The sequence below is a fragment of the Rhodanobacter sp. ANJX3 genome (genome assembly GCF_014200755.1).
Classification (GTDB): Bacteria; Pseudomonadota; Gammaproteobacteria; order Xanthomonadales; family Rhodanobacteraceae; genus Rhodanobacter.
Genome location: NZ_JACHCM010000010.1, coordinates 1 through 56,913 on the forward strand (window position 1 = coordinate 1; position 56,913 = coordinate 56,913).

53 protein-coding genes and 2 tRNA genes are annotated in these 56,913 nt (G+C 62.2%); 19 read left to right on the plus strand and 36 right to left on the minus strand.

Annotation, left to right across the window (positions count from 1 at the left end):
* Positions 1-203 precede the first annotated feature (203 nt).
* From HDE76_RS18940 to HDE76_RS18990, 11 genes are all read right to left on the minus strand, one after another.
* Positions 204-884 carry a lysozyme inhibitor LprI family protein gene (locus HDE76_RS18940; protein ID WP_184509874.1) on the minus strand — a complete coding sequence of 227 codons (681 nt, stop codon included), beginning with the start codon at positions 882-884 and terminating at the stop codon, positions 204-206.
* Between the two features lie 223 nt (positions 885-1,107).
* Positions 1,108-2,736, minus strand: a complete 1,629-nt coding sequence (locus HDE76_RS18945; protein WP_184509875.1) for a peptidoglycan-binding protein — start codon at positions 2,734-2,736, stop codon at positions 1,108-1,110.
* Between the two features lie 35 nt (positions 2,737-2,771).
* Positions 2,772-3,539, minus strand: a complete 768-nt coding sequence (locus HDE76_RS18950; protein ID WP_184509877.1) for a hypothetical protein — start codon at positions 3,537-3,539, stop codon at positions 2,772-2,774.
* Between the two features lie 241 nt (positions 3,540-3,780).
* A complete protein-coding gene (locus tag HDE76_RS18955) occupies positions 3,781-4,476 on the minus strand; it encodes a lysozyme inhibitor LprI family protein (protein ID WP_184509879.1) in 696 nt (231 codons plus the stop codon).
* A gap of 107 nt (positions 4,477-4,583) precedes the next feature.
* On the minus strand, positions 4,584-6,398 hold the full coding sequence (locus HDE76_RS18960) for a type IV secretory system conjugative DNA transfer family protein (RefSeq protein ID WP_184509882.1): 1,815 nt from the start codon (positions 6,396-6,398) through the stop codon (positions 4,584-4,586).
* A gap of 176 nt (positions 6,399-6,574) precedes the next feature.
* Positions 6,575-7,588 (minus strand): NADP-dependent oxidoreductase, encoded by a 1,014-nt coding sequence (locus HDE76_RS18965; protein WP_184509884.1) that lies wholly within the window; start codon positions 7,586-7,588, stop codon positions 6,575-6,577.
* A 46-nt stretch (positions 7,589-7,634) separates the two neighbouring features.
* Positions 7,635-8,423: an SDR family oxidoreductase gene (locus HDE76_RS18970; protein WP_184509886.1), complete on the minus strand. Its 789-nt coding sequence runs from the start codon at positions 8,421-8,423 to the stop codon at positions 7,635-7,637.
* Positions 8,424-8,462: 39 nt separating this feature from the next.
* On the minus strand, positions 8,463-9,233 hold the full coding sequence (locus HDE76_RS18975) for an SDR family oxidoreductase (protein ID WP_179477363.1): 771 nt from the start codon (positions 9,231-9,233) through the stop codon (positions 8,463-8,465).
* A gap of 65 nt (positions 9,234-9,298) precedes the next feature.
* Positions 9,299-9,988 carry a histidine phosphatase family protein gene (locus tag HDE76_RS18980; protein ID WP_184509888.1) on the minus strand — a complete coding sequence of 230 codons (690 nt, stop codon included), beginning with the start codon at positions 9,986-9,988 and terminating at the stop codon, positions 9,299-9,301.
* A 3-nt stretch (positions 9,989-9,991) separates the two neighbouring features.
* The gene (locus tag HDE76_RS18985) at positions 9,992-11,062 is read right to left on the minus strand and encodes a phosphotransferase family protein (protein WP_184509890.1); all 1,071 of its coding nucleotides are present in this window, start codon (positions 11,060-11,062) and stop codon (positions 9,992-9,994) included.
* Entirely contained in the window at positions 11,059-12,297 is a 1,239-nt protein-coding gene (locus HDE76_RS18990; protein WP_184509892.1) for an acyl-CoA dehydrogenase family protein, read from the minus strand. Before HDE76_RS18990 ends, HDE76_RS18985 begins: the two co-directional genes overlap by 4 nt.
* 152 nt (positions 12,298-12,449) lie before the next feature.
* Here HDE76_RS18990 and HDE76_RS18995 point away from each other — a divergent pair, with 152 nt between their 5' ends.
* The gene (locus HDE76_RS18995; RefSeq protein ID WP_184509894.1) at positions 12,450-13,376 is read left to right on the plus strand and encodes a LysR family transcriptional regulator; all 927 of its coding nucleotides are present in this window, start codon (positions 12,450-12,452) and stop codon (positions 13,374-13,376) included.
* 78 nt (positions 13,377-13,454) lie between these two features.
* On the opposite strand, the gene HDE76_RS19000 is transcribed toward HDE76_RS18995, so the two are convergent.
* Complete coding sequence (locus HDE76_RS19000) at positions 13,455-14,246, minus strand: hypothetical protein (RefSeq protein WP_184509896.1); 792 nt, start codon at positions 14,244-14,246, stop codon at positions 13,455-13,457.
* Positions 14,247-14,455: 209 nt separating this feature from the next.
* Between HDE76_RS19000 and HDE76_RS19005 the strand changes: the two genes are divergently transcribed.
* A complete protein-coding gene (locus HDE76_RS19005; protein ID WP_184509898.1) occupies positions 14,456-14,926 on the plus strand; it encodes a hypothetical protein in 471 nt (156 codons plus the stop codon).
* 40 nt (positions 14,927-14,966) lie between these two features.
* Here HDE76_RS19005 and dapE read toward each other — a convergent pair whose 3' ends face one another.
* The 6 genes from dapE to uvrB all read right to left on the minus strand — a co-directional run bounded on the left by dapE (position 14,967) and on the right by uvrB (position 20,215).
* On the minus strand, positions 14,967-16,106 hold the full coding sequence (gene dapE / locus HDE76_RS19010) for a succinyl-diaminopimelate desuccinylase (protein WP_184509900.1): 1,140 nt from the start codon (positions 16,104-16,106) through the stop codon (positions 14,967-14,969).
* A 24-nt stretch (positions 16,107-16,130) separates the two neighbouring features.
* Positions 16,131-16,523 (minus strand): ArsC/Spx/MgsR family protein, encoded by a 393-nt coding sequence (locus HDE76_RS19015; RefSeq protein ID WP_343205738.1) that lies wholly within the window; start codon positions 16,521-16,523, stop codon positions 16,131-16,133.
* Positions 16,516-16,866, minus strand: coding sequence for a Spx/MgsR family RNA polymerase-binding regulatory protein (locus tag HDE76_RS19020; RefSeq protein WP_184509902.1), 351 nt, complete (start codon positions 16,864-16,866; stop codon positions 16,516-16,518). Before HDE76_RS19020 ends, HDE76_RS19015 begins: the two co-directional genes overlap by 8 nt.
* Positions 16,863-17,690 (minus strand): 2,3,4,5-tetrahydropyridine-2,6-dicarboxylate N-succinyltransferase, encoded by an 828-nt coding sequence (gene dapD, locus HDE76_RS19025; protein WP_179477372.1) that lies wholly within the window; start codon positions 17,688-17,690, stop codon positions 16,863-16,865. Before dapD ends, HDE76_RS19020 begins: the two co-directional genes overlap by 4 nt.
* Before the next feature lie 325 nt (positions 17,691-18,015).
* Positions 18,016-18,090, minus strand: a tRNA-Val gene (locus tag HDE76_RS19030).
* A 103-nt stretch (positions 18,091-18,193) separates the two neighbouring features.
* Positions 18,194-20,215, minus strand: coding sequence for an excinuclease ABC subunit UvrB (uvrB, locus tag HDE76_RS19035; RefSeq protein ID WP_179477373.1), 2,022 nt, complete (start codon positions 20,213-20,215; stop codon positions 18,194-18,196).
* 152 nt (positions 20,216-20,367) lie between these two features.
* Between uvrB and HDE76_RS19040 the strand changes: the two genes are divergently transcribed.
* Entirely contained in the window at positions 20,368-20,952 is a 585-nt protein-coding gene (locus HDE76_RS19040) for a GspH/FimT family pseudopilin (protein ID WP_255481692.1), read from the plus strand.
* A 91-nt stretch (positions 20,953-21,043) separates the two neighbouring features.
* On the opposite strand, the gene HDE76_RS19045 is transcribed toward HDE76_RS19040, so the two are convergent.
* The 10 genes from HDE76_RS19045 to grxD form a co-directional block, all read right to left on the minus strand.
* Positions 21,044-22,348 carry a c-type cytochrome gene (locus HDE76_RS19045; RefSeq protein ID WP_184509904.1) on the minus strand — a complete coding sequence of 435 codons (1,305 nt, stop codon included), beginning with the start codon at positions 22,346-22,348 and terminating at the stop codon, positions 21,044-21,046.
* Positions 22,345-24,618 (minus strand): molybdopterin cofactor-binding domain-containing protein, encoded by a 2,274-nt coding sequence (locus HDE76_RS19050; protein WP_184509906.1) that lies wholly within the window; start codon positions 24,616-24,618, stop codon positions 22,345-22,347. The genes HDE76_RS19045 and HDE76_RS19050 overlap by 4 nt, the downstream gene beginning before the upstream one ends.
* Positions 24,615-25,130, minus strand: a complete 516-nt coding sequence (locus HDE76_RS19055; protein WP_179477376.1) for a (2Fe-2S)-binding protein — start codon at positions 25,128-25,130, stop codon at positions 24,615-24,617. Before HDE76_RS19055 ends, HDE76_RS19050 begins: the two co-directional genes overlap by 4 nt.
* A 764-nt stretch (positions 25,131-25,894) precedes the next feature.
* Positions 25,895-25,971 (minus strand) — tRNA-Asn (locus HDE76_RS19060).
* Positions 25,972-26,039: 68 nt separating this feature from the next.
* On the minus strand, positions 26,040-27,440 hold the full coding sequence (gene ppnN / locus HDE76_RS19065; RefSeq protein WP_184509909.1) for a nucleotide 5'-monophosphate nucleosidase PpnN: 1,401 nt from the start codon (positions 27,438-27,440) through the stop codon (positions 26,040-26,042).
* 321 nt (positions 27,441-27,761) lie between these two features.
* Complete coding sequence (locus tag HDE76_RS19070) at positions 27,762-30,197, minus strand: TonB-dependent receptor (RefSeq protein ID WP_184509911.1); 2,436 nt, start codon at positions 30,195-30,197, stop codon at positions 27,762-27,764.
* A gap of 657 nt (positions 30,198-30,854) precedes the next feature.
* Entirely contained in the window at positions 30,855-32,567 is a 1,713-nt protein-coding gene (locus tag HDE76_RS19075) for a GNAT family N-acyltransferase (protein ID WP_184509913.1), read from the minus strand.
* A gap of 93 nt (positions 32,568-32,660) precedes the next feature.
* Complete coding sequence (locus tag HDE76_RS19080) at positions 32,661-33,260, minus strand: YhgN family NAAT transporter (protein WP_179477380.1); 600 nt, start codon at positions 33,258-33,260, stop codon at positions 32,661-32,663.
* Positions 33,261-33,339: 79 nt separating this feature from the next.
* Positions 33,340-34,107: an SDR family NAD(P)-dependent oxidoreductase gene (locus HDE76_RS19085; protein ID WP_184509915.1), complete on the minus strand. Its 768-nt coding sequence runs from the start codon at positions 34,105-34,107 to the stop codon at positions 33,340-33,342.
* Positions 34,107-34,430: a Grx4 family monothiol glutaredoxin gene (gene grxD / locus HDE76_RS19090; protein ID WP_179477382.1), complete on the minus strand. Its 324-nt coding sequence runs from the start codon at positions 34,428-34,430 to the stop codon at positions 34,107-34,109. The genes HDE76_RS19085 and grxD overlap by 1 nt, the downstream gene beginning before the upstream one ends.
* Positions 34,431-34,543: 113 nt before the next feature.
* Here grxD and HDE76_RS19095 point away from each other — a divergent pair, with 113 nt between their 5' ends.
* Positions 34,544-35,122 carry a Fe-Mn family superoxide dismutase gene (locus tag HDE76_RS19095; RefSeq protein ID WP_179477383.1) on the plus strand — a complete coding sequence of 193 codons (579 nt, stop codon included), beginning with the start codon at positions 34,544-34,546 and terminating at the stop codon, positions 35,120-35,122.
* A 78-nt stretch (positions 35,123-35,200) separates the two neighbouring features.
* On the opposite strand, the gene HDE76_RS19100 is transcribed toward HDE76_RS19095, so the two are convergent.
* Together HDE76_RS19100 and purE are read right to left on the minus strand one after the other, a co-directional pair.
* The gene (locus HDE76_RS19100) at positions 35,201-36,355 is read right to left on the minus strand and encodes a 5-(carboxyamino)imidazole ribonucleotide synthase (protein WP_184509917.1); all 1,155 of its coding nucleotides are present in this window, start codon (positions 36,353-36,355) and stop codon (positions 35,201-35,203) included.
* A complete protein-coding gene (gene purE, locus HDE76_RS19105) occupies positions 36,352-36,855 on the minus strand; it encodes a 5-(carboxyamino)imidazole ribonucleotide mutase (protein WP_179477385.1) in 504 nt (167 codons plus the stop codon). The genes HDE76_RS19100 and purE overlap by 4 nt, the downstream gene beginning before the upstream one ends.
* A 68-nt stretch (positions 36,856-36,923) precedes the next feature.
* On the opposite strand from purE, the gene HDE76_RS19110 reads away from it, so the two are divergent.
* The 4 genes from HDE76_RS19110 (at position 36,924) to HDE76_RS19125 (ending at position 40,993) form a co-directional block, all read left to right on the plus strand.
* Entirely contained in the window at positions 36,924-37,196 is a 273-nt protein-coding gene (locus tag HDE76_RS19110) for a Trm112 family protein (RefSeq protein WP_179477386.1), read from the plus strand.
* Between the two features lie 125 nt (positions 37,197-37,321).
* The gene (locus tag HDE76_RS19115; RefSeq protein WP_184509919.1) at positions 37,322-39,652 is read left to right on the plus strand and encodes a DUF1631 domain-containing protein; all 2,331 of its coding nucleotides are present in this window, start codon (positions 37,322-37,324) and stop codon (positions 39,650-39,652) included.
* Positions 39,652-40,509 (plus strand): carboxylating nicotinate-nucleotide diphosphorylase, encoded by an 858-nt coding sequence (gene nadC, locus HDE76_RS19120; protein WP_184509922.1) that lies wholly within the window; start codon positions 39,652-39,654, stop codon positions 40,507-40,509. Before HDE76_RS19115 ends, nadC begins: the two co-directional genes overlap by 1 nt.
* 67 nt (positions 40,510-40,576) lie before the next feature.
* On the plus strand, positions 40,577-40,993 hold the full coding sequence (locus HDE76_RS19125) for a DUF3301 domain-containing protein (RefSeq protein ID WP_184509924.1): 417 nt from the start codon (positions 40,577-40,579) through the stop codon (positions 40,991-40,993).
* 89 nt (positions 40,994-41,082) lie between these two features.
* Here HDE76_RS19125 and HDE76_RS19130 read toward each other — a convergent pair whose 3' ends face one another.
* The 5 genes from HDE76_RS19130 to petA all read right to left on the minus strand — a co-directional run bounded on the left by HDE76_RS19130 (position 41,083) and on the right by petA (position 44,931).
* Positions 41,083-41,526 (minus strand): ClpXP protease specificity-enhancing factor, encoded by a 444-nt coding sequence (locus tag HDE76_RS19130; RefSeq protein ID WP_255457629.1) that lies wholly within the window; start codon positions 41,524-41,526, stop codon positions 41,083-41,085.
* Positions 41,526-42,164: a glutathione S-transferase N-terminal domain-containing protein gene (locus HDE76_RS19135; protein ID WP_179477390.1), complete on the minus strand. Its 639-nt coding sequence runs from the start codon at positions 42,162-42,164 to the stop codon at positions 41,526-41,528. Before HDE76_RS19135 ends, HDE76_RS19130 begins: the two co-directional genes overlap by 1 nt.
* Positions 42,165-42,246: 82 nt before the next feature.
* The gene (locus HDE76_RS19140; protein ID WP_184509926.1) at positions 42,247-42,993 is read right to left on the minus strand and encodes a cytochrome c1; all 747 of its coding nucleotides are present in this window, start codon (positions 42,991-42,993) and stop codon (positions 42,247-42,249) included.
* Between the two features lie 31 nt (positions 42,994-43,024).
* Positions 43,025-44,326 (minus strand): cytochrome bc complex cytochrome b subunit, encoded by a 1,302-nt coding sequence (locus tag HDE76_RS19145; protein WP_179477392.1) that lies wholly within the window; start codon positions 44,324-44,326, stop codon positions 43,025-43,027.
* On the minus strand, positions 44,326-44,931 hold the full coding sequence (petA, locus tag HDE76_RS19150; protein WP_179477393.1) for a ubiquinol-cytochrome c reductase iron-sulfur subunit: 606 nt from the start codon (positions 44,929-44,931) through the stop codon (positions 44,326-44,328). Before petA ends, HDE76_RS19145 begins: the two co-directional genes overlap by 1 nt.
* A 155-nt stretch (positions 44,932-45,086) precedes the next feature.
* Here petA and HDE76_RS19155 point away from each other — a divergent pair, with 155 nt between their 5' ends.
* A complete protein-coding gene (locus HDE76_RS19155) occupies positions 45,087-46,274 on the plus strand; it encodes a trypsin-like peptidase domain-containing protein (protein WP_179477394.1) in 1,188 nt (395 codons plus the stop codon).
* Positions 46,275-46,317: 43 nt separating this feature from the next.
* On the opposite strand, the gene HDE76_RS19160 is transcribed toward HDE76_RS19155, so the two are convergent.
* On the minus strand, positions 46,318-47,184 hold the full coding sequence (locus HDE76_RS19160; RefSeq protein ID WP_255481695.1) for a lytic transglycosylase domain-containing protein: 867 nt from the start codon (positions 47,182-47,184) through the stop codon (positions 46,318-46,320).
* 189 nt (positions 47,185-47,373) lie between these two features.
* Here HDE76_RS19160 and HDE76_RS20885 point away from each other — a divergent pair, with 189 nt between their 5' ends.
* The 10 genes from HDE76_RS20885 to HDE76_RS19205 all read left to right on the plus strand — a co-directional run bounded on the left by HDE76_RS20885 (position 47,374) and on the right by HDE76_RS19205 (position 56,829).
* Entirely contained in the window at positions 47,374-47,601 is a 228-nt protein-coding gene (locus tag HDE76_RS20885; RefSeq protein WP_255481696.1) for a hypothetical protein, read from the plus strand.
* A gap of 272 nt (positions 47,602-47,873) precedes the next feature.
* On the plus strand, positions 47,874-48,137 hold the full coding sequence (locus HDE76_RS19165) for a DUF3649 domain-containing protein (protein ID WP_221262485.1): 264 nt from the start codon (positions 47,874-47,876) through the stop codon (positions 48,135-48,137).
* 34 nt (positions 48,138-48,171) lie between these two features.
* On the plus strand, positions 48,172-49,716 hold the full coding sequence (locus tag HDE76_RS19170; RefSeq protein ID WP_184509933.1) for a PepSY-associated TM helix domain-containing protein: 1,545 nt from the start codon (positions 48,172-48,174) through the stop codon (positions 49,714-49,716).
* Positions 49,713-50,063, plus strand: coding sequence for a DUF3325 domain-containing protein (locus HDE76_RS19175; RefSeq protein WP_184509935.1), 351 nt, complete (start codon positions 49,713-49,715; stop codon positions 50,061-50,063). The genes HDE76_RS19170 and HDE76_RS19175 overlap by 4 nt, the downstream gene beginning before the upstream one ends.
* Positions 50,064-50,071: 8 nt before the next feature.
* Entirely contained in the window at positions 50,072-52,279 is a 2,208-nt protein-coding gene (locus HDE76_RS19180) for a TonB-dependent siderophore receptor (protein ID WP_184509937.1), read from the plus strand.
* 176 nt (positions 52,280-52,455) lie between these two features.
* Positions 52,456-53,820: a tRNA (N6-isopentenyl adenosine(37)-C2)-methylthiotransferase MiaB gene (gene miaB, locus HDE76_RS19185; RefSeq protein ID WP_184509939.1), complete on the plus strand. Its 1,365-nt coding sequence runs from the start codon at positions 52,456-52,458 to the stop codon at positions 53,818-53,820.
* An 11-nt stretch (positions 53,821-53,831) separates the two neighbouring features.
* Positions 53,832-54,311, plus strand: coding sequence for a GNAT family N-acetyltransferase (locus tag HDE76_RS19190; protein WP_343205739.1), 480 nt, complete (start codon positions 53,832-53,834; stop codon positions 54,309-54,311).
* Positions 54,308-55,363, plus strand: a complete 1,056-nt coding sequence (locus HDE76_RS19195; RefSeq protein WP_184509943.1) for a PhoH family protein — start codon at positions 54,308-54,310, stop codon at positions 55,361-55,363. The genes HDE76_RS19190 and HDE76_RS19195 overlap by 4 nt, the downstream gene beginning before the upstream one ends.
* Positions 55,364-55,383: 20 nt before the next feature.
* The gene (gene ybeY, locus HDE76_RS19200) at positions 55,384-55,857 is read left to right on the plus strand and encodes an rRNA maturation RNase YbeY (protein WP_179477403.1); all 474 of its coding nucleotides are present in this window, start codon (positions 55,384-55,386) and stop codon (positions 55,855-55,857) included.
* 126 nt (positions 55,858-55,983) lie between these two features.
* Positions 55,984-56,829, plus strand: coding sequence for a transporter associated domain-containing protein (locus tag HDE76_RS19205; protein WP_179477404.1), 846 nt, complete (start codon positions 55,984-55,986; stop codon positions 56,827-56,829).
* Positions 56,830-56,913: the final 84 nt, after the last annotated feature.

Genomic DNA, 56,913 nt, shown 5'->3' on the forward strand with positions numbered 1-56,913 from the left:
TTGCGTGGTGGGCTCTTTCTGTCTGGGTGTCGGGGGGGGGGCTGGGTGGGCGGGCCCGCCGGGGGGGCGCCCCCCCCCCCCCCCCCCCCCCCGCCCCCCCCCCCGCCCCCCCCCCCCCCCCCCCCCCCCCCCCCCCCCCCCCCCCCCCCCCCGAGAGTGACGCTATTCGACATGCTGGCTCCTTGCTGGCTCTTGTCTGGAGATCAATCCGTGCAGTTGTCGTAGACGAAATCGATCAGACTTTTGTCGGAAACATCTTGTGGATTAGCCATTTGCAGCTTGAATCCCCCAAGCATATCGTCGTTGCATATTTCAACGTCTTTGCGCTGTGCCCCATCTTGCAATGTGCAGACGCCACCAAAACTATGATTGGCGTGTGTCCTACCTATCGGCAGATCGATGAGCTTGCTGCATCCAATGATCTTGCCGCTATGCTTCTGATGTGCCAATGACTCATTGAACGAATCAATCCGATCGTTCGGATCACGGTAAGGCACCACATAGACACCACATTCGTGCTCGCCCCCACCGCCACTTGGCATCACACAGTATGACTTGCCGTTAATGATGTCCTTCTCATTGCGCGCCAACACAGCTACGCGCGCGGCATAGACTTGTCGCAGACAAGCCACGTCCTGGCAAATGGCGCGAGTGTATTGAATCCAGTTACGCTGTTCTTTAGCCAAAGCCTTTTTATCGACAGCTTCCGACACCGCCGCCTGTGCCGTCTTGTAGGCTTGCTGCAGCTTGCTATCCAGCGCAGACGTCTCAGTATCACTACAGATCAGCTTTTCCGTAGGGGCTGTCGCCTTGCTGCAATCGAAGCTGGCGGCGAATGCACTAGGTACCAGACCCACCAAGCCAAGCATAAAAAGAAACTTCATTGCGAGCATCGTTTACGCTCTTATGGTGAGGGCAAGTAAAATTTCAAATACACTTTTGTCATTAAAAATTCCTTGTTGTTAGCGACCCTTATACTGGCCACCCAGGATGCTATGCGGCGTACGTCCGCAGGCCTGTTTTTTCAGGTCAGACAGTTTGGAGAAGCTGACGTCGCCAAGCCGACAAACGCATCGCCGAATGCTGTAAATCAAGGACGAGCGCCTCCTATCGACCTGGGCTGCCTGGCGCAGGCCCTTGTGACGCCTGTTGGTTGATCTGCGTGTTCTGCGCTTGAATCTGACCCATCATCTGCGCCTGTTGCTGGTCGTGTTGCTGAATCTGCTGAATTGATTGATTGGGTTGCGGCGGCGGAGTATTCAAATCGACGGTGGCCGGGATGGATAGAAAGCTCGATCCATGAAAACCGATCTTCATATTCGTTTCGTCAAGATGAATAATCGTGAGATTTTCTCCAGTAATTTTGTTTGCATGGCAGGCAGCAGTGAACTGCAACAAGCGATTCTCAGAGGCGTCGGGAATACGCGTCTTCAATTCGTTGTATAGCGCGTTGTTGGGACTAAACGCACTGCGCGGATCGTCCAGGGCCAGCCCCTGGTTCGGAATTACTGACTTCGTCGAGGCCGGGTTGGGCTGCTGCAGCGCGGAAAGACCGAGCGCTTGCACCTGATGTTGATCGTGAATGGCTTTCAGGGTATTCGGGCCAGCGACTCCATCCTGCCCCAAGCCGTGGTCGAGCTGAAAGGCAAGCACCGCAGCTTTGGTGGCGGGGCCGTAATGTTCGTTGAGCTGGACTTGGGGATCGATATAGCCAAGTGCTTGTAGGTCGCCCTGTAGAGCTCGCACCGTTTCACTACGTGCGCCCTCTCGAAGCAAGCCTGAAGTATGCGCGGTTTGCTTTTGCTCTTGCACGCTCCCGTTAGCATGCAGAAATTGTTCCTTGACAGCGTTGTAATCAGAACCTAGCGTCGGCTTAGTAGAGTCAAGGCCAGCCTTCGTCGGATTAACCAGGGGATCGGCGATAACATTTTGCCATGACTGATGCAGATCGCTCTGAGGGTCTGCATTGCGAATTTTAAGAAATGCGTTTGCACCATTCAGAGCATGATCCATGCCTGCCTCGATATAACTTGGCTTGTTATCCTTGCTTCTTGGCAAGATACCGGCAACTTGATGCTTTACATCATCAACGTTTTTCAGCTCACCCTCATTAATGCTCTTGAGTATTTTCGGGTAATATGCATGCCCGCTCTGATTCTCAAGCTTGAGCATAATAGTCGCCAACTTAGCTTGATCATCGACTGTAGCGCTCTTATACAGCGATGTAGCCTGTAACTGCTCGACTGCACTGCCGCGGTCTTTATAGCCATCTCCCTTTCGGGTGAGCTGGCCCACCTGCCTCACATCATGATCATGGACAAAACTAATGCCGTCGTCAGATTTCATGAAGGCGTCTAAATGCGCTTTGACGGTCGCATCCAGCGGGCGTCCATGTTCATCTTTTATGGTGTGGCCATCGCGACCAAGGTCATTGATCGTCTGCGCCTCTTGTGCACTAGTTAAAGTCCAGCCGGGCTGGTTCGCTGCAGCCCAAGCCTGATAGGACGATACTAGCGCCGGCGCCATCTCTGGATGCTGGCCGAGATCGGTCTGTAATGTGCCGAAAGAATATCCGCTGTTTCCCACAGGATGCAGTTTGCCTTCATGCATGCTACCTGCAAAAGAAAGCTTATTCGAGACGTCGCGACCTCCGACGCTACCCTCGGATGAAACGCCTACGGCAAAGTATGCAAGTGCCTTTATTTCTGAATCGCTCAGATTGGAATCGATAGCCATTTTTTTGTTCCTTCAAAAATCAGACAATTTCGCCTTCACTTTGTGCAAAGTCGAATATTTGTTCGAGACGATTTGACGATTTTTAAATAATCCGCCGCTTGATTTGGCGGCCAGTCGTTCGTCACTTCGCTATCCTTTCGCCCGGCATCGACAACGTACGGATTTAGCGTATCAATGCATTCGCTATATAAGCCAACCTTGTACTGCGTGATTGCCACATCGTTGCGAATATCGCCCAGATCGATAAAGTTAAGAGTAGCGGTACATTTTTTCAATAACGGCTGAAGCGTGACAAGTGCTGTTTTGTAATCTTTCCTGAGGTACAACTTTTTGAAATTACTTCGGGCCTTATCGACCTCATCCGAAGAACACCCTTCAGGAACAGTTAGATACTGTCCTTTAAAACCACCATTTGCTCCACAAAATCCACTGCATTCTTTGGGGGTATCCGCCAAGACATCGATACCTTTATCTGTCTTAGTGAATTTAACTTTGCAAACGGCGCCATTCTCACTGTCGGTCGCAGAACCTTCTCCATTGATAACCGCACCCTGGATATGGCACACATCTTCGCCGGTTGTTGACTGAAGTTCGAAGATCGTTGTTCCCGTTTTCGTTTTTGAGATGGACAGATTCCCCCATCCAGCCTCAGTCGTGTACTTGCCGGGCGGGACAGTATCTGAGGCCGCGGATTTTGGAGGATGGTCCTCAGGTTGCGCTCCAACTTCTGCCGCAAGAGAAAGAAAAAGCACCACGGCGCTTAAGCCCGAGACGACGTGGGTTACATATCGGCGTTTAGTCACTGGTCTACCCTCACATAGCATTGATTTCTTTTAGAAACTGTCTCGCCGAGTCGCTGTTTCCGAACCGTATTGAAGCTGACCAAATGAATAAGTGCTTTTAGCAAGCCCTGCATAGGAAAAGTGATTCGAGTCAACCTCTTTTCCTCCTAGCTCAGTGGCAACATAAATGTACGCAGCTGTTCGCGAGTAATAGTGACGCTATCGGACATGACAGACTACTTTCTGATTCGTGTGAGGGGCATCAGCCCCCATAGCATTGGGCGTAGATGAAATCGATCAAATGCTTATCGGACGCATCCTGCGCACTGACCGTTTGCACATGGAAATGACCGAACATGTCATCGTTGCAGATCTCCACATTCTTGCGCTGCGAATCATCCTGCAAGACGCAGAAGCCGCCAAAACTATGGTTACTGCCGGCCGTGCCCACCGGCAGATCAATCAGCCGGTTGCAGCCGATGATTCGGCCCTTCTGCTTTTGCTGCGTCAGCGATTGGTTGAACGAGTCAACTCGGTAGTTGGGATCTCGAATGGGCACCACATTTACGCATTCACGGCCACTAGGGTTGCCATCATTTGGCGTTTCACAGTGTGAGTACACCTCGCCATCGAGGATATTTTTTTCATTACGCGCCAGCACGGCTATACGAGCGGTATAGACCTGTCGCAAACAAGACGCCTCCTGGCAAATGCCACGAGTATATTGAATCCAGTTACGTTGCTCTTTAGCCAACTCCCTTTTTCCATACGCATCAGTTGCGGTCAATGCCGTCTTGTAGGCTTGCTGCAGTTTGCTATCCAGGGCAGACGTCTCAGCATCACTACAGATCAGCTTTTCCGTGGAGGATGCCGCTTTGCTGCAATCGAAGCTGGCGGCAAAAGCATGAGGCGCCAGCGCCATCAGGCATAGCGCAAAAACAAGCTTTGTCAAACGCATCGAGTAGTTCCTCATCGCTGGTCCAGGGGACATTTCAAATAGGATCCCGTCATGGACTCATCTCCTTTTATTGGCTCGGCTTATTGCCACTGAAAAAGGACTTTTATTCATTGCCGCAACGCCGCGGCGGCTCGATCGCTCTTCGCATCGATGACGTCACTCGGCGCTTCCAACAAGGACGTTTGCCCCACCCGCCCGATCTTCACCGGCTCGATGCTCGCCCGCTTTTTGAAGTTGCTGTCCTTGAAAAACCAGTTCTTCTTGGCGCGGATGGGTTTGCAGCCTTCGTAGAAGATCAGTTCGTCATCGGCGGGGAGTTCCTTGATTTCCTGGGGCAGGAACAGCGCGCGCTTTTCCTCGGTGTAGTTGACCGAGACAGTGGAGCGCTGCCCACCGCCACTGCTGCGACTCTGGTGGCGCTTGCGGATGGTCTTGTAGCCGAGCATTTCGCTGTATTCGGTGGCGTCGCTCTGCTCACGCGGCGCGAACACGATCTGCGCGCCGTGGTTGGTGATGAAGTTCTGCGCGTCGTTGTCCCCGTAGGCCGAACGCAGCTGCGCGCGGCTCTGCACGATGCACAAGTCGCGCACGCCGTAGCTGGCCGAGATCGAGATGCGCTTGGCCCATACGTCCACCCGGCCCATGGCCGTGAACTCGTCCATCAGCATCAGCATCTGGTATTTCAGGTCCGGCTCTTCGCCCAGCTGCTTGGTGAGATTGTTGCCGATCACGGTGCTGAAGAAGATGTTGAGCAGTTTGCTGCTCTCGTCCAGCTTGTTGGTCGGGATGATCACGTACAGCGTCGTCGGCCGCTTGCGCAGGCTGCCGATGTCGATGTCCGTGGCATTGGTGGCCGCCGCCAGCACCGGGCTGAGGAACTGCTGCAGCGGTGCCTGCATGGTGGCGATGACGGAGGAGAAGGTCTGCTCGGCCAGGCCGGCGAGGTTGCCGAATACCGTGCGCGTTTGCGGGCTGACGAACGCATAGCTGGGATCTTTCAGAATGTTTTGCAGCATCTCCTTGGTACTCTGGCCGTCCGTACCGCTGGAGAAACGCAGGATGCGCTCGAGGCTGGGAAATTTCGGCGAGGTATTGATATCCGGCATCACCAGCGGTGGCGCTCGGCCGGTCATCAACTGACGGAACTCCTCGTCCCACGCCTCGAACAGGTAAGAAGCAAAGGCGGTGAACGCCGCGCGACCCTGCGAGGTCCAGAACGGATCCTTGCCCTGCTCGTCCGGATAAAGAATGGCCGCGATGGTCTGGATTTCGCCGATGCGCTTGCCCGGGTCCATGCCGGCCAGGGTGCTCATAGGATTGAAGCGGTGGGTATTGCCCGCTTCGTCGTACGGCGCCCACACGCGTATGGCCTGCCCCTGCGACTCGCGCCAGCCGCTGGTGGCTTTGAACAGCTCGCCTTTCAAGTCCAGCACCACCATCGACTGCAGATACGACAGCAGCACCGGAATCGCGATGCTGGTGGTCTTACCCGAGCGGGTCGGGCTGATAGTGATGACGTGCTGCGCGCCGCCCAGCCACAGATAATGGCCCTGATACTTGCCGACCAGGATGCTTTGCGGCGTGCGCGTCAGCAGCCCGGCCTTTTTCAGGTCGGACAGTTTCGCGAAGCTCGCATCGCCGTGCAGGGATTCGGCCTTGCCCTTGAAGATCGGGATCAGCAGTATCGCCCACACCAGCAGTGGCAAGCCGAAGCCGACGGCGCCGGCCGCTTTTATCTTGCCGACGTACGGCGCGACCTGCGGCAGATCCAGCGCCTGAAAGTACTGCCACCAGGTGTTCCAGGCCACAGGCACGTTTTTCAGCCCAAGCATCCACAGCACCAGCCAGTCCGCGAAGTAGAGGCCGCCCACCAAGGCCGCCAACAGCAACGCCAATGCAAAAACCAGCTTGCCCGTACTCATCGCTTATCTCCGTTCCGTGGGGAGTCCGATGCTGGTGCAAGCCTTGCTGCCGTGTCAATCCAGATGGATGTATTGCCTGTCCGTAAGCGGCCGCCCTGTGGGGTAATGAAAGCGGGCTCGGCCTCGCGTCCGATTTCCGGAAGATTTCAGACGCGTGGCAAATCGGCGGCAGGTCATCACATGTCCGAAGCGATCTTCAACAGCAGCTTGCCGCGGTGGCTGCCGTCGAACAGGCGATTGATGACCTCGGGCGCGTTTTCCAGACCGTCGGCCACGGTTTCCTCGGCCTTGAGCTTGCCCTCGCGGATCCAGCCGGCCAATGCCTGCACGGCTTCCTTGGTCTTGGTGTAATCGAGTACCAGGAAGCCGCTGACGATAAGGCGCTTGATGATGATCACGCTGTAGTTGTCGCTGGCGCGACCATCGCTGTTGTAGCCGGAGATCAGCCCGCAGAGCGCGACGCGACCGCCGATGACCATGCGCGACATGACCGCCGCCATGATTTCGCCACCGACGTTTTCGAAGTTGACGTGGATACCGTCAGGGGTGGCTTCCTTCAACGCCTGCTTCCAGTTCTCGGCCTTGTAGTCGACGGCGGCATCGAAGCCCAGTTCGTCGACAAGATATCGGCATTTGTCCGCGCCGCCGGCAATGCCGACCACGCGCGCGCCCATGATCTTGCCGATCTGCCCCGCAATCGAGCCGACCGAACCGGCCGCCGCGGATACCACCAGCGTTTCGCCGGCTTTGACCGGTGCGATATCGGTCATGCCGTAATACGCGGTGACGCCGCTCATGCCGCAGGCGCCCAGCAGGGTTGGCAGCGGAATGCCAGGGTCGGCCGGCAGACGCACGTAACCCTTGGCGCTGTCGTTGATAACCAGATAGTCCTGCCAGCCGATCAGGCCCTGGACGAGGTCGCCTTCGCTATAACGCGAGGAGCGCGACTTCACCACACGGCCCAGGCCGAAGCCGCGCATCACCTCGCCAATGGCTACCGGCGGCATGTATTGCGGGATATCGCGCATCCACACGCGATTGGTCGGGTCCATCGAAATGTACAGCGTGCGCACCAGCACTTCGCCGTCTTGCAGCTCATCGAGCGGCTGCTCGACGAGATCGAAATTGGCGCGCTGCACGAGCCCTTCGGGACGGGTTTTCAGGCGCAGCTGGCGGTTGATCGTGGACATGATGATTTCCTGTAGGAACGAATGGAATCGGTGTCGGCCCGGCGCATCAAACGGCCGAAGCGCCGCCGTCGATGCGGAACTCGGCCGCGGTGATGTAACGGCTCTCGTCGGAGGCGAGATAGAGCACAGCGTAAGCCACGTCGTCGACGTCGCCCAGCCGGCGCAGCGGCACACCGCGAGTGAGTTTCTTCAACGCCTCTTCTTCGCCGAGCTGCTCAAAGAACGGCTCGACGATGCCGGTGCGGATAAACGAAGGGTGGATCGAGTTGCAGCGCACGTCCATCTTCTGCCGCGCGCAGTCCAGCGCGACGGATTTGCTCAGCGATGCCACCGCCGCCTTCGAGGCATTGTAGACGGTGTAGTCGGGATCGACCTTGAACGCGGCCATCGACGAGATATTGATGATCGAACCCGGCTGATGTTGACGCAGCAGCGGCAGCGCGTATTTGCAACCCAGATAGACCGCGTCGAGATTCACGCCCATCACCCGCTGCCATTCCTTTGGTTGCAGGCTTTCGACACCGCCAATCGCACCGATGCCCGCATTGTTCACCAGCACCGAGATGCCGCCGAGCACCCCGTTGGCCTCGGCCAGAGCGCTCTGCCAACGGTCTTCGTCGCGCACGTTCTGCGCCGCCGACCAGGCCACGGTGTCGCCATGTTCCGCGTTGATGGCTTTGGCCACCTCGTAAACGGCGGCTTCATCGATGTCCGTGAGAAACAACTTGGCGCCGTGACGCGCCAGCAGCCTGGCCATCGCGGCGCCGAGGCCGCCGGCGGCGCCGGTGATAAACGCTTTCTTGCCCGCGACGCGGTGTGCGGAAACGTGGGTCATGCGGAAACTCCAGAGTAAATAATGAGACGACCGAACCGATCAGACCGACAGATAACCGCCGTCGACATTCAAGATGGCCCCCGTGGTGTAGGACGCTGCGGCCGACGAGAGATACAGCACCGTGCCAGCCATTTCCGACGGCTGCGCCACGCGTTTCATCGGCACGTGCGCCATCGCCTGTTTGAGGATCGCCGGCGTGTTCACCAACACCGAGGCGAACTTGGTGTCGGTCAGTCCGGGCAGCAATGCGTTGCAGCGCACGCCGCCTTCGGCGCACTCCACCGCAAACGCCTTGGTCATCGAAATCACCGCCGCCTTGGTGATCGAGTAGATGCCCTGCAGATGGCCGGGCACGACGCCGTTGATCGAGGCGACGTTGACGATGGAGCCGCCGCCGTTTTTGATCATCAGCTTGGCGCCGTGGGTGCACATATAGAAATAGCCGCGGATATTGACGTCGACGGTCTTCTCGAAGATCGACAGCTCGGTATCCAGGATGCTGCCGAAGTACGGATTGGTCGCGGCGTTGTTGACCAGAATATCCAGCCGGCCGTGCTTTTCCTCGATCGCCGCGAACAGCGCAGCGATCTGATCCATCTCGCCGATGTGACAGGCTATGGCTTCGGCCGAGCCACCAGCCGCCACGATCTGATCCACCACCGTCTGGCAGTCGGCCTGACGACGACTGGAAACGATGGTGTGCGCACCCTGCGCCGCCAGCAGCTTGACGATTTCTTCGCCGATGCCGCGGCTGGCGCCGGTAACGAGGGCGATCTTGCCGGAGAGGTCGAACAGTTCGGTAGCGCTCATGAGTGATAGTCCTTGATGACGGATGAATCGTTTGAAGTTTGGCCGTCTATTTGGAAGTACGAAAACTAGCGATAGGTGACCATTGCCTTCGTATCGGCACCTTCCAGATGCGGCCAGCCGTTGTAGCTGATCAGGCTGCGGCGCTGCGGGCCGATCGAGACGCGACTGGTCGAGGTGTTCACCAGCGGCCAACTCAGCGTGAACACCTCGGCGATCGGCGCACCGACCAGCGCATTGGCGATCACCGCAATCGGGCCGCCGGAAGTAAATGCCCAGATCGTGCGCGCCTGCTGCGCCGCCAGCGCCTGCATGCCGCCTATCACTGCGGCGCGAAACGCCGGCCAGCTGCGCGTGTATTCGTGATCGAACTCGCCGCCGGTCCAGCGTGCCACGGCTTCGGAAAACATCTGCTGGAAGGCACGATGCGGGTGTTCTAGCTTCGCCAGCTCAGCTACCAGCGCCTCGTGCGAGGCGAGCTCGGGGCGATGGCGAGCCAGCACTTCTTCGTGATCGAATTCGTCGAGCCCGTCGATCGTGATACGCGGCGCCGATACGCCGGCCGCTTCCACGCACAGATCGGCCGTATGCGCGTGCCGACGCAGCGGACCGACCACAATAAGATCGGGAACGTGGCCGGTTTGCTTGAACCAGCGACCGAGTCGGCGCGACTGCTCCTGGCCGACGTCCGAAAGCCGATCGTAGTCGGCAGTGCCGAAGCTGGCCTGGCCGTGACGAATAAGCAGTACGCTCGCCATACTTCAGAGGCTCGACGCGGCGATGAGCTTACGGCAGCGCTGGCTCATATAGGCCACCGCCTGACCGAAGCCGGCGAACTGCGGGTTGGTGGTTTGCCCCAGCACGAAGCGCCGGTAGATCTGCTGGATGATCACGGTGACGCGGAACAGCCCGAACACTTCGTAATACTCGAAGTTGTCCACGTTCCAGCCGGTGCGCTCGCCGTAGTACTCCACCAGCTCGCGCCGCGTCAGCATGCCCGGCGCGTTGGTCGGCTGACGTCGGAACGACTGGAATACCGGGTCGTCATCGGCCTGTATCCAGTAGCCCAGCGAGCCGCCCAAATCCATCAGCGGATCGCCCAGCGTGCTCAGCTCCCAGTCGAGCACGCCGACGATATCCAGCGGGTGCTCGGGATCGAGCACGACGTTATCGAAGCGGTAATCGTTGTGGATGACGCAAATGGCGGTTTCGCGCGCGGGCTGTTTTTCGGCGAGCCAGGCGAGCACGTCGTCGCAGGCGTCGGTGTCGTCGTTCAAGGCCTTGCGCCAGCGATCGCTCCAGCCGCCGACCTGCCGTGCGATATAGCCCTCGCCCTTGCCCAGGCTGGCCAGCTCCGGCAGCGACGCATCGACCTGATGCAGTTCGACCAGGCGATCGATAAAGCCCTTGCACAGCCGGCGCACGCCGTCGGCATCCAGCCCGAGCTCCGGCGGCAGGTCGCGACGGAGGATGATGCCGCGCAGGCGCTCCATCACGTAGAAGTCGTAGCCCAGCGTGGCCGGATCATCGCCGATCGCCAGGATGGTCGGCACGCGCGGATAATGGGGCTTCAGCGCGGCCATGACGCGCGCCTCGCGCAGCATGTCGTGCGCGGACTTGGCCTTCACGCCCGCCGGCGGGCGGCGCAGCACCAGTTCGCGTTCGCCGTAGCTGATCAGGTAGGTGAGGTTGGATGCGCCGCCGGGAAACTGCGAGATTGTCGGCTCGCCGTTCAGGCCGTCGATATGCTGCTTGAGAAACGCATCGACCTTGCCGATATCCAGCCGGTCTTCCTCGCGCACGCTGCGCGCCTGATCGACGGCCGCCGTCATCGTGCTTTCCTCGCGGCGCTGGCCGCCCCCTGGGCGCGCATCTCCAGCTTGGCGATCAGGCCGCGATGCACTTCATCCGGGCCGTCGGCCAGGCGCAGGATGCGCGCGTTGGCAAACAGCGCGGTGATCGGAAAATCGTTCGACAAACCGGCTGCGCCGTGAATCTGGATGGCCGCATCGGCGGCCTTCTGCGCCAGGTTCGGCACGATGACCTTGATCTGCGATATCTCGCTCATCGCCGCCTTCACGCCCTGGGTGTCGATCAGCCACGCTGCCTTCAGCGTGAGCAGGCGCGCCTGTTCGATCGCCATGCGCAGGTCGGCCACGATGTCCTTGTTGCCGCCCAGCTCGATCAGCGGCTTGCCGAAGGCAACGCGCGCGCTGGCGCGCTCGCACAGCAACGACAGCGCCCGCTCGGAGGCGCCAATCGCGCGCATGCAGTGATGAATGCGGCCCGGCCCGAGGCGGCCCTGCGCGATCTCGAAACCGCGGCCGGTGCCGAGTATCACGTGATCCAGCGGCAGCCGCACATCGGTAAAGCTGACCTCGCCATGGCCGGACGGCTCGTCATAGGCATGAAACACCGGCAGCATGCGCTCGACCCTGACGCCCGGCGCATCGAGCGGGCACACCACCATCGTGTGCCGCTGGTGCGGCGGCGCATCGGGATGGCTCAGGCCCATGAAAATCACCACGCGGCAGTGCGGATGACCGATACCGGTGGACCACCACTTGCGCCCGTTCAGCACGATGTGGTCGCCCTCGATCGTGGCGGTCGCCTGCATATTGGTGGCGTCGGACGAAGCCACATCCGGCTCGGTCATGCAGAAGGCGGAGCGAATCTCGCCGTCGAGCAAGGGCTTCAGCCAGCGCGACTTGTGCATGTCCGAACCGTAGCGCAGCAGCACTTCCATATTGCCGGTGTCCGGCGCGTTGCAGTTGAAGATTTCCGGCGCGATGAACGAGTGGCCCATGATCTCGGCCAGCGGCGCGTAGTCGACGTTGCTGAGGCCGGCGCCGTACTCGGGCTCGGACAAAAACAGATTCCATAGTCCAGCCGCCTTCGCCTTGGCCTTCAGCGTTTCCATCACCGCCGGCTGGTGCCAGGTGCGCCAATCACCGCTGCCGGTAAGCTCGTCGGCAACGATTTTTTCAGCCGGGTCTACTTCGTCGCGCATGAAGCGATTGAGCGTTTCTGCCAGCGCGCGCGAGCGTTCGGAATGAGCGAAATCCATCGAGCTTCTCCTGCGGGTATGCCGTCGTTATTCCCCAAGCGTACGCCCGTCGGCATCAATCAGTGACATGAATATCTTTTATATCCACCCATCAGCTCAGTTAATATGTTTAATCGTGCAGCGCAGCATGTCGAATACATCCGAGGCCCACCATGAATCGCCCCGACCTGCGAATGGATCTGAATCTTTTTCGCGTGCTGGACGCCATCCACACGCACGGCGGCATCAGCGCGGCGGCGCGTGCGCTGCACCTCACCCAGCCGGCGATCACCCATTCGCTCAATCGCCTGCGCGAGCTGTTCGGCGACCCGCTGTTCGTGCGCCAGGGCAACCGCGTGGTGCCGACGCACAAGGCGCGCAGCGTGATGGCCGAAGTGCAGCTGCACCTGCGCGGCCTGCAGGCCACCACGCAGATGCACGCGAGCTTTCGCGCCGACGAACTGGACATGACCTTCACCGTCGGTTTTCGCGACGTGCTGGAGTCCATCGTGTTTCCGCCGCTGCTGGCGAAGATGGCCGCACTCGCGCCGCATACGCATATCGTCAGCCGGCGCATTGCCGCCGCGGATGTCGATCGCGAACTGAGCGCCGGCACGACCGATCTGGTGGTGGACCGGCGGCTGCAGGCCGGGCCCCGACGGTGCAGCCAGCACCTGCTCGACGAGTCGCTGGTGGTCGGCATGCGCGCGAAGCATCCGCTGGCCGGCAGTGCGCTGCGCCGCAGCGACTACCTGAGCACACGCCATGTGGCGGTTTCCCAGCTCGGCGAGGCCGTGCCGCTGGACGTGCTGCTGGCGCAGGACGGCCGCTCGCGCGATATCCAGCTGGTCTGCCAGCACTATTTTTCCGCCTGCCAGGTCGCCGCGTCCAGCGACCTGCTGCTGACCATGCCCCGCTCGTACGCCGACTGCTTTTCACAGCTGCTGCCGATCGTGGTGCAGCCGCTGCCGATCAAGCTGAAGCCGATTCCGATTCTTGCCTACTGGCACCCGTCGAAGAACGATGACCGCGCCCACGAATGGTTCCGCCAGCGGGTGTTCGAGATCATCGGCACGGCGCCGGAATTCAACGATCGCTGAGCCTTAGCGCTCGCCGACCATACCGATCCGAGCTCGCTAGCCAGCAGACGCGAGCGGCCCGGTGCGGCCGGATGGTGCTTACGAACCGCTGCCGTTTTTCGGCGGCAGTGGCTTGCCGTCCTTGGTTTCCACCGGCTGCAGCGGTTCGACCGTAACGTGGCCGTGCCAGTCCTCGAAAACATCGGCTGCTTTTTTGTCGATCTGTACGGCGAGCGTCGTCGTCTGCGGACAAGCCATAGCCTGGTCGGGCCCTATCGTGCTGCCCGCCAGCTGCGCCGCATCGAACATACCCTGCATGCAGTAACTCGATCCGATGCCCTTACTGCGCAGCATCTGCATGCCGTCGTGGTAGCGGGCCTCCGCACGCGTGGCGGCGGTCGCATCGGCGTAGGTCGGCTGTAAATCGTGCAGGAGTTTTTCGGACTCGGCGCGCTCACGCGGCGACAGGTGCGCGCGCAGCTCGACATAAGCCTGATTGAAGCGCTCGGTGTGCCGCTCGGCTGCCAGCGCCAGCCACGCCAGGGCAAGTGGGCGATTCACCGGCTGGTGATCGCCGTTCAGCGCCATCACACCCAGCACATACTGCGCGGGCTTGCTGGCCCAGGATGCCGCCGTGTGGAAAAACCTCTGCGCCTCGCCGTAGTTCTTCTCGCCGTAGCTTTGCGAAGCGAGGCAGTAGTAGTAATCGGCGGGCAGAAATTTTTCCAGGCCGATGATGCAGCGCGTGTCGGCCAACTGTTTGTCGGTCGTCGGCGGCTGGTCGACAGCCTGTGCGCGGGTCGCGCTTACCAGACCGAACGTCAGCAGCAGCCCGGTGACCAGAGTCGTGCAGACTAGCCCGACCGCTTTACTTCCATATCTGCGCAACATCGCTTTACTCCATTCGTCGTTAGTTTTATCGAGCGCCGATGATATGGAAGCACGATGACGCTTTGAAATTCCAGCATCCGGTAACCACGGCATTCGAAAAGCGCAAGACGTGCAGCGCAAGCTCTTGCCGTGCGTGATGGAAAGCGCTGCGCCGAGCCTGAAGCCGCGAGGCACTTTCGAAACTTGTTGCGTTCTGTGCGCTAATCTTCATGGACGCGAACTTCGGGAGGAGGAAATCTGCGATGAAACTCGGTACTGCCACGATGCTTGCCCTGGCCGCCTGGGCCATATGGCCGCCCGTTTCGACTGCGCAGTCGGCGCCGCATAGCGAGAATGCGGCGCTGTTCGTGGCCGAACATCTCGACGTGCTGTCCATCCCCAGTTCGATCTATGCACGCAGGAAACCCGGCGCGAATACATTGAAGGATTACGGTTTCGCCGATTTCGAAAAGATCGATGGCGGCGTCCGATCGATCGATCATGAAAAGCAGTGGCTTTTTGGTATCCGGATCGTCGAGGACAACGGCGGCATCAAGGTACTTTGCATCCAGGATGGCCCTCGGATTGGCGGGAGTTTTCCAAGTCAAACAACCGCCGAGGTCAAGCTTGGTCGGGACGGACTATTCCACGGCACCGGCCGGTTTCCGCAAAGCGATCAGTGCCCGCCGTTTCAACGCTGAATAGGGTCAGACGCGCGAATGCGCACGCGCATCATTGGCGTCACACCAACAATCGTTCGCACACCGCCTGGTAGATCGCCGGCAGCTGCTCCAGCTCATGCACCGCCACGCATTCGTCGACCTTGTGGATCGTCGCATTGACCGGGCCGATCTCCACCACTTCGGTACCCAGCAAGGCAATAAAGCGACCGTCGGAGGTGCCGCCGCCCGTGCTTTGCTCGGGATCGAGCTGGCACAGATCGCGGCATACGGCGACGACGGTTTCGCGCAGCCTGCCACCGGGCGGCGTGAGAAACGGCTGACCCGACAGCTGCCAGTCGATATGAAAATCCAGACCGTGCCGGCGCAGGATCGCCTCGCTGCGTGCTTGCAAATCTTCGGCGCGACTGGCCGTGCTGTAGCGAAAGTTGAACAGCGCCGTGAGCATGCCGGGAATCACGTTGTTGGCACCGGTGCCCGCGTGGAGGTTGGATACCTGCATGGAGGTCGGCGGAAAGTCAGCATTGCCTTCGTCCCAGCGCTCGGCCGCCAGCTCGGTGAGCGCCGGACCGAAGGCATGAATCGGATTGAGCGCCTTTTCCGGATAGGCGACATGACCCTGAATACCGCGTACGGTCAACGTCGCCGACAGCGAACCGCGTCGACCCACGCGAATCAGATCGCCCAGCCTTTCCTTGGCCGACGGTTCGCCCACCACGCAAAATTCGATGCGCTCGTCGGCGGCGCGAAAGTGCTCGATCACCTTGCGCACGCCGTCGATGGCCACGCCTTCTTCGTCGCTGGTGATCAGCAAGCCGACGCGGCCTGGGTGATCCGGGTAAGCACCGACGAACTGCTCCAGCGCCACCACCATGGCCGCCACCGAGCCCTTCATATCGGCCGCACCGCGGCCGTATAGACGGCCATTCGTTATCGTGGGTTCGAACGGTGGACTTTGCCAGGAAGCCTCCGGCCCGCTTGGCACGACATCGGTATGCCCGAGAAACATCAGCGTCGGGCCTGACGCACCCGAGCCGCGATGGGTGGCCCAGAGATTGTCCACGTCGCCGTAGCGCAGGTTTTCCATCGTGAACCCGACGCGCGCCAGTCGCTCGGCAATCAGCGCCTGACAGCCGGCATCGTCCGGCGTGACCGAGCGGCGGCGGATCAGTTCGCAGGTGAGGTCGAGCACGTCGCTCATGGTTGATGGCTCATCTTGCACAGGTCAGTGTTTCGCTTTGCCCTTGCCGAGCAGGCGCTCGTAGGTGCCGCCGGTAAAACCGACCGCGACGCGCCCGTCGGGGGCTACCGTGATCGGCTGACGCAGAATTTCGGGGTGCTCGCGAATCAGCAGCGTCCACTCCGGATCGCTGCCCGGGTTGCGCCGCTGCGGCAGCAGGCCTTTCCAGCCGATTCCGCTGCGATCGACCAACGCATCCCAGCCGCCGAGCGACGCCGCCCACGCTTTGAGCACGTCCGGCTCGGGCCGCGTGCGCCGCAAATCGACGAAGCGATAATCCGGCCCGAAGCGATCGAGCCAATTGCGCGCCTTGCCGCAGATGTCGGTGCCGTCGAGCCCATAAACGGCGACCACGGCATCGGCGGTCGCTTCAGCCACCGAACAGCTCCTTGAACTTTTTCTCGCTGAAGCCGGCGCTGACGCTGTCGCCCTTCACCACCACCGGGCGCCTGACCAGGGCAGGATAATCCTTGATCAGCTTCAGCCAGTCGGCGTCGGTACTGGCCGATTTCTGCGTGTCGGTGAGATCGCGCCAGGTGTAGCTGGCCCGGTTGACCAGCTTTTCCCAAGTCAGCTCCTTCGCCCACTGCTTCAACGAAGCCGGCGCGATGGGATGCTCGCGGTAGTCGGTAAAGCTGTATTTGACCTTGTGCTGATCCAGCCACGCGCGGGCCTTGTCGCAGGTGCTGCACTTTTCCAGGCCATAGAGTTCGACGCTCATTCGACGCTCCTCAAGAGTTCGTTGATACCGGTCTTGCTGCGGGTCTTTTCATCGACCTGCTTGACGATGATCGCGGCATACAGGCTGTGGCTGCCGTCTTTGGCGGGCAGGCTGCCGGCCACCACGACGCTGCCGGCGGGCACGCGGCCGTAGCTTACTTCGCCGGTGGCGCGATGGTAGATGCGGGTGGACTGGCCGAGAAACACGCCCATGCCGATCACACTACCCTTCTCCACCACCACGCCTTCGACCACTTCGGAGCGCGCACCGATAAAGCAGTTGTCCTCGATGATGGTCGGATTGGCCTGCAGCGGCTCGAGCACGCCGCCGATACCGACGCCGCCGGACAGGTGCACGTGCGCACCGATCTGTGCGCAGGAGCCGACCGTGGCCCAGGTATCGACCATGCTTCCGGCACCGACGTAGGCGCCGATATTGACGTAGCTGGGCATCAGCACCGCGTCTTTGGCGATATGTGCGCCACGACGCACCAGCGCCCCGGGCACCACGCGCGCGCCGAGATTTTGCAGCTCGCTGTCATTGCCCTGCATGAAACGCAACGGCACCTTGTCGAAAGCCATCGCCGCACCGCCGTCGACCACGACATTGTCGTTCAAACGAAAATACAGCAGCACGGCTTTCTTGATCCACTGGTTGACGATCCAGCCGCCCTTGCCGTCCGGCTCGGCCACCCGACGCTCGCCGGATTCGAGCAAGTCGATCACCTGGCCGACGGCCGGGCGCAGATGGGTTTCAATTTCGGTCGAGCCAAGCTCGTTGCGACGCTCGAACGCGTCGTTGATCAGTATTTCTATCGATTGCATGGACTCAATTCACCCGCGACAGGAGGAGTGCCGACGAAGCACGCGGTCGTCATCGGCAGTCCCTCAAGAGTACACGCACCACCGGAGGCCTCGGCAAGCCTCCGCTCGCTCCCTGGATCGAGCCGACCGTCATGGCGCTGACGCTACGAAGCTGCACTCCTCGCAAAAGACCCTGCGCGGCGCCGGCTTGAAGAGCGATATACCGGGAGTAGGCAAGCAGGGGAATCGCCCCCGTCATTGGGGCACTTGATACGGCCCAGGCCGGAAGCCGTCAAACAAAAAAGGCGTCGACTCTGCCGAGCCGGCGCCGTTTTTCTTTGCGAATTGGTGGGCGGTACAAGGATCGAACTTGTGACCCCTTCCATGTCAAGGAAGTGCTCTACCGCTGAGCTAACCGCCCGTCATCACCGCGGCACGCGCGGGTGAGCTGCATATTGTACGGTAGTAGAGCACGCCCCACAATATGCTCCCCGCGCACCGGCAACCGGTATGGCGCCTCAAGCTCAGCGCAAGGTCTTCTCCCGCAGCTGATGAATTTGGTCACGCAGCTGGGCGGCGGATTCAAATTCCAGGTTCTGCGCATGCTTGTACATCTGCGCCTCCAGCTTCTTGAGCAGCGCCGAGGCCTGCGACGCGCTGATCGCGGAATAATCGGCCGCCGGTTCCGCGACGGCCTTGGCACGAGTGGCCGACTTGCTGCCGCGACGCCCGGCCGGCTCGCTGCGCGCGCCTTCCATGATGTCGGCGATGCGCCGCACGATGGTGGTGGGCGTGATGCCCTGCTGCTCGTTCCACGCCATCTGCTTTTCGCGGCGGCGCGCGGTTTCGTCGATCGCCGCCTGCATCGAACGGGTGATCGTGTCGCCGTACAGGATCGCCTTGCCACGCACGTTGCGCGCCGCGCGGCCGATAGTCTGGATCAGCGAACCGGTCGAGCGCAAAAAGCCTTCCTTGTCCGCATCGAGGATCGCGACCAGCGACACCTCCGGCATATCCAGACCCTCGCGCAGCAGGTTGATGCCGACCAGCACGTCGAACTCGCCCAGGCGCAGATCGCGGATGATCTCGCTGCGCTCGACCGTCTCGATGTCCGAATGCAGATAGCGCACGCGTACCTCGTGTTCGCTGAGGTATTCCGTGAGGTTTTCCGCCATGCGCTTGGTCAGCGTGGTGACCAGCACACGATCGCCGAGCGCGACGCGCTTGTGCACTTCGCCCAGCAGATCGTCGACCTGGGTCCGCACCGGCCGCACTTCCACTTCGGGATCGACCAGCCCGGTCGGACGCACCAGCAACTCGACCACCGCATCGCCCGACTTTTCGAGCTCGTACGAACGCGGCGTGGCGGAGACGTAGATCGCGCGCGGCACGCGCTGCTCCCACTCCTCGAAGCGTAGTGGGCGATTGTCCATCGCCGACGGCATACGGAAACCGAACTCGACAAGGGTTTCCTTGCGCGAACGGTCGCCCTTGAACATGGCGCCGATCTGCGGCACGGAGACATGCGACTCGTCCACCACCAGCAGACCATCGGCAGGCAGGTAATCGAACAGCGTCGGCGGCGGCTCGCCCGGCGCGCGCCGGGTCAGATGGCGCGAGTAGTTTTCGATGCCCTGGCAGTAGCCGACCTCGGTCATCATCTCGATGTCGAAACGCGTGCGCTGATCCAGCCGCTGCGCCTCGACCAGCTTGTTGTCCCTGTAGAGCTGCTCCAGACGATCCTTCAACTCAAGCTTGATCGTCTCGATCGCATTGAGCACGCTCTCGCGCGTGCTGGCGTAGTGCGTACGCGGATACACCGTATAGCGCTGTACTTTGCGAATGACTTCGCCGGTCAGCGGATCGAACAGCGCCATGTTTTCCACTTCGCCGTCGAACAGCTCGATGCGCAGCGCCTCGGTTTCCGATTCGGCCGGAAACACGTCGATGCTTTCACCACGCACGCGATACGTGCCACGGCGCAGCTCCATTTCGTTGCGCGTGTACTGCAGTTCGGTCAGCTGATGAATCAGCTTGCGCTGATCGATGCGCTCGCCCTTGGCCAGAATCAATCGAAGCGACAGATAGTCGGCCGGATTGCCGAGCCCGTAGATGGCCGACACGGTCGCCACGATGATCGAATCCCGGCGCGACAGCAGCGCCTTGGTCGCCGACAGCCGCATCTGCTCGATATGCTCGTTGATCGAGGCGTCCTTCTCGATAAAGGTATCCGACGCCACTACGTACGCTTCCGGCTGGTAGTAGTCGTAATAACTGACGAAGTATTCCACCGCGTTATTGGGGAAAAACTCCTTGAACTCGCCGTAGAGCTGCGCGGCCAGGGTCTTGTTCGGCGCCATCACGATGGTTGGCTTCTGTACGCGCTCGATGACGTTGGCGATCGTGTAAGTCTTGCCCGAACCCGTGACGCCCAGCAGCGTCTGCGCCGCGAGGCCGGCCTCGAAGCCTTCACTCAGCAACTGGATGGCCTGCGGCTGGTCGCCGGCAGGCTGGTAGGGAGAAACGAGCTGGAAGCGATCAGTCATGGACTACACATAGGGGTTCAAAACGGCATTTTAAATTGGCTGTGCTGACACCGGCTGTCAGCAGACACTGACGGCGACAGCGTCCTATGGCCGCTTGGCGCCATTTGGCTCGCCGATAGCATGGCTGACTCCGGCAACGCAGGAGCAGTGCCATGGCCAACCGCCATCATGTCGAAGCTCGAAAGCAACGGATTAAACCGGTCCGGCATCGACAAAACGGCGCCAGCCTGATCGAGCAGATCATGGTGCTTGTCATTATCGCGTCACTGGCCGGCATGGCCACGCCGCCGCTGCGCAAGATGTTGATGCATAGCCAGATTCAGACCGCCCAGTCCGACTTTATGTCGGCCCTGCGGCATGCGCGGGAGACCGCCGTTACCAGCGGCAAGCAGACGCTGTTCTGCCCCACTGTCGATCGTGCGCACTGCAGCGAAGCGGTGCACTGGGATACGGGCTGGCTGTTGGCGCATGACGCCGATCTGGACAACCAGCCCGATGGTGCGCCGATCTACACAGGTTCTGGCTACGCCGGCAAACTAGCGATCGTGAGCAGTAATGGCAGGCGCTTCGTGCGCTTTCATCCCGACGGTAGTGCCAGCGGAAGCAATCTCACCTTGCTATTCTGCAGCCCGTCGAATACCGACAATGTCTTGGCTGTGGTGATTGCCAATTCCGGCCGGGTACGCGGTGCGTCGGCAACATCCGATCAGGCTGCAGGCTGCGCGCAGGCACGCTGATTTGCTGTCGCCAGGCGCAAACAAAAAGCCGGCAAGCGTGCCGGCTTTTTGTTTGAAGAGACTTGGCTGCGCCTCTTGCGCAGTCACCGCGTCAAAGCTTGCGTCGATCGGCAACATCCTTCGGCGTCACCGTTCCCTTCTTGTCGCCGAAATGTGCCACCACGTAATTGGCAAGCGCCGCCACTTCGGTATCCGAATACGCGCTGCCGAACGCCGGCATGTACACATCGTTCTGTCCGATGCGCATCTTGACGCCCTGCAGAATCACCTGGGTCACGTTGGCGCCGCTGACGTCATTCACGCCGCGCGTCCCGAGCAACGACGCGTAAGGCGTCTGCTGGCCCTTACCATTCCACTGATGGCAGCTGGCGCAGGCGCTTTCGAACAGGTTGAGGCCTTGCTGGTTGGCGGTGCCGGCATCAGCGAAAGGCGCTGCGTCGGACGACTTCACTGCGGGGGCCGCGTTGTGATCGATATCGATCGGATCCGTACCTTCACGGGCCGGCACGCTGCGCAGATAGGTCACCAGTGCCGCGGTGTCTTCCGGTTTCAGATACTGCAGGCTGTGCGCCACCGCCTCGCCCATCGGGCCGGCAGCTGAGCCGCGGCCGTCGGCATGCCCGGTCGACAGATAGCTGGCGATGTCGCCATCGCTCCACGCACCAACGCCGTGCGCTGTGTCCGAGGTGATGTTGTAGGCACGCCAGCCCTGCAGCGAATAGCCGGCCAATTCATTGCTATGTTCCAGGCCAAAACCGAGGTTGCGCGGCGTGTGGCATTCGGCGCAGTGGCCGAGCGCCGTGGCGAGATACGCGCCGCTATTCCACTGCGGCGACTTCGATGCATCGGCGACGAAACGATGGCTCTTGAAGAACGCCGCGTTCCAGAAGCCCATCGCCCAGCGCTGGTTGAACGGAAAGCCCAGATCGTTCGGCATTGCCGCCTGAGCTACTTTCGGCAGGCTGAAGAGGTAGGCCTTGATCGCCAACACGTCGCTGCGACTCAGCTGCGTGTACGAGGTGTACGGGAATGCCGGGTACAGCTTTTGCCCATCCTTGCGCACACCTTCACGTACCGCCCGGACAAACTCGTCATCGCTCCAGCTGCCGATACCGGTCGCCTCGTCGGCCGTGATATTGGTCGAGTAGATCGTGCCGAACGGCAGCTTGAACGCCACGCCGCCGGCAAACGGTCGGCCGGTTTCAGGCACGGTGTGGCAGGCAATGCAGTCGGCCGCCTTGGTCAGATACTCACCGCGGGCGAGAACGGCAGCGCTGGCCGGCGCGCCGACGATGGCGGGCGCCTGCCCGTCCGAACTATCGGTGCGGTTGAGCGCCACATAAGCAACGGCGCCGATAACCAGCAGCAACACTATGATGGAGAGAAAGCGCTTCATGCGACGCCCTCCGCGTTGGCGTTGTCGGCAGAAACCACCGACTTCAGCGCATCGGCATCCTGCACCAGCAGCGAGCGATCCACCGGCAGCTGGTAAAGACGCACGCCGGTGGCGGCAAAGATCGCGTTGGCCAGCGCCGGCGCAGCAATCGCCGTACCGACCTCGCCCAGGCCGCCGGGCGACTCGAAGTTTTCGATGCGGTGCACCTCAACCGACGGCGCCTCATTGATGCGCATATTGCGATAGTCGTTGAAGTTGCCCTGTTCGACAGCGCCGTTCTTGATCGTGATGCTGCTCCACATCGCGGCGCTGAGACCAAACAGCAGGCCACCCTGCACCTGCGCCTCGATCGAGCTGGCGTTGATGCCGATGCCGCAGTCGAGCGCCACCACCGCGCGGCGCAGCCGAACCTCGCCCTGCGGCGTGACTTCGGCTTCAACCACGGCGCAGACCCGGCTACCGAACGGCTCGCCCAGCGCAATGCCGCGCCCGACGCGTGCGGGCAGCGGCGTGCCCCAGCCGCTTTTTTCCGCCGCCAGGTTGAGCAAGGCCAGCGTGCGAGGGTTCTTCTGCAACATCGCGCGACGAAAAGCCACCGGATCCTTGCCCGCGCGATGGGCCAGTTCGTCCATGAAGCTTTCGACGGTAAACAGATTGTGCGTGGGGCCCACGCCGCGCCACCAGCCGACGATCAGACCCGGCGGCATGTCGTGACGGATCCACTCGACTTTCATGCCGGGGATTTCGTAAGGCATTTCGGCCAGCGACTCGACCGCGTCGCTGTCCAGCCCGTTCTTGCCCATCGCCATCGGTGCCCAGCGCCCCAGCACGGTGCCGCCGCTGGTGCGCGCGCCGAACCAGACAGGCAGACCGTCTGCATTGACGACGGCGGAAAAGCGATCGTGGTACATCGGCCGCACGCGATCGTGGCGAATATCCTCCTCGCGCGACCACACCACCTTCAGCGGATAGCCGACCTGCTTGGCGAAGGCCACGGCCTGCTCGACCTGGTCGGTTTCCAGACGTCGACCAAAGCCGCCGCCGAGGTACTGGTTGTGCAGCAACACCTTGTCTTCGGACAGCCCGGTGATCTTCGCCGCCGCCGTTACGCAACGCGTCGGCACCTGCGTGCCGGTCCAGATCTCGCACTTGTCGGCCGTCACGGAAACCGTCGCGTTGAGCGGCTCCATCGTGGCGTGCGCCAGCATCGGCAGCTGATACACCGCGTCGATCGTGGTGTCTGTGGCCGGACGCGTGCCGACCTCCTTCGCCACGATCGATGAGCCGTTGAGCGCGCTGTCGGCCAGCGCATCGCGCAGCTGCTGGGTGGTGAGATTGGCGTTGACGCCGCGATCCCACTGGATATCCAGCGCCTCCAGCCCCTGCTTGGCGGCCCAATAGTGGTCGCCGACCACCGCCACCGCGTCGCCGATGCGAATGACGTCGACCACGCCCGGCATCGCGCGCGCCGCCTTGTCATCGACCGAGACGAGCTTGCCGGCAAAGGTGGGGCTAGTCTTCACCGCCGCGATTTTCATGCCCGGCACTTTCACATCCAGGCCGAACTGCGTGGCGCCGGTGATCTTGTCGGGCGAGTCGACGCGTCGCAGCGGCTTGCCGATCAGCACGAAATCTTTGGGATCTTTCAGCGGCGGAACCTTGTCCGGCATCGGCAGCTTGCCTGCCGGCGTGGCCAGTGCGCCGAAACCGAGGCTGCGCCCGTTTGGCACGTGATGCACCACCGCGCGATCGACCGTGCACGTCGACGGATCGACCTTCCACTGTGCCGCCGCCGCCGTCACCAGCTGCGCCCGCGCCACCGCGCCGGCTTCGCGCAGCACCTGCCACCCGCTGCGCGTGCTGGTGGAGCCGCCGGTGATCTGCCCGCCCAGCGCCGGCATGCCGTAAAGCTCCTCGCTGGCCGGCGAATGCTCGACCTTGATCTGGTCCAGGCCAACGCCGAGCTCTTCGGCGAGCAGCATGCTGAAGCCGGTGTAGATGCCCTGCCCCATTTCCACGCTGGGCATGACCAGGCGAATCGAGCCGTCGGTATCGATACGCACGAAGGCGTTCGGCGCAAAAGGCGGGTTGCCGTCAGCGAGTGTGGCCGCAGCATCCCCAGGCTGGCGGCGGGCGCTGACCATGGCCGAGGCGGCACCCGTGCTACCCAGCCACAAAAAGGCGACCGCGAAGCCACCGGACTGGATCGCGCGGCGCCGGCCCAAATCGATCGCTTCGCTTGCCTCGGAGGGGCTGTTCTTGATCTTCATGGCGTAGCCTCCGCCGCCGGTGCGGCAGGCGAGGTGACTGTCGTCTGCAGAATCTCCAGCTTGCCCGTCGCCGCCTGCTTGATCGCCGCGCGAATACGCACATAGGTTCCGCAGCGGCAGATGTTTCCCGACATGGCCGCATCGATATCGGCATCGGTGGGATTGGGCGTGCGGGCCAGTAGCGCCGTTGCCGACATGATCTGGCCGGACTGGCAATAGCCGCACTGCACGACATCTACGTCCAGCCAAGCCTGCTGAATTTTCTGACCGCTCGGCGTTTGTCCCACCGTCTCGATCGTCGTCACCGCCTTGTTGCCGATCGACCCGACCGGCAGCACGCACGACCGCACGGCCTGACCGTCCAGATGCACGGTGCACGCGCCGCACTGCGCAATACCGCAGCCGAACTTGGTGCCCATGAGGCCGATGACGTCGCGCAGCACCCACAGCAGCGGCATGTCGGGCGGAACATCGACGGAATGCGATTCACCATTCACTTGCAAGGAAAGCATCGATGTCTCCCGGTTGACGATAAAGCGGAGAAATAACGCGCGACGACGAATCGTGCCGATAAGCAAAAGATCGGGCTATTCGGCGTTATCCAAAGACAACCAACGTGGATTCGCCGGCGCCGAAACCATACTCAGCATACTAGCGATAATCGTGCGAAAAACCGCGCATGAGAAACGCTCGCAATAAACAAAATCGGCGCTACACGCATGCCGCCGAAAATGATCGACGGGAAGCTTTGACAGTGGGCTTTTCTATAAACAGCGCTTTATTGAACAAGCCCTGATGCGAGACACTTCGACGACAGATACGCTCGCGCGATAGCGTCGTTTTGAGTTACGAACGTCTAGAAAAACTCGTGAAGCGCGACAATGCGAAGCCGCCGATATCGCAGACGCACGGTAGGTTGCAAACTGTTTATTCGCGGACACTGACAACGGCACTCGGACGAATAAAAAACAGCCACGATTGGTGCATGCCGCATGCCGCACGATCCAGCCGGTGAGTAAGCAAACTGCGTGCTGAGTTTTATTCAAATCCTACATCGTTGAGCCGTGACCAGCAGGACTGGAAAAAGCCATCGACATGGACTTATCCGGTCAGACGGAATGCTCGGATCGAAAACTACGGCCGACGTCCACCGCCGACATGTTGCCGAGCCGGGCAATCTTGCATAGGCCCGTCGATCCGGCTGAACTTGCACGGACATTGCGTGCTACGCAACCAAAGAAAAAGGCCCTGCATTGCTGCAGAGCCTTGGTTTTCTTGGCGCCCGAAGCTGGACTCGAACCAGCGACCCCCTGATTAACAGTCAAGTGCTCTAACCAGCTGAGCTATTCGGGCGTGAGCTGCGTAGTTTGTAGATCGTGCGGCGAGCTGTCAAGCCGTGGCGACGGATTCGGCCCAGATTTTCAGGCCGTTCGTACCCGATAGCAGGGCACGTAAGCCGCGCCGCCGGGCAGCTTCATGCGGTGCTGCTCGACGAATGCCTGTAGCAGCTTGTCCAGCGCGCGCATGATGTCGGCGTCGCCGTCGATATCGAAGGGGCCAAAGCGCTCGATGGCCTTGACGCCTTCTTCCTTGACGTTGCCCGCAACAATGCCGGAAAACGCGCGGCGCAGGTCCGCCGCCAGCTCGTGCCGCGGGCGATCGCGATGGATCTGCAGCGCCCGCATGGCCTCATGAGTGGGTCGGAACGGCGTCTGGAACGCGAACGGAATCTGCAGCGCCCAGTTGAAGAAGAACGCGTCCTTGGTATCCAGCCGATGCTTGCGCACCTTGTCGATGCCCTTGACCATAGCGCGCGCCACAGCGGGCGGATCGTTCACGATGATCTGGTAGTGCTGCGCCACCTCGTCGCCCAGCGCCAGTCGCAGAAAACGATCGATCTGCTCGAAATAGGCGGCCGACTGGCTCGGGCCAGTGAAGATCAACGGGAACGGCACACCGGCGTTGTCCGGATGCAGCAGGATGCCGAGCAGATAAAGAATCTCCTCTGCCGTGCCGACGCCACCGGGAAACACGATGATGCCGTGGCCCATGCGCACAAAGGCTTCGAGGCGCTTCTCGATATCCGGCATGATCACCAGGTGATTGACGATCGGGTTCGGCGATTCGGCCGCGATGATGCCGGGCTCGGTGATGCCGATATAGCGATTCTGTCGGCGGCGCTGTTTGGCATGCCCGATCGTGGCGCCCTTCATCGGCCCCTTCATCGCACCGGGACCGCAGCCGGTGCAGATATCCAGGCTGCGCAGACCCAGTTGATAGCCTACCGACTTGGTGTAGTCGTACTCCTCGCGTGAAATCGAGTGGCCGCCCCAGCACACCACCAGGCTGGGATCGATGTGCGGCTTGAGAATCCGCGCGTTGCGCAGGATCTCGAACACGCCCTGAGTCAACCCGGCGGCGCTATTCAGATCGACGCCGGTCTGCTCCAGTTGGGTCGAGACGTAGACGATGTCGCGCACTACCGCGACCAGCAGTTCGTTGATGCCGCGAATGATCTGACCGTCCACGAATGACTGCGCCGGCGCGTTGGTCAGCTCGATCTTGATGCCGCGGTCCTGCTGCAACACCTGGATATCGAAATCCGGATACTGCTCCAGAATCGCTCGCGGATCGTCGCTGATGCTGCCGGAGGTGAGCACCGCCAGCGCACACCGACGCAGCAGCGCATGCAGGCCTGAGTCGCTGGCACCGCGCAGGCGCGCCACTTCGTTACGGGAAAGAATATCCAGGCCACCCACGGGCGAAATGCGCGCGCTGACAGTGGCGCCTGCGCACGCGGCGCCGGGTTGAATCGTATTCATTAAATCACTCCTTTACGGCCGACAGTCTCAGCCTGACTCCCGAAGCGGAGCCGACCGCCTAGCATCTCGCGCGGCTTGTCGCTGGTCAAGAACGCCGCGGCGACGGTTCGCGGCATTCAACGTGCCGCCACGGCCGCGAACGTCGTCACAATCGTCCAGACAAGATCATTGAAAGCCGATCAAACCGCCCAAACGACGATGCCCCCGCGTGAGCGAGGGCATCGTGCGATTACGTCACTGTGGGTAATGCGAACCCCCTTTATTGTTCGAGCGACGCCATCCAGGCCGCCGCCCTAACAACCGCTATCGCCAGCCAGACGCTTAGAACGACGCGCCGAACGTGATCTGGAACGAACGATCCTCCAGCAGCGAGTAGTAAGGCGCGGAAGCAAACAGCGTCACGCCGTTGGCATCCTTGATCTTGCCCGGGTTCGACGCGAGAAATGCACCGATATTGTTGGCGTTGGTCAGGGCCTTGCGATCAAGCAGGTTGAACATGTTGAGCTTTATGTACGGCTTGGTGATGAACGACGAAATGTCGTTGAAGCGCCAGCCCGCGCTCAGATTGAGCGTTGCATAGCCGCCTGCGCGTTCCGTGTTGGACCAGTCGCCGTAGATGGAGCTTCGAACCTTCTCATCGAGGCTCGCCCAGAACGGACCCTGGTCGTAACTGACGCGCAGATAGCCGAGGTTGCGCGGCGTGTTGAGCAGGTCCTTGCCCTTGGTGTTGTAAATGCCGTCACCGAGCGAGTTGAGATCCGTTTCCAGCGTCGACTTCTGATATGCATAGGACGCATACACCGTCCAATTCGGCGTCACCTTGTAGCTGGCTTCCGTATTCACGCCGCGGTTGTGGACCTTCGGCAGCGACAGGTAAACCGTGGCGAACGTTGTTTCGTCAAAGCCGGAGATCTGCTTGTTGTTAAGGTTGGAAACGTACGCGTCAACGTTGGCGGAGAACGTATCGTTGTAGAAGCGCCAGCCCAGATCAGCCGTCGTCGCCGTCTCGGGCTTGTTGAGGAAGCTGCTGGCCGGAACCGTCTGACCAGGGTAATTGGCCGCGGCGGCATTCTGCAGAAACGCACCGTTGATCGGAGCGCGGAACGTCTTGCCCATGCCGAAGTAGAACTGGTTCTGTTCGTTCAACTGATACTTGGCGCCGACCGTCGGGCTCCACTTGTGGTACGTCGCATCGACATCTTCCACGCCGTAGCCGATATAGCCGGAACGTACCGAGCCGGGATACTGAAAGTCGAAACCGCTGCGTTTTTCCGACAGGAACGATGCGCCAGCCGTGAAGGTCCAGAAGTCGTTCGGCGTCCACGTATCCGTGGCAAACGCCTTTTTCGTTTCAGTGGTGGTGTATTCGTTGAACGGACGCTGCACGGTGCCATCCGGATAACGAATCACTGAATCGCGGCCAAGGTAATCAGCCGGAATACCTGCAGCATTGATGGCCGTGTAGACGGTGGTCTGCTCCTGGCGCGGGCGCTCGTACCAGAAACCGTATTCCAGGCTGTTGTCCTGGCCGAAATCCTGGTTGAACTTGGCAATGATGCCCGGGCGCATGGTGTACGAACTGTTGTACGAGTAAACCAGCGCCTTGTTGTTCTTGCCGCCGATCACACCGTTGCCGTTCAGATCCTCGTTGGCGTACTGGTACAAGTTCTGCGTTGACGTCGATTCCGTGAACGTGGCGCCGCCGCCCGAGCCGCCGTTGCCATACTGGAAGTAAGGCACGACAGACAGACGCAGGCTGTCGCTGAGCTTGAACTCGCCATCCAGGCTGACCAGCCAGCTCTTGAACGGGTTCTTGTGGAACGCGTAGAAGTTGGCGTCGGTCGGCGTCAGGCGGGTGCGGTCGTAGCTCTGATCGTAACCACCGGAGGCCAACTGCGCCTTGGTCAGGCTCTGATACAGATAGCTGTCCTGGCGCACGTACTGGACCGAGCCGGAGATGGTGTTGTTGTCGTCGATGGTCCAGATCGTCTTGCCGTCGATCTTGTCGGCATCCTGGCTACCTGGACCACGCCACAGGTTGGCCTGGTTGTTGGAATACGACAACCACGAGCGGAACGCACCCGTGTCGCCGGTATTGAGGCGGATAAACGAACGGCGCCAATCGTTGCTGCCGAAGGTCTGCGTCACGTCGATGCCCGCTTTGTGCGGTGGATCGATGGTGACCCACGCGATCGAGCCACCGGCGGCGCCGCTGATCGGCGTATCCACATCCGGATAACCCTGCAGCACGGTGATGTCGCCGATGTTTTCGGTATCGCCGTATTCGGTCGAGTAAACCTTGTAGTTGCCGCTGTCGTTGATCGGTGCACCGTTCACAGTGGTGCCGATTTCATCGCTGGTGAAGCCGCGGATGCTGTAGTTGCCGTTGGCCAGGCCGTTGTTGTCGTCGGTCGACGCGTTGACGCCAGGAATGCTGTCGATCAGCTGCACGAAGGTGGCGCCCGGCGCCGCATGAACGATCGCGTCGCGAGTGATGGTGGAAACCGCCTTCGGCGCCGTCTGCACGGCCATCAAGCCACTACCCAACGAGAGCGACTGCGCCTTGACCTGCACGGCGGAAAGCTCCTGCACGCGCTTGGTGTCGTTCGACGTAGTGGTGTTGGACGTGCTGGACACGCCAGCGCGCGGAGCGGCCTGCGTGCTGGCGGCCTGGTCGGTGGCCGTCTGCGCCATGACCATGCCCGATCCCATAACACAGGCAAGCGCAATCGCGGCGGATAGGTGGCTTCGCTTCATTTGGATAGTTCCCTGTTGAGTCATGTAATGAGTTGCTGCGGGCCTGAGCTACGCATGGAGCCATGCAGGCACAGGCTGGTTCGCGAAAGCGCGTTTGAGTCTGCCAAACTGGATTCGCTTTGGCTGGCAAGCCGACGTTGTGGGGCGTCGCCAGCGATGAAGCGTTGCCCGAACAAAAAACCTGCGACCACATCCCCCGGAGTCGTCGATGCCAAAAACGCATGATTCCACGCGAATTTTACAGAGTCTTTACAAAAGTTTCATTCCAAGTGTCAACGCAATATATTGCGATCACACTTGGTGATGCACGACTCCTCCAACAGGCGCCAAACCCTGAGAAAGGCTGGCTTTCCGATTCGAAAGGGCGCGAAAGCACTGGAAAGCCCGCGCGTATCGCATAAAAATACGATGCGAAAATCGCTCCGGCACGATTACGCTGTCTTCGAATCGCAAGCGGGTGGTGGTAACCGCAGATGGCTACGACAGATTCGCGGCGTCGGCTTAGAGCATCTCGCCGTGCCTCGCGCCGGGAGCGTTTTTTGCGCTCAGGCCAAGGAAGAACGAGGAGCGGACGTCGATCTACGACGGAGTGTGATGACGCCGGGATGCGGTCAAACCGCTCCCGGCGCGAGGCACGGCGAGATCGAGAACAGGCTCTTAAGCAGCTTTGCCCAGATAACGCGCACGCTTGGCCGGCTTGAGCCGAGCCAGGTCCAGCATGACGAGACCGTCCACGCAGCCGGAAAAATCGGGATCTTCACCGAAGTCGAGAAACTGCACCCCGTCGGCATCGACCAGATCCACGTACTGGCGATACAGCACGGGTAGGCTCACGCCCAGCGCGTCCAGATGGTGCTTGAGTTTGCCCAGCCCCGCCGATGCGTCGAGCCCCTGCAAGGCCTGCCGCACGCCGTCGCTGACGTCGCTGGAAATAACGAACGGCCGACGCGCTTCGGCCAGGCCCGGCGTGCCGAAATAATGCTGATGCGCGGCCACGATCCATTCGCGCGCTTCGCGCGGCATGGACACCGACATGCTGACCGGACCGAACATGTAGCGCAGGTCCGGATGCCGCTGGAGATACAACCCGATGCCTTGCCACAGCTGGTCGAGCGCACGCGAGCGCCAGTACGCCGGCGCCACAAAGCTTCGGCCCAGTTCCAACCCTTGCGCCAGACGTGACTCGAGCGCCGGCGAGTAGCGAAACAGGCTGGCCGTATAAAGACCGGCCATGCCGCGCTCGGCGAGCAGCCTACCGCCGTGACCGAAACGGTAGGAACCGACAATACGCAGCGCCTTGGTATCCCACAGCACCAGATGCTCGTAATGCGGGTCGTAGGCATCGAGATCACGCCGCGTGCCGGTGCCCTCACCCACCTTGCGGAAGGTAAGTTCACGCAGACGACCGATCTCGCGCATCACCGGGCTGTCGAGCGCGCCCTTGAACAGCCATGCCTGCTTGCCATCGCCGAGATCGGCGAGTTTTTCCGACTGCATCAGCTCGGCCGCTACCTGATCGACCGGCTCCGGGTGCGCCAGAGGCACCTGGCCGCCGAAAATCAGCCCGCGATGCCGGCCCACGCGATACACGTGCCGACGCATCAGCTTGGCCGCCTGCTCGGGCGAGCCACCGCTGCGCTGGGCCAGTTCGTCGGCGCCGATCAGCGCGCCGATGCTGAAGCCGATCCGTCGGCTACCGACCGTCACCGCTTCGCGCGGCAGCATGGCGGTACTGAGCGGCTTGGCCAGCATCGACAAGCCGTAGAACATCGCCGAATTGCGTGCGGCGACGTGGACCGGCAGCACCGGCACTTTCCTGCGCATAGCCAGTCGCGCAAAGCCGTCCGACCAACGGCCGTCGCGCACGCCGTTGGCGCGCACGCGTGACACCTCGCCGGCAGGAAACACGATCAGCGCCTGACCTTCCTCCAGCGCGCGATAAATGCCGCGCAGTCGCGAAGCGCTGCCTTTGCCGAACACGTCCACCGGCAGCAGCAGTTTTTTCAACGGGGGCACCACGGCCAGCCAGTCATTGCCGAGAATCCGCACGTCGCTGCGCACCGAACCGATCAGCTGCAGCATGGCCAGTGCATCCTGCATGCCCAGCGGATGGTTCGCCACGACCAGCAGGCCGCCGTCGACCGGAATGTTTTCGCGCTCGCGCGGGCTGATTTGATAGCTGGTGCCGAGCAGGTCGAGCACACGCTCGACGAAATCGAAGCCTTCGGCGTTGCCGACTTTATCCAGTACGCGGTTGAAACCGTCTTCGTCGGCCAGTCGCCCCAGCATGTCGGCGACGGGGCGACGGATTCTGGGATGCACTGCAAGCCAGGGCAACCGCTCGGTAAGGGTCTGTTCGATGGAGAGCATGACCGTGTCCTCAGGTTTTCGCTCATCCTGAAGATCAATTGTTACAAGGACCTGTCACGCGGACGCCAAACAGAAATTACTGCGCTGTTTTGCTCACAAACTTACGTGCATGAACGAGGCGACGCCCGACATGAACATCTGCACCGATAGCGCAATCAGCAACATGCCCATCACCCGCTCCAGCGCAGTGAGCACACTCTCGCCCAACCAGCGGAACAGATAGGTGGCGCTGAGCAGAATCAGCGACGTGGCCAGCCACGCCAGCAACAGCGCAGTGACCCAGTCCGCCGTGCGGCCTGGTTGGGTGTTGGTCAGCAGCAGAAGGGCGGCCATCGCCGAGGGGCCGGCCACCCCGGGAATCGCCATCGGCACGATAAAAGGCTCACCCTCGCCGGGCTTGCCGAAGATGCCGCCGCCGTCGGCCGGCGGAAACACCATGCGGATGCCGATCAAAAACAGCACGATGCCGCCGGCGATGCTGATCGAGTCGGGTTTGAGCTGCAGCAGCTTGAGAATGTGCTGACCGCCGAACAGAAACGCCAGCAGCACGCCGAGCGCGATCAGCAGCTCGCGCACCATCACCGCACGGCGGCGCTTGGGCGGTACATCCTTCAGCAGGCTCAGAAAAAACGGAATATTGCCCAGCGGGTCCATGATCAGAAACAACATGATCCCCGCCGACAGGGTGGTCATCTCCGTTTCCATAATGAATCACTCCCCTTGAGGCCATCACAGGATAGCCGTTGCCGCATCGGTCGCACCGACGGGTGTCTCAGTTGGCGCGAAGATCCAGCACCGCACCGCGCGCCTGCGCGGATTGCGCGCTCAGCAGATAGACGGCTGCGGCTGCGGTGGCATCCGGCAGCGGGCGCTGCATGATGTCCTCGCCGAAGTACGCCTGCCGCCGCAGCGCGGTGCGCATCGGCGCGGGCAGCAGCGCGTTGACGCGCAGAGGGCCGGCATCGTTTTCCTGATGCAGAATCGCCACGAAGCGTTCCAGCGCGGCTTTCGATACGCCGTAGGCGCCCCAGTGCGCGCGTGCCAGCAGATCGGGGTTGTCGAGGACGAAAACCACGGCGCTGTCGACAGCTTGATTCAGTAGCGGCATGCACGCCTGGGTCAGCGCGAACGGCGCGGAAACATTGACGTGCAAGGCGCGCAGCCAATCGTCCGGCTTGTGCATGGCGATCGGGCTGAGCCCGGCGAAACTCGCCGCGGCGTGCACGATACCGTCGAGCCGGCCGAAGTCGCGCTCCAGTCCTTCGGCCAGATTTTCGTAGTCACGCGGCGTCGCCGTTTCCATATCCAGCGGGTGGATCACCGGCTCGCTCAAACCCTCGGCGAGCATCGCGTCGTATAGCTGCTCGAGCTGACGTTTGCGTTTGCCCGTCATGACGACCGTGGCACCGGCGCGAGCGGCGGCCCGCGAAACCGCCGCGCCCAGTCCACCGTAGGCGCCCGTCACCAGCACCACGCGATCGCGCAAGGTGTCGGCGGCCGGCATCCAGTCGGCCGGCAATCGGGAAACCGGCAGCGACATTAATTCGCTATCCCGGCGACATCGTTCGCCATGCGCGCCAGCTCACCGGCGGCGTTCAGGTCTTCGACGATATCGCAGCCGCCGATCAGCTCGCCCTGTATGAACAACTGCGGGAACGTCGGCCAGTTGGCGAAGTGCGGCAGGCCGGAGCGCAGCTGAGGGTCGGCCAGGATATTCACCGCATGGAAATCGGCGCCTGCATCGGTTAGTGCTTTCGCCGCACGGCTGGAGAAGCCGCACATGGGAAACTGCGGCGTGCCTTTCATGAAAAGCACGATGGGATGCTCGGCGAGAATGGCGCGAATTCGCTCGTTGATATCCATAGGTGACGTTTCATCTTTACAATGCAGGCAGATCGGTATTGTATCAGTCACCCGATGGCCGCTGCCCGCTGGGCCGGCCAAACCTCCCCCAGCCACCGCTAAGGAGCCACACCATGGCGATCGAATTGCCCCCGCTTCCGTACGAAAAGAACGCGCTGGAGCCGAATATCTCGGCCGAAACGCTGGAATACCACTACGGCAAGCACCACCAGGCGTACGTCACCAACCTCAACAAGCTGATCGAAGGCACCGAGTTCGCCGATGCGAAGCTCGAAGACATCATCAAGAAATCCTCCGGCGGCGTGTTCAACAATGCCGCCCAGATCTGGAACCACACGTTCTATTGGAACTCGATGAGCCCCAAGGGCGGCGGTGCGCCGACCGGCAAGCTTGCCGACGCGATCGACAAGGCGTTCGGCTCGTTCGACAAATTCAAGGAAGAGTTCAGCAAGTCTGCCGCCGGCAACTTCGGCTCCGGCTGGACCTGGCTGGTGCAGCGCCCTGACGGTTCGCTCGGCATCGTCAATACCTCGAACGCCGCCACGCCGATCACCGGCAGCGACAAGCCGCTGTTCACCACCGATGTGTGGGAGCACGCGTACTACATCGATTACCGCAATGCCCGCCCGAAGTATGTGGAAGCATTCTGGAATCTGGTGAACTGGGAATTTGCGGCCAGCAACCTGGCCTGATCACCCGCAGCAGCACACAAGTAGAAACGGAGCCCATGCGGCTCCGTTTTTACTTGTGTGCATTGTGAAGAACAGGGCTCAGCGAAGCGCTTTCACCACCGGACCCGCCTGCTCGCCGCGGTCGAGTGCATCGGCCAGTTCCGTCAATCGTGTAGCCAGCTCTTTTGCATCCGGCGCACACAGTGTGGCGTGCCCGACCTTGCGTCCCGGCCGTGCCTGCTTGCCGTAGTCGTGCCAGTGCCCGTCGATGGCGCGCAAAACGGGCGCTGCATCAGGCAGATCGCCGATCCAATTGAACATCGTCGATACGCCACGCGCACCGGTATCGCCCAGCGGCAGACCGAGCACGGCGCGCACATGGTTCTCGAACTGGCTGGTATGCGCGCCCTCGATGGTCCAGTGACCGGAGTTGTGCACCCGCGGCGCCATTTCGTTGCCGAGAAGCTCACCGTCTTTGACGAACAGCTCGAGCGCAAACACGCCGACGTAGTCGAGCCGCTCGGCCAGCGTTTTTGCCAGCGCCGTGGCGCGCTGCTGCAGCTCGCCGATCGTCGGGGCCGGCGCCAGACTCATCGACAGCACACCGTCGACATGCCAGTTCTGCGTGAGCGGCCAGGTGCGGAAATCGCCGTCGCGCCCGCGTACGGCAATCACCGACAGCTCGCGCTCGAACGGCACAAACGCTTCCAGAATCAATCCAAGCGTAGCCGCCTGCTCACCCAGTGCAGCCCATGCCGCATCGGCGTCATCGACGGTTTTGAGTCGGAACTGACCCTTGCCGTCGTAGCCGAGCCGACGCGTCTTGAGGATGGCCGGCGCGCCGATGGTCATCAGCGCCCGAGCGAGATCCTCGCGGGTGTCGACGGCCATGAACTCGGGCGTCGGCAGGCCGCATTCGCGAAACAGGGTCTTCTCGGCCAGGCGATCCTGCGCGATCGCCAACGCCTGCGGTGAGGGATGCACGGCCACTCGCTCGACCAGCCTGCGCGCGGTTTCGGCCGGCACGTTTTCGAAATCGAAAGTGACCGCGTCGACTTGACCCGCAAACGCCTCCAGCGCGGCGTAGTCGGTCCATTCGGCGACCACCAGCGGCGCGACCTGTCCCGCACAGGCATCGCTGGCGCCATCGACCGCCAACGTCTTGATGCCAAGCGGCGCCGCGGCGATAGCCAACATGCGCGCCAGCTGGCCGCCGCCCAGCACGCCGAGCACCGGTTGCTTACGATCGCTCATTGACGCGGGTCCGGCTGATCGAGCACGGCCTGCGTCTGCCTGGCGCGCCAGGCGTCGAGCGCCGTCGCGAGTTCGGCATCGTGCAGAGCCAGCATGGAAACGGCCAGCAGGCCCGCATTGACCGCACCAGCGCGGCCAATCGCCAGGGTCCCCACCGGAATGCCGGCCGGCATCTGCGCAATCGACAGCAGGGAGTCCATGCCGCTGAGCGCCTTTGACTGCACCGGCACGCCGAGCACCGGCAGCCGCGTCTTGGCCGCCAGCATGCCCGGCAGATGCGCCGCGCCGCCGGCACCGGCAATGATGACGTGCAGACCTCGGCCAACGGCTTCTTCGGCATAGCGAAACAACAGATCCGGCGTGCGATGCGCCGAGACCACGCGCACCTCGTGCGGCACGCCCAGTTCTTCCAGCACGCCTACCGCGTGCTGCATGGTTTCCCAGTCCGAGCGCGAGCCCATCACCACGCCGACGCGCAGCGGATTGGTTGTCGATGTCATGGCCGAGCCGTCCAAAAACGGTTATCGTACTTGCTTTCTCCAGCTACGGCATACCCAGCGAACCCGCCATGGACAAGCGTCTGCTCGACATTTTGTGCTGCCCGGTCAGCAAGACCCCGGTTCGACCGTTGAGCAAGCACGAACTCGATGCGCTCAACGGCGCCGTGGCCGCCAGCATGGTCAATACGGTTGCCGGCGCTCCGGTCCGCGAGAAGATCGCCGAAGCCCTGATCACCACCGATCGCAAGGTGATCTACCGCATCGAGGACGGCATTCCGGTCATGCTGCCCGAGGAAGGCATCGGCACCACCCAACTGACCGACTTTCCGGCGGCCGCCTGAACCGTTCGTGTCGCAGTTCTCAGTTCCGATATAACTATGCATGACATGCCCCCCAGCCTCGCTTATTGTCAGGCTCGTGCGGGCCATTCGACTCTCACCGCGTGTCGCAATACCAAGGCGTGGCGATGAAAGAAGTCAGTGACCTCTCGAAAGTAGTCGACCTCGGCCCGCGCCTGGACCCTACCAGCGAGCGAGTCGGCCAGCTGCTGAACGCGGTTCGCGGCATCGCCAACCGGCGTCTGCAACAGTGGGTGGGCAACGCGTTCGAGCATGTCGACGATGCGCTGTTCGACCTGGCCGAAAAAGCCGAAAACAACGCCGCCCAGATGCACTACTTCGATGGCATGCGCGACGTGCGCAAGCGCCGCCCGCTGGTGGAGCGCAACTTTCTGGCCGCGATTAACCGCGAACTGGGCGAGCTGACCCATCCAAAGTCGCCGTCCCCGGCGACGACTTCAGTCGGTATCGGCGGCAACGCGGAACTGACGCTGGTAGCGGACAACGAGCTGGAAGAATCGCTGGCTATCACCAGCATGATCAGCAAAAACGATTCGCGCCTCGCGCGCGACCTGTTTGCGGTGAACCAACGGCTGTCGGTGATCTGCGGCGGCCATAAAATCGACGACGCCAGCAATCCGGTCGCGCCAGCCATCCTGTCCCAGGCGTTTCGCCAGGCGCTGCGTGAACTCACCGCGGACATGCGCGTCAAGCTGATCATCTACAAGCTCTTCGATCGGTATGTGCTGTCGTCGCTGGAAGAGCTCTACCAGGAGATCAACGACGAGTTGATCGAAGCCGGCGTGCTGCCGCAGCTTCACCACCAAGTGGTCCGTACGCCGGCCGCGAGTAGCGCCAGCTTGTCGAAATCGGTGGACGACGATGCGGTGGTGCGAGCGGTCGCGGGGGCGGAGTCCGGCGACATCCCCAACGACCTGCTGCAGACCTTGCACGCCCTGTTCAGCGCACGCCGTGCGCCGACATCGGCCGGTTCTGCATCTGGCTACGCTGGCGCAGTCGGCGGCAGCATAGGCAGCGGCCGCGCCTTGTCCACCGGACCGCTGCCGTCGGCGCACGAACTGCTCGGCGCACTCAGCGTTTTGCAGAATCAGATCGCCAGCGCCGGCCCGCTGCCGCAGGCCGCAACGGGCTCCGATCGCGATGCAGCCGATCTGAGCCGCGAAGTCCAGCAACTGAAATCGCAGCTGCTGAACCAGATCGGCGCGCTGCGCGGCGAACGGCCCAGCCATGTGGCCACCATCGATGAAGATACGATCGATCTGGTCGGCATGCTGTTCGAATTCATTCTGGAAGATCGCAACCTGCCGGTGCAGATGCAAGTGCTGCTGGCACGCCTGCAGATTCCCTACCTCAAGGCCGCGATTCTCGACCGCAAGATGTTCGCCCATCGTCAGCATCCGGCGCGCCGCCTGCTCGACGGCTTGGCCGAACAGGCCAAGGGCTGGTCGGACGAGTCCGACCGCGATCGCCGGCTGTATGAAAAAGTAAAAGTCATCGTCGAAAAACTGCTGCACGAATTCGACGACGACCTGAGCATCTTCGAGCGGCTGCTGGTCGACCTGCAGCAGTTCCACGACATCAACAAGCGCCGCTCGGAGCTGGCCGAACAGCGCGTGGCCGAATCCACACGCGGGCGCGAAAAGCTCGAACTGGCACGTCGGCGCGCCGCGCGCGAAATCGTCGATCGCATAGGACAGCATCAACTGCCGCCGCTGGTGCACGGCATTCTTGCGCGCGCCTGGGCCAACCATTTGGTACTGACCTTGCTGCGCCACGGCGAGGCCTCGAACGAATTTCGCAGCGCGCTGCATTTTATCGACGATCTTATCGCCAGCACGCGTCCGATAAAGAGTGCCGAAGACCGGCATCTGCTGCGCCAGACGCTGCCTAATATCGAACGCGCCTTGCGCCTCGGTCTGGCCAACGTGGCTTTTCAGGAGCAGGACGTCGAGCGGTTGCTTGGCCAGCTGCATGCCTACTATCGCCAGCAACTCGGCGAGGCAGGCGACGACGACGACGCGGCTTCTGTCACGGAAGACGCCGCGATGCTGAGCATGCCCGACACGATTCAGCCGATGGCCAGGCAGGATGCGGGCCGCGAAAACAGCCGCGACCCGGAACCGGTAATGGTGCCGCTGGACAGTCCCGAGTGGCAACAGGTGCAGGCGTTGCAGCCGGGGACCTGGCTGGAATTCAGCCATATCGATCAGGCCATGGCGCGCGCCAAGCTGTCATGGATCAGTCCGATGACGGGCCGTTACCTGTTCGTCAATCGCCGCGGCCTGAAAGTGGCGGACTATGCGCCGGAAGAGCTGGCGGTGCTGCTGGCCGATGGCAAGGCCACCGTGCTGGCTGCCAACGCGCTGTTCGACCGGGCAATGAGCTCGATCGTCACTCGTCTGAGTCAGCCTGAAAATCCTATCGCTCCGGATGCCTGATGAGTTTCGCACCCTTGTTTGACGCGCCCTCTGCCGCACAGATTTCCGACGACATCGAACGCGCCTTCGCCGAAGATCTCGGCTCCGGCGATGCCACCGCCGAGCTGTTGCCGGCGCATGGCCGTGCGCAGGCCGAACTGACCTGTCGCGAAAGCGCCGTCGTTGCCGGCATTCCCTGGTTCGAGGCGTGCTTCCGCCGGATGGACCCCGACGTCAGCATCCACTGGCATACGGCCGACGGTCACCGTGTCGAACCCGGCACGGTGATCTGCCGACTGAGTGGACGCGCACGCGCGCTGGTCAGCGCCGAACGCACGGCGCTGAATTTTCTGCAGCTGCTGTCGGGTACGGCGACTCAGACGGCCAGATACGTGGCCGCCGTGCAGGGCACCAACACCCGACTGCTGGATACTCGAAAAACCGTACCGGGCATGCGCCTGGCGCAGAAGTACGCGGTGCGCTGCGGCGGCGGCCACAACCAGCGGATGGGTTTGTACGATGCCATCCTTGTCAAAGAGAACCACATCATCGCGGCTGGCGGCATCGCGGCCGCAGTGGAGGCCGGACGTCGTCTGCATCCGACGCTGATGCTGGAAGTCGAAGTGGAAAATCTCGATGAGCTGGCGCAGGCCATCGACGCCGGCGTGGATCGAATCATGCTGGACAACTTTTCGCTGCCGCTGATGACAGAAGCCGTCGCGCTCACCGCCGGCCGCGTACCGCTCGAAGTGTCCGGCAATGTCGATCTGGAAACGATTGCGGCGTTCGCCGGGACCGGCGTGGATTTCATTTCCGTCGGTGCCCTCACCAAACACGTTCGCGCGGTGGACCTGTCGCTGAGACTACGGCTGGACTGACGCGCGGCTAGGTGGCGTAAAGACGTCGCACCTTGCGTGCAAGCAGGCATGCCCACACACTGCGGGCATGAGCGACATCGAAGATATGCTGCTGTTGCTGGTGCTTTGCGCCGCAGTGGTGCTGTGGCTGAAACTCACCTCGGCGCGCGAGCGCGCCATGAGCGAGGCTCGGCGGCAATGCGAGCAGCACGGACTGCAGCTGCTCGATGAAAGCGTCGGTCTGCGCGCCATACGCATCTGCCGCATGGACGGTCTTCGCAGGATCGAACGCGGCTACTCGTTCGACGTCAGCATCGACGGCGACGATCGCGAACAGGGGCGACTGTGGATGATCGGCAGCACCGTGAGCGGGCTCAGCCTGCCGACAATCCAGCTGGCCTCGGCCGAATCGATCGTGGCCGAAGCGTTGGTCAAGGCCAAGGCATCAAGCAACGTCGTGCAATTGCATCCGGGGCGTCGACCGCCGGACGCACCGCTTCACTAGCGTGGATCGCAGCGGACTTCGCGGCGATCTCCTTTGCAACAACCGATCGCGTCGGCATCGCCCCTCACCGCGGCGATCCAGAAGAACGATTATTTGACCACCCGCAGATGCGGCGCGCCACGCTTGGGCTTGTCGCCCTGCTCCGCGCTGGGTGCGGGCGGTGCGTCATCGGGGACGTCCGGTGGCGGGTTGTCGCCACCTTCCTCGGCCGGAAACATCATGCCTTGCCCGTTTTCCTGGGCATACAGCGCCAGCACCGCCTGCACCGGGATATTGATCGTCTGACTGACACCGGAAAAACGGGCCGAGAAGCTGATCCACTCGTTGCCCAGATCCAGATTGGCCACCGCGCGCATAGCCAGGTTGAGCACGACCTGCCCATTCTTGATCACCTGCGGCGGCACGCGAACGCCCTCGATAGAGGCGTCGACCAGCACGTAGGGTGTGAGGTCGTTGTCGCTGATCCAGTCGTAGATCGCCCGCAAAAGATACGGCCGATTCGAACTCATCGAGGTAGGTTCGTTCTTGCTCATCATGCCTGCTCTGGGAGTGGGCGCATGGCTTTCTCCTGTTCGGTCATGCTGCGCGCAAAACCCTGACTGTGGAACAAACGTTCGCCGTAATCGATGATCGGTTTGCCTTCGCGCCCCAGATCCACGTCCAGCCACGGCAGGCGCCAGATCACCGGCGCGACCAGGCAGTCGACCAGACTCATTTCCGGATTCAAGAAGAATTTGGCCGCCTTGAACAGCGGCAAGCTGGCCAGCAGATGTTCACGCAGGCGTTTGCGCGCGGCATCGGCCGGACGACCGCCGGCACGGATCGAGTCCACTTCGGTAAGCCAGTCTTTTTCGATGCGCACGGCAGCCACGCGAATGCGCGCGCGCGACAATGGATCGATCGGCATCAGCGGCGGATGCGGGTAGCGTTCGTCGAGGTACTCGCAAACGACCGACGTGTCGAACAGCGTAAGATCACGATCGACCAGCGTGGGCGTCGTGACATAGGGATTGAGATCGATCAGATCTTCCGGGGGATTGGCGTGATCCACGATCACACGTTCGTAGCTGACGCCCTTGGCGGCCAGCACGAGCCTTGCCCGATGACATTGAATGTCGTCGGCGGTGGTGTACAACGTCAATACGTTGCGCGAGCGAGCGCTCTGAACCATGCGCGTTTCCCTATCGGTGAGACGACGACGGCGGCCCGTGGCCGCCGCAATCGGATGATGCACATCCGGGTGTAATGGACGTTTAATGGACGTCTTTCCAGTATTCCTTGTTGAGCAAATAGGCCAGGAAGGTAAAGACAGCCAGGAACAGCAGGACCCAGATGCCGTAGTGCTCGCGCTGCAGCGCGGCAGGCTCGGAGGCGTACTGCAGAAAGCTGGTCAGATCGCGCATCGACTGCTGGTACTGCGCCGGCGTCATCGTGCCCGGGTGTGAGATCTCCAGCTTTTCCACCACATCGGTGGTGCCCGGCTTCATCGTCGCCGTCTGCAGACCCTGCAACTCGGCCAGCGGAAACGGCATCGCAGCGTTGGGCAGCACGGTGTTGTTCCAGCCGATCGGGCTGTGCGGATCGAGGTAAAACGAATTGAGGTAGGTGTAGACCCAGTCCTCGCCCTTGGCGCTGACTTCCAGCGAGAGATCCGGCGGTGCCTTGCCGAACCACTTGGTCGCCATATCGGCCGGCATGTGCGAGATGACCTGATCGTCGAACTTGCCGCCGGTGAAGTTGAGGTTCTGCATCACGTCCTGCTCGGACAGATTCAGATCCTGGGCGATGCGCGAGTAGCGCACGTATTTCAGCGAGTGGCAGCCGACGCAGTAGTTGAAGAACATCTTGGCGCCACGCTGCAGCGACGCCTGATCGCGCACGCTGGCACCGGACGACATCAGCTCCGGCTCTTCCGCCGCCTGCACCGCGCCGCCCGCCAGCAGCCCCAGCGCCAGGGCAAGCACGCACAGGAGCCGCTTGGTGAAATACCGCTGATTCATCAGAGGCCGCCGTTTGATGAGAATCGTAGGATTAGTCATGCCCGGTCACCCGCTCCGGCACCGGCTTGGTCTTTTCCCAGCCGAAGTGCGTATACGCCCACAGGAACGGGAAGAAACCGAAGTAGATGATCGTCATCAGGCGACCGAACAGGTTTTCCCAGGTGGTCAGATCCACGTTGCCGAACCACTTCGGAATCACCTCCGCCGTGATGCCGGTACCCACCGCGCCCAGACCCAGAAACGCCACGACGAACAGGCCGAGCGCCACCTTGTATCCGGTGCCGCGGTAGCGGATCGAGCGCACCTGGCCACGATCGAACCAGGGCAGGAAGAACAGCACGGCGATGGCGCCGAACATCGCCAGCACGCCCCACACGGCGCTGCCGAAGAACGACGGCACCATCCGCACGATCGCGTAGAACGGCGTGAAGTACCAGACGGGCTTGATCTCGGCCGGAGTGACCAGGTTGTTGGCCATGATCGAGTTGTCGTGCTCGAGGAACCAGCCACCGAAGGTCGGCGCAAAAAAGATGATGAAGGCGGCGATCAGCAGCAGGAAGCCGATGCCGACCAGATCGTGCACCGTGTAATACGGATGGAACGGCACACCGTCGGCCGGCTTGTTCGCATCCCAACGATTGCCTTTCGGTCCGTGCTTGATGTCGACGCCATCGGGATTGTTCGACCCGACTTCGTGCAGCGCAAAGATGTGCAGCACCACCAGCAGCAGCAGCACGATCGGCAGCGCGATCACGTGCAGCGCAAAAAAGCGGTTGAGGGTGGAGTCGGCCGGCAGGAAGTCGCCCATGATCCACTCGACCAGCGTGTTGCCGATAAAGGGAATCGTGCCGAACAGCGATATGATCACCTTGGCGCCCCAGAACGACATGTTGCCCCACGGCAGCACGTAGCCCATGAAGGCCTCGGCCATCAGCACCAGAAAGATCAGCATACCGAGCAGCCAGACCATCTCGCGCGGCCGTTTGTACGAGCCGTACATCAGGCCGCGGAACATGTGCAGAAACACCACCACGAAGAACAGCGACGCGCCGGTGGAGTGCATGTAGCGGATCAGCCAGCCCCACTCCACATCGCGCATGATGTACTGCACCGAGTCGAACGCACCCGCCGCGCTCGGGTTGTAGTTCATCGTGAGGAAGATGCCGGTGAGGATCTGGTTGACCAGCACCACCATCGCCAGCACGCCGAAGTAGTACCAGAGATTGAAATTCTTCGGCGCGTAGTACTCGCTCATGTGCTTGCGGTAGAACGGTGCAAGCCCAGGCGCGCGCTCGCCGACCCAGTCGCCGATATTGCTCAATACGTTGGCCATTACGCGGCCCCCTTCGGGTCGACGCCAATCTGGATCGTCGTATCGTCGATGAAATGATACGGCGGAATCTGCATGTTCTTCGGCGCGGGCACGCCCTGATAAACGCGGCCGGCCATGTCGTAACGCGAGTGATGGCAGGGGCAGTAGTAGCCGCCTTTCCAGTTCGGATCGAACGGCTCGGGCTTCATTTCGCCGACGTAGCCGGGGACGCAGCCGAGGTGCGTGCAGATGCCGACCATGACCAGCCATTCCGGCTTGATCGAGCGGGCTTCGTTCTGCGCGTACTTGGGCTGCTGCTGCGCCGAGGCGCCGTCGGACTTGGGATCGACCAGGCGCGAGTCCTGCGTGGGCAGCGTGGCTAGCTGATCCTTGGTGCGATTGACAATGAAAACCGGCAAGCTGCGCCAGCCGACGATGAGCTGCTGACCACTCTCGATCTTGGCGAGCGACTGGGTGACTGGAGCACCTGCGGCCTTGGCTCGCGCGCTGGGCTCCCATGACTTGATGAAGGGCACGGCTACCGAAACCACCCCGACACCCCCGACCACCGCAGTGGCTGCTGTCAGGAAACGGCGGCGGCCGTGGTCCACAACTTCATTCGCCATCAGGCTCTCCGGAGTGTTCAAGGTTGGGGTTTGGGACCCCTCAAAAATCGCGTTAGTGTAGCGTCAGGCCATCACCCATACAATAAAACCGCATACCCGGCGACGTCGATCCGCCGTGAACATTCGCCACGACCCGCCGGGAATCTCTTTTCGACATGAAACATGCCGCCGGCACGCTCGCCTTCATCGCCCGCTTTGTTGTCCTGGGGCTGGCCGTAGCGTTTGTGATCGGGCTGTTCTGGCCGGCCAGCGGCGAGCGTCTGCGCGCGCGCTTCGGCCTGCCTGCAGCCCATGTGACGGAACCGGCCAGCCTGGCCGCGCCTCCTAGCAGCGCACCGGTTTCCTACGCCGACGCGGTGGCGGCAGCCGCGCCCTCGGTGGTGAACATCTACGCCAACAAGATCGTTACCGAGCAGGCGCTGAAAATGTACAGCAATCCGGTGCTGCAGCAGCTGTTCGGCGGCATGCCCACCACGTATCAGCATCGCGAGCAGACGCTGGGTTCGGGCGTCATCGTCAGCGCGCAGGGCCAGGGCTACGTGCTGACCAACAACCATGTGATCGCCGAAGCGGCCGATATCCAGGTGCTGCTCTACGACGGCCGCATTGCCAAAGCGACCCTGGTCGGCGCGGACGAGGAAACCGATCTGGCCGTGCTGAAGATCGATGCCAGCAACCTGCCGGTGATCCAATTGGCCGATACGCAGCAGTTGCGTGCCGGCGACGTGGCGCTGGCGATCGGCAATCCGCTGGGCCTCAATCAGACGGTGACCATGGGCATCGTCAGCGCAGTCGGCCGCCAGCTCAACAGCTCCAGCGCCGAGGACTTCATCCAGACCGACGCGGCGATCAACCTGGGCAACTCCGGCGGCGCGCTGATCAATACCAAGGGCGAGCTGATCGGCATCAACACCTTGCTCATCGGCAAGGCCGCCGGTGCCGAGGGCATCGGCTTCGCCATCCCGGTCGCTACCGCGCAGAAGGTGTTGGATCAGATCATCGCCAGCGGCCACGTGGTACGCGGCTGGATGGGCGCCAACTACGCCTTCGTGCCGGTCGCTGCCGACAGCGGCCTGCCGTCGGCGGCACGCGGTGTACAGGTCACCGACGTCACACCCGGCGGTCCGGCTGCCCAGGCGGGCATCCAACCCCGCGACATCCTGCTGAAAATCGGCAGCGATGACATTCTCGATCCGGCCGACCTGCGCCGGCGCGAGGCCGCCATCAAGCCCGGCAGCAAGGTCGAGGTGGCGGGCCTGCGCAACGGCAGCCCGTTCCATCTCGATGTGACCCTGACTCAGCGCCCAGCGATGACGAACGCCGCGCCGGTGGTGACCAACTGAGCTTTCCTGCCGAAGCGCACAGAGCACTCCAGTCGAGCATCGCTCAACCAGACCCGTTCGACGAGGTGAGCGGCGGATGGATCGCCGCACCGTAGCGTTTGCGCAACGTGCCCACACGTTCGACATAGACCTGCGTTTCGGCATACGGCGGCACACCGCTGTAGCGCACCACGGCGCCGGGACCTGCGTTGTAAGCCGCCGCGGCCAGTTGCTCGTTGCCGTTGAAGTCGTGCAGCAGCAGGCCGAGATAGCGCGCGCCGCCGCGAATGTTCTGGCTGGTATCGAAGGCATCCAGCACGCCCATGTCGCTGGCGGTGGCCGGCATCAGCTGCATCAGCCCCTGCGCGCCCTTGATCGACAGCGCTCGCGGGTTGAACGCGCTTTCGGCATGGATGATGGCGCGCAGAAACGCTTCGTCCACGCCGTATTCGATGCTCGCCGCGCGAATCACGTCGGCATAGGCGGTCAGGTTGAGTGCCGTGCTGCCCCAGTGAATCGGCGAATGCAGATTGCAGGCCATGCAGGTTTCAATTTCGGTATAGCTGAAGAGCATCGTGACCGCGTTGCCCTTCAGGTGCACCGGCGGCACATTGGTGTATTCCACCACGCCGTCGGCGCGCACGACGCGATACGTCGAACCGCGTCGAACCCGGTTTCCGTTTTTATCGATCTCAAGAAGCGGCGTCACGGCCTCTTTCGATTCGTGATAACCGGGCCGGATGGCAGCGACAGCGTCGACAACCGCGTTGGGTACGGGCGCCAGCAATAGCTTCGCCGTGGTTTGCACCGATCCCTGCATACCGTCGAGTGAGACGCGTTGTGCCGTGCTGTCGCCAGCGGCACCACCTGCGAATTCGACTCCAGCAACCACCCGATCGAGCGAAACGGCATCGGCGCCATTGGCCGCCATGCTCCGAGCCGATGTTGTGACGGAACCGCTGACCAGGTTCAGCGAGCTCGGCAGATTTCGTATTTTGGGCCGCGTGGCTGGAGGCGCCGATGCAAAAGTGGCGATCCTCTTGCAGCCGCGATAGCCCGCCGTGCTGCTGCTGAAAACAGTCTCTCCGTTGACACCGGTGCAGCGGTACAGCGAGCCCGCGTGCGCCAGCGAGAATGCCTGCCGAAAAAAACAGCCGCCCGTCCACAACAAAAAGCCGATCAAGGCGGCGGCAAACCAGCGATGGGAGCGGGATCGAGCGCCACAGCGCTCGTCTCGGTGGACGACAGCATTCATGGCAGCGAGTCTGACGAAAGGTCTCGGGCAAGCCAAGTCGCGACCGGCGCCATGCAAAATAGTTATTGCGAATCATTCGTAATAACTATTTAATAGTCGACAGGCTTCCCAGGTAACGCCCGATGAGCCGCGCAGCAATGCGCTTGCGTTCGAATGTTCGCCGTAAGGAAACCCCATCGCAGCCGCGCCTACGCCACGTCGTCCCTACCGCTTCCGTGTCAGGCCGGTTGCCGCGCGTCGCGCGCATAGCGCTTGCAAGACGCCAACCCAGAAAACCTTCTCTCCTGCCGAATTGATGCATGTCCGAAATACCTCATAGCCACCTGAAACGACGCCAGTCGACAACCGCACGCTTTCGATGGGCCGTGGCGTCGAGAACCGCCGCCGCCTTGTTCGGTGGCTATCTGGTTACGTACGCCAGCGCCGCCCTGCTGACCGTCGTGCTGCCGATGAGCCGAATCAACCGCGCGGTGACCGCCAGCCTGCTCAGTTTCGTGGTGTGGACCGCGGTGGCGATCTGGGTGTTCGCCGCGCGCAGCGCGTGGCGCGGCTGGTGGACGTTGCTCGTCGCAGGCGCCGTGATGCTGGTACTCGCCATGACCTGGCGCGACTACGGCATGCGTCCGTGAGCGCGCGTCGGTGAGGGGCAGCTTCGTACAATCGATGGCGTGGCTGCATACCTGGGCCGGGCTGATCGTGAGCTGGGTGCTGTTTGCGATTTTCCTCGGTGGCACGCTGGCCTGCTTCGACAAAGAGCTGGACTACTGGATGCGTCCGGCGCTGCACCAGCTCGCACCGGGACCGATCGCCATGGATGCCGCCGCGACCACCTTGCGCGAGATGGCACCGCATGCCGAGACGCTTTATCTCAGGCCCCCAAGCGCGCGCGATCCGTCGATTCACGGCTTCGTCTTCGAACCGGGCAAACCGACTATCGACGTCGCCCTCAATCCGCGCGACGGAACACGGATCCCGCCGACCGTCGGCGGTAATTTCTTTTTCGTCCTGCATTACAACCTGCAGGCCGGCACGCCCGGCGTGTATCTGGTTGGACTGGCCGGCATGCTGATGCTGCTGGCGTTGGTCAGCGGCGTGATCATCCATCGCCGTGTGTTCAAGGATTTTTTTGTGTTTCGACCGCAGGCCGGCGGTCAGCGTGCGTGGTTGGACGGACACAACCTCACCGGCGTACTGGGCCTGCCGTTTCATCTGATGATCGCCTACACCGGGGTGATCATCATGATGTCTACCTACATGACCGCCGGCGTACAGATCGGCTATCACGGTGACTTAGCTGCGTACTACGCAGCGCTGTCCAGCACACCGCATCCGGTCGAGCAACACCGACTGCCAAGCCGGGTGGCGTCGCTGAACAAGATTCTCCACGACGCTGTGCAACGCCTTGGTGGCCCGGCGCAGTATCTGGAGATCGAGCATGTCCACGATGCGTCTATCACGATCAGCGCGCTGGCAGCCGGCAACGATGAAGTCGCTGGCGGCCGCCGCAACCTGATCTACGATGGCACCGATGGCCACTTCCGCGGTGAAAGCGAGAGTCCACCGGCCGCCTATCGCACCTACCAATTCCTGAGCGGACTGCATCGCGTGCAGTTCGGCGGCGCGGCGATTCGCTGGCTGTACTTTCTGCTCGGCACCGCCGGCTGCGTGATGCTTGCCACTGCGACGCAGGTCTGGATCGAAAAGCGCCAGCGGAAAGCGGAGGCCGCCGGCCTGCGCTCAGGCTACGGGCTGGTGCGCGCACTCAACATCGCCGTGATCGCCGGCATGCCGCTGGCAAGCGTCGCCCTGCTATGGGCGAACCGCCTGCTCCCCGGCAATCTGGCCGTTCGGGCCAGCTGGGAAGCGCAGAGCTTTTACGCCGTGTGGCTGCTCGCCACGATATGGGCCGTGCTGCGCCTGCGTCGCGGCAAGCCGTGGCGCGAGCTGTTCGGCATGACGGCCGCCTTGCTGCTTGCACTGCCGCTGTTGAATGCGCTGACCGAACCGCGCAGCAGCCTGCTTGCCAGCATCGTCGATCACGATTGGGTTCTCGCTGGCGTCGACGCCACCGCTCTAGCCCTGGGCCTCGGCTTTGCCTGGCTGGCCTGGCTCAACACGCGTCCACGCAAAAACGTCCGACGCGATGCACGCATCGGCGCTGCTTCAGCGTCCTCGCACGCCGCACGCCCGCGGGAAAAATCTGCATGACGCTATGGCTGATCTTGCTGGCGTTGAATTATTCGAGCTGGGCCCTGCTGTGCCTCGCCGTGGCGCGTCACCACCGCCAGCACTTCGGCGCCGAAGTATCCGTTCGCCGCAGCCGCCTTTTACGCCTCGGCGGCTGGCTCACGATGCTGGCTGCCTGGGTCATCAGCGTGCACTGGCGCGGCTGGGACATCGGCAGCGTCGACTGGTGTGCGAGCTGGATGCTGGCCGCCATCGCCTGGGTGCTGCTGCAACCGTATCGCCCCCGCTTCGCGCGCTGGCTGGCCTTCGTTGGCGGCGCGGCGAGCCTGTTCGCCCTGATCTCTTTTCTATCACCCACGCTGTTTTGAGGAACGTCATGAACACTTCGACCAAGCGGCAGGCTGCAAGCCATCATTCTGTAGGCCTGCGCCGCGCCGCTCTGCCCTGCCTGCTGGCCGTGGCACTGGCCGGCAGCTTTGCCGCGCACGCGCAAACCCAGCCCGTCGATGGCAACGGCACCAGCGATACGAGCAGCGCCAAGGAGCCTCGCAAGACGCAAACGATGGACACGGTGAATGTGCAGGGCGTCGGCTTGCCGACCTTCGGCGGTGGCGACATCGCCCGCCGCGGCAATCTGGGCGTGCTGGGCGAACAGGATGTGATGAGTACGCCGTTCGCGATGACCAGCTATACCGAGAACTACATCGCCAGCCATCAGGCGTACACCATTGCCGATGTGGTGGCCGACGATCCGGCGGTGCGCGTCGCCGACGGCTTCGGCAATTTCGCCGAGACCTTCGTGCTGCGCGGCTTTCCTCTCAACGGCGATGACATCACCTTTGGCGGCCTCTACGGCATCATCCCGCGACAGATGGTCGACGCCGACGCGATCGGCCGGCTCGACGTGCTGCGTGGCGCCAGCGCGTTTCTCTACGGCGTATCGCCCGGCGGCAGCGGCATCGGCGGCTCGATCAACGTGGAGCCGAAATGGGCGTTGGACGCGCCGCTGACGCGCGCCACGGTCGACTACGGCAGCGACAGCCAGGCCGGCGCCCAGTTCGATGTCAGCCGACGCTTCGGCACGAACGACGAGTACGGCATCCGCGTCAATCTGGGCGGGCGTGACGGCGATACCTCAATCGACCGCGAAAGCCGCAAGTCGAACGAGCAGTCCATCGCGTTCGATTACCGCGGCGACAAGTTCCGCATCAAGGCCGACGTCAGCCATCAGCTTCAGCGCATCGACGAGGGCCGCAGCGTGGTCTATCTCAGCGGCGACGGCGTGCCCAAGCCGCCGCCGGCGAGCGCGAATTACGCCCAGCCCTGGAGCTACTCCAGCCTGGAGGATACCTACGGCCTGGTGCGCGCCGAGTACGATTTCCTGCCCAACCTGACCGGCTATGTCGCCGTCGGCGCCGATCATTCCAACGAAAACGGCGAATACGCGTCGCCCACCGTGGACGGCAGCGGCAACGGTTCGATCTACCGACTGGGCGTGCCGTATCAAAACGACGCGCAGAGCGGCGAAGCCGGCCTCAACTGGACATTCGACACTGGCCCGGTCAGTCAGAAGATCAACCTGGGCGTCTCCGCGCTGAACCAGAAAAAGACCGTCAGCTATACGTTCTCCGCGTCCTCGCCGACCAACCTCTACGACTATGTGGCCATGCCGTACCCGCCCACCACGTTCAGCGGCGGCGATCCGGTGGTGACCGGCCGCACCAAGCTGCACAGCCTGGCGCTGTCCGACACGCTGGGCTTTGCCGACGATCAGGTACTGCTGACCCTCGGTGCGCGCCGGCAGACCCTGCAAACCCTCGGCTATGCCTACACCACCGGCGTGCAGACCGCGGACTACCGCAAGACCGCCACATCGCCGGTGCTCGGCCTAGTGGTGAAGCTCAACCCGAACTTCTCGCTGTTCGCCAACTCCATCCAGGGCTTGTCGCAGGGACCCGAAGCACCGATCGGCTCGGCCAATGTCGGCCAGGTGTTTGCGCCGTACAAGTCGAAGCAGCTCGAAACCGGTATCAAGTACGACCAGGGCACGTTCGGCAGCACCTTCAGCCTGTTCCAGATCAAGCAGCCCAGCGGCATCACCGATGGCGTGACGCGCGTTTTCAGCATTGCCGGCGAACAGCGCAACCGCGGCGCGGAATGGAGCATCTACGGCGAGCCGACGAGTGGATTGAAACTGATCGGCGGCGCGAGCTATATCGACGCCAAGCTGACCGAAACCGCCGGTGGCCTCGACAACGGCAACACCGCGGTCGGCGTACCGAAGTGGCAGTACAACGCGGGCGTGGACTGGGCAGTCCCCGGCACCACGGGCCTGGGGCTGAACCTGGGCGTGACCCGCACCGGCGGTGAATACGTCGACCTGGCCAATACCTTGCGCATTCCCGCCTGGACGCGGGTCGACGCGGGCGCCAGCTATGTCACCGCCATCGACGGTCGTCAGGTGACGTTCCGCGCTGCAGTGCTGAATATCGGCAACAGCAACTACTGGGCATCGGCCTTGGGCGGCTACCTGACCGAGGGTGCCTCGCGCACGATCAAGCTGTCGGCCAGCGTCGACTTCTGAGTCGGCGCGTCAGCGACGAACAGGTTGCGGTATAAGCCCCGCGGCCTGTTCACTGGCGAGCCCCGTCACGGCGGCGTAAACTGTGCGGTTCGACGCGGCACTGCGGCAGCGTCGCGCTGGCTGGCGTGTTTCGCCGCCATGCGCCTTCGATAGACGAACCACGGTAGTTCCCAGTCATGAGCGGCAAGCTTTTCATCAAGACCCACGGTTGTCAGATGAACGAGTACGACTCGGCCAAGATGGCCGACGTGCTCAAGGCGTCGCATGGCATGGAATTGACCCTGGACGAGTCCGAAGCGGACGTGATCCTGATCAACACCTGCTCGATCCGCGAGAAAGCGCAGGAAAAAGTCTTCAGCCAGCTCGGCCGCTGGAAGCAGCACAAGAAGGACGGCAAGCCGGTGCTGATCGGCGTGGGTGGCTGCGTGGCTTCGCAGGAGGGCGACGCCATCGTCAAGCGCGCGCCGTATGTCGATCTGGTCTTCGGTCCGCAGACCCTGCACCGCCTGCCCGAACTGATCGAGAAGCAGCGCGCCACCGGCCGGCCGCAGGTGGACATCAGCTTCCCCGAGATCGAAAAGTTCGACAATCTCCCGGAGCCGCGTGCCGATGGCCCGACTGCCTTCGTCTCGATCATGGAAGGCTGCTCGAAATACTGCAGCTACTGTGTCGTGCCCTACACCCGCGGCGAGGAAATCAGCCGTCCGTTCGACGACGTGCTGGTCGAGGTCGCCCAGCTCGCCGCTCAGGGCGTACGCGAAGTGAACCTGCTCGGCCAGAACGTCAACGCTTATCGCGGCCCGACCCACGACGGCAGCGTGGCCGACCTGTCCGTGCTGATCCACGCCATCGCGCAGATCGACGGCATCGGTCGCATCCGCTTCACCACCTCGCATCCGCTGGAGTTTTCCGACTCGCTGATCGAGGCCTACGCCAACGTGCCGCAGCTGGCCAATTACCTGCATCTGCCGGTGCAGGCCGGGTCCGATCGCATTCTCAGCGCGATGAAGCGCGGCTACACCGCGTTGGAGTTCAAGCAGAAGATCCGCAAGCTGCGCGCAGTGCGGCCGGATATCTGCGTGTCGTCCGATTTCATCGTCGGCTTTCCCGGCGAAACCGCCGAGGATTTCGACAAGACCATGAAGCTGATCGACGACATCGGCTTCGACCAGAGCTTCTCGTTTATCTTCTCCTCGCGCCCCGGCACGCCGGCGGCCAATCTCCCCGACGAAACGTCCGCGGCGGAGAAGCACGCGCGCCTGATGCGTCTGCAGGCCACGCTCAACGACAACGCCAAAAAGATCAGCGCCGCGATGATCGGCAGCGTGCAGCGCGTGCTGGTGGAAAAACCCAGCACGCGCGATCCGAGCGAGCTGACCGGCCGCACCGAGAACATGCGCTTCGTCAACTTTGCCGGCCATCCGCGACTGATCGGCCAGTTCGTCGACGTGCTGATCACCGACGCGATGAGCAATTCGCTGCGCGGTCGGATTGTGCTGGATGAGCCCGCCATCGACGCGCCGGTCGCGCTGGCTTCGTGACGGAAAACCTCGTGCTGCGGGAAATCGGTGCCGACGAATTTGTGCGCGTCTGGCCGCTGTTTCAGCAGGTGATTGCGGGCGGCGATACGTACAGTTATCCGCCCGACATGCGGTTTGAAGAGGCCCGCGATGCGTGGACCTCGCCGCCCAGCCGTTGCTTTGTGGCCGAACGCAGCGACGACGTGCTCGGCGCTTATCTGCTGAAACCGAATCAGCCTGGCCTTGGCAACCATGTGGCCAATGCCGGTTATATGGTGGCACCCAGCGTACGCGGCCAGGGCATCGCCAGCGCGATGTGCGAGCATTCGATGGCGCAGGCTCGCTGCGCCGGCTTCACGGCGATGCAGTTCAACTTCGTGGTTTCCACCAACACCACCGCCGTGCGCCTATGGCAGCGCCACGGTTTCCAGGTTGTCGGCCAGGTACCCGGAGCCTTTCGTCATGCAGGGCACGGACCTACCGACGTTTATGTGATGCACCGAGAACTATGACCAGCCCAAGCGCAAACCGCAGCATCGACCAGAACGATTTCGTCCTCGATCCCGAAGACAATGCGCGCCTTGCCAACCTGTGCGGGCCGTTCGACGAACACCTGCGGCAGATCGAGCTGCGCCTGGGCGTGGAGATCAACCATCGCGGCAATATTTTTCAGGTGCTGGGCGAAACGGCAGTGACGCGGGCCGCTGAAAAAGTACTTCGCGCGCTGTACGTGGTGACCGAAGACGAATCGTTGAACGGCGCCAAGGTGCATCTGCATCTGGCCGAATCCGGCATCGACGTCATCACCGATGCGGCGGCCGAGAGCGCGCAGGAAGTTGCCATCCGCGTGAAGCGCGGCCTCATCAAGGGGCGCGGCGCCAACCAGGCACGCTACCTGCACGCCATTGCCACCCACGATATCAATTTCGGCATCGGCCCTGCCGGCACGGGCAAGACCTATCTGGCCGTGGCCAGCGCGGTCGAGGCGCTGGAGGCCAATCGCGTGCAGCGCCTGCTGCTGGTGCGTCCGGCGGTGGAAGCCGGCGAAAAGCTCGGCTTCCTGCCCGGCGATCTGTCGCAGAAAGTCGACCCGTATCTGCGCCCGCTGTACGACGCGCTGTACGAAATGCTCGGCTTCGAAAAGGTCGCCAAGCTGATCGAGCGCAACGTGATCGAGATCGCCCCGCTGGCGTATATGCGCGGCCGCACGCTCAACGATTCCTACGTGATTCTCGACGAAGCGCAGAACACCACCGTCGAGCAGATGAAGATGTTTCTGACCCGTATCGGCTTCGGCACCGTCGCCGTGATCACCGGCGACGTGACCCAGGTCGACCTGCCCCGCCACGTGCGTTCCGGCCTGCGTCAGGCCACCGAAGTGCTGCGCGACGTCAACGGCATCAGCTTTACCTTTTTCACCTCGCGCGATGTGGTGCGTCATCCGCTGGTGGCGAAGATCGTGCGTGCCTATGAAGCGTTCGAAGAAGAGGCCGGGAGCACGGATCGGAATGCCGCCAAAGGCGATTCGATGTCGAACGGCGCCAAGCCGATCGGCGCCAGTTAACGCGGCTGGCGGAAAACCGTATGTCCAAGCCAACGACGCCGCCCAACCGCATCACCGTCGGTTACGCCCTGCCGCGGTCGGGACTGCCTGCGGCCAACAGTTTTCGGCAGTGGGTCGAGGCCGCGCTGCGTGGCGCGAGATACCGCAAGTCTGCCGAAGTGGCGATCCGTCTGGTGGATGCCGACGAGGGTCGCGCGCTCAATCGCGACTATCGCGGCAAGGATTACGCGACCAACGTGCTGTCCTTCCCCGCCGAGCTACCGCCGCAACTCAAGCTGCCGCTGCTGGGCGACCTCGCCATTTGTGCACCCGTGGTGCTGCACGAAGCCCTTGAGCAGGGCAAGCGACCGCGCGATCACTGGGCGCATATGACCGTCCACGGCGTGCTGCATCTGCTCGGTTACGACCACATCAGGAACCGCGAGGCCGAGGCGATGGAAGCATTGGAGACGCGTATTCTCGCTGGCCTGGGCATCGCCGATCCTTACCAGTGAGCGAATATGGCGACCGGCGACATCGACCGACGCCGAGCGCGCCTCGACGCCATTGCGCTGAATCGTCACGAATTTTCCGTTAAACTCGATTTACCGTCCCGCTTGCGGGCAGCACCCACGCGATAAATGAACGACGACCCTGGCAGTACCAGCGGCCCGGCGCACCGTAGTTGGTGGGACCGACTGGGCCACATGTTTTCCGGCGAGCCACGCAACCGCGTCGAACTGATCGAGGAATTGCGCGCCGCCCAGACCAACGGGCTGCTTTCCGCCGACACCCTGACCATGGTCGAGGGTGCCATCAAGGTCACCGAGCTGAGCGTGGACGATGTGATGGTGCCGCGCGCCCAGATCGTGATGCTGTCGGCCGAATCGTCGCTGTCGGACATGCTGACCGTGGTCGTCGAGTCGGGCCATTCGCGCTTCCCCGTGCACGGCGAAGACAAGGACGACATCCTCGGCATCCTGCTGGCCAAGGATCTGCTGAAATCCTTTGGCGACACCAGCCAGTTCGACATCATGGCCATCCTTCGCCCGGCCGTGCTCATTCCCGAGTCGATGCGGCTCAACGTGCTGCTGGCCGAGTTCCGCCTAACCCGCAACCATATGGCCGTGGTGATGGACGAATACGGCGGCGTGGCCGGACTCATCACCATCGAGGATGTGCTCGAACAAATCGTCGGCGAAATCGACGACGAGCACGACGACGACGAACCCGAGCTGATGCACGAACAGCCTGGCGGCGACTGGATCGTCAGCGCACTGACGCCGATCGCCGATTTCAACGAAAACACCGGCGCCGATTTCTCCGACGAGGAATACGACACCGTAGGCGGCATGGTCACCTCCGAGTTCGGCCATTTGCCGGAAGTGGGCGAGGAAGTGGTGATCGGCGCGTACCTCTTCCATGTCACCGAAGCGGACGATCGCCGCGTGCAGGCCTTCCGCGTGGTGAAACAAGGCAAGGACTGAAGCAAGGCGAGGCGCTGCGGGGCTATCCGTGCAGCACTTCGCTCTGCCAGTGCGACGTTGAAGGTGGCCGCGGCGTCTGAACTC

Coding starts and splice junctions, on each gene's coding strand:
- petA (WP_179477393.1), bottom strand. CDS start 44,931: ATGGCGAATGAAGTTGTGGACCACGGCCGCCGCCGTTTCCTGACAGCA.
- HDE76_RS19170 (WP_184509933.1), top strand. CDS start 48,172: ATGGCGTGGCTGCATACCTGGGCCGGGCTGATCGTGAGCTGGGTGCTG.
- HDE76_RS18980 (WP_184509888.1), bottom strand. CDS start 9,988: ATGGCGAGCGTACTGCTTATTCGTCACGGCCAGGCCAGCTTCGGCACT.
- HDE76_RS19080 (WP_179477380.1), bottom strand. CDS start 33,260: ATGACCACCCTGTCGGCGGGGATCATGTTGTTTCTGATCATGGACCCG.
- HDE76_RS18945 (WP_184509875.1), bottom strand. CDS start 2,736: ATGGCTATCGATTCCAATCTGAGCGATTCAGAAATAAAGGCACTTGCA.
- HDE76_RS19180 (WP_184509937.1), top strand. CDS start 50,072: ATGAACACTTCGACCAAGCGGCAGGCTGCAAGCCATCATTCTGTAGGC.
- dapE (WP_184509900.1), bottom strand. CDS start 16,106: ATGAGCGACGTGCTCGACCTCACCTGCGAACTGATCCGCCGCCGCTCG.
- HDE76_RS19095 (WP_179477383.1), top strand. CDS start 34,544: ATGGCGATCGAATTGCCCCCGCTTCCGTACGAAAAGAACGCGCTGGAG.
- HDE76_RS19020 (WP_184509902.1), bottom strand. CDS start 16,866: ATGAGCGTCGAACTCTATGGCCTGGAAAAGTGCAGCACCTGCGACAAG.
- HDE76_RS19145 (WP_179477392.1), bottom strand. CDS start 44,326: ATGGCCAACGTATTGAGCAATATCGGCGACTGGGTCGGCGAGCGCGCG.
- HDE76_RS19135 (WP_179477390.1), bottom strand. CDS start 42,164: ATGGTTCAGAGCGCTCGCTCGCGCAACGTATTGACGTTGTACACCACC.
- HDE76_RS19130 (WP_255457629.1), bottom strand. CDS start 41,526: ATGAGCAAGAACGAACCTACCTCGATGAGTTCGAATCGGCCGTATCTT.
- miaB (WP_184509939.1), top strand. CDS start 52,456: ATGAGCGGCAAGCTTTTCATCAAGACCCACGGTTGTCAGATGAACGAG.
- HDE76_RS18940 (WP_184509874.1), bottom strand. CDS start 884: ATGAAGTTTCTTTTTATGCTTGGCTTGGTGGGTCTGGTACCTAGTGCA.
- HDE76_RS19040 (WP_255481692.1), top strand. CDS start 20,368: ATGGCCAACCGCCATCATGTCGAAGCTCGAAAGCAACGGATTAAACCG.
- HDE76_RS18990 (WP_184509892.1), bottom strand. CDS start 12,297: ATGGATTTCGCTCATTCCGAACGCTCGCGCGCGCTGGCAGAAACGCTC.
- HDE76_RS19075 (WP_184509913.1), bottom strand. CDS start 32,567: ATGCTCTCCATCGAACAGACCCTTACCGAGCGGTTGCCCTGGCTTGCA.
- uvrB (WP_179477373.1), bottom strand. CDS start 20,215: ATGACTGATCGCTTCCAGCTCGTTTCTCCCTACCAGCCTGCCGGCGAC.
- grxD (WP_179477382.1), bottom strand. CDS start 34,430: ATGGATATCAACGAGCGAATTCGCGCCATTCTCGCCGAGCATCCCATC.
- HDE76_RS18965 (WP_184509884.1), bottom strand. CDS start 7,588: ATGTCCACGATCAACCGCCAGCTGCGCCTGAAAACCCGTCCCGAAGGG.
- HDE76_RS19050 (WP_184509906.1), bottom strand. CDS start 24,618: ATGAAGATCAAGAACAGCCCCTCCGAGGCAAGCGAAGCGATCGATTTG.
- HDE76_RS19070 (WP_184509911.1), bottom strand. CDS start 30,197: ATGAAGCGAAGCCACCTATCCGCCGCGATTGCGCTTGCCTGTGTTATG.
- dapD (WP_179477372.1), bottom strand. CDS start 17,690: ATGCAATCGATAGAAATACTGATCAACGACGCGTTCGAGCGTCGCAAC.
- HDE76_RS19175 (WP_184509935.1), top strand. CDS start 49,713: ATGACGCTATGGCTGATCTTGCTGGCGTTGAATTATTCGAGCTGGGCC.
- HDE76_RS19115 (WP_184509919.1), top strand. CDS start 37,322: ATGAAAGAAGTCAGTGACCTCTCGAAAGTAGTCGACCTCGGCCCGCGC.
- HDE76_RS19195 (WP_184509943.1), top strand. CDS start 54,308: ATGACCAGCCCAAGCGCAAACCGCAGCATCGACCAGAACGATTTCGTC.
- purE (WP_179477385.1), bottom strand. CDS start 36,855: ATGACATCGACAACCAATCCGCTGCGCGTCGGCGTGGTGATGGGCTCG.
- HDE76_RS18995 (WP_184509894.1), top strand. CDS start 12,450: ATGAATCGCCCCGACCTGCGAATGGATCTGAATCTTTTTCGCGTGCTG.
- HDE76_RS19155 (WP_179477394.1), top strand. CDS start 45,087: ATGAAACATGCCGCCGGCACGCTCGCCTTCATCGCCCGCTTTGTTGTC.
- nadC (WP_184509922.1), top strand. CDS start 39,652: ATGAGTTTCGCACCCTTGTTTGACGCGCCCTCTGCCGCACAGATTTCC.
- ybeY (WP_179477403.1), top strand. CDS start 55,384: ATGTCCAAGCCAACGACGCCGCCCAACCGCATCACCGTCGGTTACGCC.
- HDE76_RS19205 (WP_179477404.1), top strand. CDS start 55,984: ATGAACGACGACCCTGGCAGTACCAGCGGCCCGGCGCACCGTAGTTGG.
- HDE76_RS19085 (WP_184509915.1), bottom strand. CDS start 34,107: ATGTCGCTGCCGGTTTCCCGATTGCCGGCCGACTGGATGCCGGCCGCC.
- HDE76_RS19125 (WP_184509924.1), top strand. CDS start 40,577: ATGAGCGACATCGAAGATATGCTGCTGTTGCTGGTGCTTTGCGCCGCA.
- HDE76_RS18960 (WP_184509882.1), bottom strand. CDS start 6,398: ATGAGTACGGGCAAGCTGGTTTTTGCATTGGCGTTGCTGTTGGCGGCC.
- ppnN (WP_184509909.1), bottom strand. CDS start 27,440: ATGAATACGATTCAACCCGGCGCCGCGTGCGCAGGCGCCACTGTCAGC.
- HDE76_RS18975 (WP_179477363.1), bottom strand. CDS start 9,233: ATGAGCGCTACCGAACTGTTCGACCTCTCCGGCAAGATCGCCCTCGTT.
- HDE76_RS19055 (WP_179477376.1), bottom strand. CDS start 25,130: ATGCTTTCCTTGCAAGTGAATGGTGAATCGCATTCCGTCGATGTTCCG.
- HDE76_RS18970 (WP_184509886.1), bottom strand. CDS start 8,423: ATGACCCACGTTTCCGCACACCGCGTCGCGGGCAAGAAAGCGTTTATC.
- HDE76_RS19160 (WP_255481695.1), bottom strand. CDS start 47,184: ATGGCGGCCAATGGCGCCGATGCCGTTTCGCTCGATCGGGTGGTTGCT.
- HDE76_RS19005 (WP_184509898.1), top strand. CDS start 14,456: ATGGACGCGAACTTCGGGAGGAGGAAATCTGCGATGAAACTCGGTACT.
- HDE76_RS19100 (WP_184509917.1), bottom strand. CDS start 36,355: ATGAGCGATCGTAAGCAACCGGTGCTCGGCGTGCTGGGCGGCGGCCAG.
- HDE76_RS18955 (WP_184509879.1), bottom strand. CDS start 4,476: ATGCGTTTGACAAAGCTTGTTTTTGCGCTATGCCTGATGGCGCTGGCG.
- HDE76_RS19045 (WP_184509904.1), bottom strand. CDS start 22,348: ATGAAGCGCTTTCTCTCCATCATAGTGTTGCTGCTGGTTATCGGCGCC.
- HDE76_RS19110 (WP_179477386.1), top strand. CDS start 36,924: ATGGACAAGCGTCTGCTCGACATTTTGTGCTGCCCGGTCAGCAAGACC.
- HDE76_RS19140 (WP_184509926.1), bottom strand. CDS start 42,993: ATGAATCAGCGGTATTTCACCAAGCGGCTCCTGTGCGTGCTTGCCCTG.
- HDE76_RS19000 (WP_184509896.1), bottom strand. CDS start 14,246: ATGTTGCGCAGATATGGAAGTAAAGCGGTCGGGCTAGTCTGCACGACT.
- HDE76_RS18985 (WP_184509890.1), bottom strand. CDS start 11,062: ATGACGGCGGCCGTCGATCAGGCGCGCAGCGTGCGCGAGGAAGACCGG.